This window comes from Actinoplanes lobatus (genome assembly GCF_014205215.1).
GTDB lineage: Bacteria > Actinomycetota > Actinomycetes > Mycobacteriales > Micromonosporaceae > Actinoplanes > Actinoplanes lobatus.
Genome location: NZ_JACHNC010000001.1, coordinates 1,715,706 through 1,771,601 on the forward strand (window position 1 = coordinate 1,715,706; position 55,896 = coordinate 1,771,601).

At 70.4% G+C, this 55,896-nt stretch carries 59 protein-coding genes and 1 riboswitch (2 of these 60 running past the window's edge); of the genes, 20 read left to right on the top strand and 39 right to left on the bottom strand.

Features of this window, described 5'->3' with window-relative positions:
• Positions 1-858, top strand: the 3' portion of a protein-coding gene (locus BJ964_RS07700) for a GH1 family beta-glucosidase (RefSeq protein WP_188120034.1). Its footprint begins 546 nt before the window's first position; only the last 858 of its 1,404 coding nucleotides appear in the window; its start codon lies off the left edge, out of view; it ends in the stop codon at positions 856-858.
• A 22-nt stretch (positions 859-880) separates the two neighbouring features.
• A complete protein-coding gene (locus tag BJ964_RS07705) occupies positions 881-1,894 on the top strand; it encodes a LacI family DNA-binding transcriptional regulator (protein ID WP_188120035.1) in 1,014 nt (337 codons plus the stop codon).
• Positions 1,895-2,215: 321 nt separating this feature from the next.
• Here BJ964_RS07705 and BJ964_RS07710 read toward each other — a convergent pair whose 3' ends face one another.
• The 11 genes from BJ964_RS07710 to BJ964_RS07760 form a co-directional block, all read right to left on the bottom strand.
• Positions 2,216-2,737, bottom strand: coding sequence for an O-acetyl-ADP-ribose deacetylase (locus tag BJ964_RS07710; protein ID WP_188120036.1), 522 nt, complete (start codon positions 2,735-2,737; stop codon positions 2,216-2,218).
• A gap of 37 nt (positions 2,738-2,774) precedes the next feature.
• Positions 2,775-3,575: an EI24 domain-containing protein gene (locus tag BJ964_RS07715; RefSeq protein WP_188120037.1), complete on the bottom strand. Its 801-nt coding sequence runs from the start codon at positions 3,573-3,575 to the stop codon at positions 2,775-2,777.
• 11 nt (positions 3,576-3,586) lie between these two features.
• On the bottom strand, positions 3,587-4,021 hold the full coding sequence (locus BJ964_RS07720; protein ID WP_188120038.1) for a hypothetical protein: 435 nt from the start codon (positions 4,019-4,021) through the stop codon (positions 3,587-3,589).
• Between the two features lie 95 nt (positions 4,022-4,116).
• Complete coding sequence (locus tag BJ964_RS07725; RefSeq protein ID WP_407650793.1) at positions 4,117-5,004, bottom strand: alpha/beta fold hydrolase; 888 nt, start codon at positions 5,002-5,004, stop codon at positions 4,117-4,119.
• A gap of 14 nt (positions 5,005-5,018) precedes the next feature.
• On the bottom strand, positions 5,019-5,336 hold the full coding sequence (locus BJ964_RS07730; protein WP_188120040.1) for a DUF2516 family protein: 318 nt from the start codon (positions 5,334-5,336) through the stop codon (positions 5,019-5,021).
• 65 nt (positions 5,337-5,401) lie between these two features.
• Entirely contained in the window at positions 5,402-5,887 is a 486-nt protein-coding gene (locus tag BJ964_RS07735) for a hypothetical protein (protein WP_188120041.1), read from the bottom strand.
• Positions 5,884-6,267, bottom strand: coding sequence for a helix-turn-helix domain-containing protein (locus tag BJ964_RS07740; RefSeq protein ID WP_188120042.1), 384 nt, complete (start codon positions 6,265-6,267; stop codon positions 5,884-5,886). The genes BJ964_RS07735 and BJ964_RS07740 overlap by 4 nt, the downstream gene beginning before the upstream one ends.
• A 76-nt stretch (positions 6,268-6,343) precedes the next feature.
• Entirely contained in the window at positions 6,344-7,252 is a 909-nt protein-coding gene (locus BJ964_RS07745) for an asparaginase (RefSeq protein WP_188120043.1), read from the bottom strand.
• Positions 7,249-8,082, bottom strand: coding sequence for a BKACE family enzyme (locus BJ964_RS07750; protein ID WP_407650794.1), 834 nt, complete (start codon positions 8,080-8,082; stop codon positions 7,249-7,251). The genes BJ964_RS07745 and BJ964_RS07750 overlap by 4 nt, the downstream gene beginning before the upstream one ends.
• 106 nt (positions 8,083-8,188) lie before the next feature.
• Positions 8,189-9,307 (bottom strand): class I SAM-dependent methyltransferase, encoded by a 1,119-nt coding sequence (locus tag BJ964_RS47295; RefSeq protein ID WP_203832667.1) that lies wholly within the window; start codon positions 9,305-9,307, stop codon positions 8,189-8,191.
• 8 nt (positions 9,308-9,315) lie between these two features.
• Positions 9,316-10,638 (bottom strand): hypothetical protein, encoded by a 1,323-nt coding sequence (locus BJ964_RS07760; protein WP_188120045.1) that lies wholly within the window; start codon positions 10,636-10,638, stop codon positions 9,316-9,318.
• A gap of 958 nt (positions 10,639-11,596) precedes the next feature.
• Here BJ964_RS07760 and BJ964_RS07765 point away from each other — a divergent pair.
• Entirely contained in the window at positions 11,597-12,538 is a 942-nt protein-coding gene (locus BJ964_RS07765; protein ID WP_188120046.1) for a DMT family transporter, read from the top strand.
• A 37-nt stretch (positions 12,539-12,575) separates the two neighbouring features.
• On the opposite strand, the gene ygfZ is transcribed toward BJ964_RS07765, so the two are convergent.
• From ygfZ to mtfM, 4 genes are all read right to left on the bottom strand, one after another.
• A complete protein-coding gene (gene ygfZ, locus BJ964_RS07770; protein ID WP_188126843.1) occupies positions 12,576-13,604 on the bottom strand; it encodes a CAF17-like 4Fe-4S cluster assembly/insertion protein YgfZ in 1,029 nt (342 codons plus the stop codon).
• Positions 13,605-13,612: 8 nt separating this feature from the next.
• Positions 13,613-14,035 (bottom strand): Fur family transcriptional regulator, encoded by a 423-nt coding sequence (locus BJ964_RS07775; RefSeq protein WP_188120047.1) that lies wholly within the window; start codon positions 14,033-14,035, stop codon positions 13,613-13,615.
• A 63-nt stretch (positions 14,036-14,098) separates the two neighbouring features.
• Positions 14,099-14,701 carry an FABP family protein gene (locus BJ964_RS07780; RefSeq protein WP_188120048.1) on the bottom strand — a complete coding sequence of 201 codons (603 nt, stop codon included), beginning with the start codon at positions 14,699-14,701 and terminating at the stop codon, positions 14,099-14,101.
• Complete coding sequence (gene mtfM, locus BJ964_RS49055; protein WP_043533180.1) at positions 14,698-14,802, bottom strand: small membrane protein MtfM; 105 nt, start codon at positions 14,800-14,802, stop codon at positions 14,698-14,700. Before mtfM ends, BJ964_RS07780 begins: the two co-directional genes overlap by 4 nt.
• Before the next feature lie 14 nt (positions 14,803-14,816).
• Between mtfM and BJ964_RS07785 the strand changes: the two genes are divergently transcribed.
• Entirely contained in the window at positions 14,817-15,191 is a 375-nt protein-coding gene (locus tag BJ964_RS07785; RefSeq protein WP_188120049.1) for a DsrE family protein, read from the top strand.
• Here BJ964_RS07785 and BJ964_RS07790 read toward each other — a convergent pair.
• The 3 genes from BJ964_RS07790 to BJ964_RS07800 are packed head-to-tail and all read right to left on the bottom strand — an operon-like array spanning position 15,185 to position 18,453.
• Positions 15,185-16,063 (bottom strand): hypothetical protein, encoded by an 879-nt coding sequence (locus tag BJ964_RS07790; protein ID WP_188120050.1) that lies wholly within the window; start codon positions 16,061-16,063, stop codon positions 15,185-15,187. The two genes, BJ964_RS07785 and BJ964_RS07790, sit on opposite strands and share 7 nt — an antisense overlap.
• A gap of 25 nt (positions 16,064-16,088) precedes the next feature.
• Complete coding sequence (locus BJ964_RS07795; protein ID WP_229807084.1) at positions 16,089-16,499, bottom strand: NUDIX hydrolase; 411 nt, start codon at positions 16,497-16,499, stop codon at positions 16,089-16,091.
• 58 nt (positions 16,500-16,557) lie between these two features.
• On the bottom strand, positions 16,558-18,453 hold the full coding sequence (locus BJ964_RS07800; protein ID WP_223150004.1) for an ATP-dependent DNA helicase: 1,896 nt from the start codon (positions 18,451-18,453) through the stop codon (positions 16,558-16,560).
• Between the two features lie 155 nt (positions 18,454-18,608).
• Here BJ964_RS07800 and BJ964_RS07805 point away from each other — a divergent pair, with 155 nt between their 5' ends.
• The gene (locus BJ964_RS07805; RefSeq protein WP_188120052.1) at positions 18,609-19,118 is read left to right on the top strand and encodes a DUF402 domain-containing protein; all 510 of its coding nucleotides are present in this window, start codon (positions 18,609-18,611) and stop codon (positions 19,116-19,118) included.
• Here the strand turns inward: BJ964_RS07805 and sigJ are convergent.
• Positions 19,095-19,967 carry an RNA polymerase sigma factor SigJ gene (sigJ, locus tag BJ964_RS07810; protein ID WP_188120053.1) on the bottom strand — a complete coding sequence of 291 codons (873 nt, stop codon included), beginning with the start codon at positions 19,965-19,967 and terminating at the stop codon, positions 19,095-19,097. The genes BJ964_RS07805 and sigJ overlap by 24 nt on opposite strands.
• Before the next feature lie 99 nt (positions 19,968-20,066).
• On the opposite strand from sigJ, the gene BJ964_RS07815 reads away from it, so the two are divergent.
• The 3 genes from BJ964_RS07815 to BJ964_RS07825 all read left to right on the top strand — a co-directional run bounded on the left by BJ964_RS07815 (position 20,067) and on the right by BJ964_RS07825 (position 22,736).
• Positions 20,067-21,014: a PI-PLC domain-containing protein gene (locus tag BJ964_RS07815; RefSeq protein ID WP_188120054.1), complete on the top strand. Its 948-nt coding sequence runs from the start codon at positions 20,067-20,069 to the stop codon at positions 21,012-21,014.
• A gap of 84 nt (positions 21,015-21,098) precedes the next feature.
• Positions 21,099-21,725: a DUF47 domain-containing protein gene (locus BJ964_RS07820; RefSeq protein WP_188120055.1), complete on the top strand. Its 627-nt coding sequence runs from the start codon at positions 21,099-21,101 to the stop codon at positions 21,723-21,725.
• A 3-nt stretch (positions 21,726-21,728) separates the two neighbouring features.
• Positions 21,729-22,736 carry an inorganic phosphate transporter gene (locus BJ964_RS07825; RefSeq protein WP_188120056.1) on the top strand — a complete coding sequence of 336 codons (1,008 nt, stop codon included), beginning with the start codon at positions 21,729-21,731 and terminating at the stop codon, positions 22,734-22,736.
• Here the strand turns inward: BJ964_RS07825 and BJ964_RS07830 are convergent.
• A complete protein-coding gene (locus tag BJ964_RS07830; protein ID WP_188120057.1) occupies positions 22,733-23,710 on the bottom strand; it encodes a Gfo/Idh/MocA family protein in 978 nt (325 codons plus the stop codon). The two genes, BJ964_RS07825 and BJ964_RS07830, sit on opposite strands and share 4 nt — an antisense overlap.
• Positions 23,711-23,769: 59 nt before the next feature.
• Between BJ964_RS07830 and BJ964_RS07835 the strand changes: the two genes are divergently transcribed.
• Positions 23,770-24,546 carry an NUDIX hydrolase gene (locus tag BJ964_RS07835; protein WP_188126845.1) on the top strand — a complete coding sequence of 259 codons (777 nt, stop codon included), beginning with the start codon at positions 23,770-23,772 and terminating at the stop codon, positions 24,544-24,546.
• A 373-nt stretch (positions 24,547-24,919) separates the two neighbouring features.
• On the opposite strand, the gene pstB is transcribed toward BJ964_RS07835, so the two are convergent.
• The 6 genes from pstB to BJ964_RS07865 form a co-directional block, all read right to left on the bottom strand.
• Entirely contained in the window at positions 24,920-25,696 is a 777-nt protein-coding gene (gene pstB / locus BJ964_RS07840; protein ID WP_188120058.1) for a phosphate ABC transporter ATP-binding protein PstB, read from the bottom strand.
• Between the two features lie 17 nt (positions 25,697-25,713).
• Positions 25,714-26,799 (bottom strand): phosphate ABC transporter permease PstA, encoded by a 1,086-nt coding sequence (gene pstA / locus BJ964_RS07845; protein WP_188120059.1) that lies wholly within the window; start codon positions 26,797-26,799, stop codon positions 25,714-25,716.
• Positions 26,800-26,872: 73 nt separating this feature from the next.
• The gene (pstC, locus tag BJ964_RS07850) at positions 26,873-27,943 is read right to left on the bottom strand and encodes a phosphate ABC transporter permease subunit PstC (protein ID WP_188120060.1); all 1,071 of its coding nucleotides are present in this window, start codon (positions 27,941-27,943) and stop codon (positions 26,873-26,875) included.
• 40 nt (positions 27,944-27,983) lie between these two features.
• Entirely contained in the window at positions 27,984-29,072 is a 1,089-nt protein-coding gene (gene pstS, locus BJ964_RS07855; protein ID WP_188120061.1) for a phosphate ABC transporter substrate-binding protein PstS, read from the bottom strand.
• Positions 29,073-29,309: 237 nt separating this feature from the next.
• A complete protein-coding gene (mshD, locus tag BJ964_RS07860) occupies positions 29,310-30,191 on the bottom strand; it encodes a mycothiol synthase (protein ID WP_188120062.1) in 882 nt (293 codons plus the stop codon).
• 14 nt (positions 30,192-30,205) lie between these two features.
• Positions 30,206-30,922, bottom strand: a complete 717-nt coding sequence (locus tag BJ964_RS07865) for a winged helix-turn-helix transcriptional regulator (protein WP_106315799.1) — start codon at positions 30,920-30,922, stop codon at positions 30,206-30,208.
• Between the two features lie 274 nt (positions 30,923-31,196).
• On the opposite strand from BJ964_RS07865, the gene BJ964_RS07870 reads away from it, so the two are divergent.
• The 5 genes from BJ964_RS07870 to BJ964_RS07885 all read left to right on the top strand — a co-directional run bounded on the left by BJ964_RS07870 (position 31,197) and on the right by BJ964_RS07885 (position 34,593).
• Positions 31,197-32,198, top strand: coding sequence for a hypothetical protein (locus BJ964_RS07870; protein ID WP_229807083.1), 1,002 nt, complete (start codon positions 31,197-31,199; stop codon positions 32,196-32,198).
• 48 nt (positions 32,199-32,246) lie between these two features.
• Positions 32,247-33,062, top strand: coding sequence for an LmeA family phospholipid-binding protein (locus BJ964_RS07875; RefSeq protein WP_316253894.1), 816 nt, complete (start codon positions 32,247-32,249; stop codon positions 33,060-33,062).
• A gap of 70 nt (positions 33,063-33,132) precedes the next feature.
• The gene (locus BJ964_RS49060; RefSeq protein ID WP_316254245.1) at positions 33,133-33,210 is read left to right on the top strand and encodes an Ms5788A family Cys-rich leader peptide; all 78 of its coding nucleotides are present in this window, start codon (positions 33,133-33,135) and stop codon (positions 33,208-33,210) included.
• 178 nt (positions 33,211-33,388) lie between these two features.
• Positions 33,389-34,237: a sulfurtransferase gene (locus BJ964_RS07880; protein ID WP_188120063.1), complete on the top strand. Its 849-nt coding sequence runs from the start codon at positions 33,389-33,391 to the stop codon at positions 34,235-34,237.
• 5 nt (positions 34,238-34,242) lie between these two features.
• Complete coding sequence (locus tag BJ964_RS07885) at positions 34,243-34,593, top strand: DUF1416 domain-containing protein (protein ID WP_188120064.1); 351 nt, start codon at positions 34,243-34,245, stop codon at positions 34,591-34,593.
• Positions 34,594-34,641: 48 nt separating this feature from the next.
• Here BJ964_RS07885 and BJ964_RS07890 read toward each other — a convergent pair whose 3' ends face one another.
• Entirely contained in the window at positions 34,642-35,898 is a 1,257-nt protein-coding gene (locus BJ964_RS07890; RefSeq protein WP_188120065.1) for an AI-2E family transporter, read from the bottom strand.
• Positions 35,899-36,054: 156 nt separating this feature from the next.
• On the opposite strand from BJ964_RS07890, the gene BJ964_RS07895 reads away from it, so the two are divergent.
• Positions 36,055-36,351, top strand: coding sequence for a GroES family chaperonin (locus BJ964_RS07895; RefSeq protein ID WP_183222745.1), 297 nt, complete (start codon positions 36,055-36,057; stop codon positions 36,349-36,351).
• Here the strand turns inward: BJ964_RS07895 and BJ964_RS07900 are convergent.
• Both BJ964_RS07900 and BJ964_RS07905 read right to left on the bottom strand, forming a co-directional pair.
• The gene (locus tag BJ964_RS07900; protein ID WP_229807082.1) at positions 36,342-37,751 is read right to left on the bottom strand and encodes a PrsW family intramembrane metalloprotease; all 1,410 of its coding nucleotides are present in this window, start codon (positions 37,749-37,751) and stop codon (positions 36,342-36,344) included. The two genes, BJ964_RS07895 and BJ964_RS07900, sit on opposite strands and share 10 nt — an antisense overlap.
• Before the next feature lie 14 nt (positions 37,752-37,765).
• Positions 37,766-38,884: an FUSC family protein gene (locus BJ964_RS07905; RefSeq protein ID WP_188120067.1), complete on the bottom strand. Its 1,119-nt coding sequence runs from the start codon at positions 38,882-38,884 to the stop codon at positions 37,766-37,768.
• Positions 38,885-38,913: 29 nt separating this feature from the next.
• Here BJ964_RS07905 and BJ964_RS07910 point away from each other — a divergent pair, with 29 nt between their 5' ends.
• The gene (locus BJ964_RS07910; protein ID WP_188120068.1) at positions 38,914-39,552 is read left to right on the top strand and encodes an HD domain-containing protein; all 639 of its coding nucleotides are present in this window, start codon (positions 38,914-38,916) and stop codon (positions 39,550-39,552) included.
• Positions 39,553-39,649: 97 nt separating this feature from the next.
• Here BJ964_RS07910 and BJ964_RS07915 read toward each other — a convergent pair whose 3' ends face one another.
• The 4 genes from BJ964_RS07915 to BJ964_RS07930 form a co-directional block, all read right to left on the bottom strand.
• On the bottom strand, positions 39,650-39,946 hold the full coding sequence (locus BJ964_RS07915; protein ID WP_188120069.1) for a DUF4031 domain-containing protein: 297 nt from the start codon (positions 39,944-39,946) through the stop codon (positions 39,650-39,652).
• Complete coding sequence (locus BJ964_RS07920) at positions 39,943-41,742, bottom strand: glycerol-3-phosphate dehydrogenase/oxidase (protein WP_188120070.1); 1,800 nt, start codon at positions 41,740-41,742, stop codon at positions 39,943-39,945. Before BJ964_RS07920 ends, BJ964_RS07915 begins: the two co-directional genes overlap by 4 nt.
• A gap of 134 nt (positions 41,743-41,876) precedes the next feature.
• Positions 41,877-43,499 carry a chaperonin GroEL gene (gene groL / locus BJ964_RS07925; RefSeq protein WP_188120071.1) on the bottom strand — a complete coding sequence of 541 codons (1,623 nt, stop codon included), beginning with the start codon at positions 43,497-43,499 and terminating at the stop codon, positions 41,877-41,879.
• Positions 43,500-43,798: 299 nt separating this feature from the next.
• Positions 43,799-44,542: a hypothetical protein gene (locus BJ964_RS07930; protein ID WP_188120072.1), complete on the bottom strand. Its 744-nt coding sequence runs from the start codon at positions 44,540-44,542 to the stop codon at positions 43,799-43,801.
• Positions 44,543-44,624: 82 nt separating this feature from the next.
• On the opposite strand from BJ964_RS07930, the gene BJ964_RS07935 reads away from it, so the two are divergent.
• Complete coding sequence (locus BJ964_RS07935) at positions 44,625-45,128, top strand: GNAT family N-acetyltransferase (RefSeq protein ID WP_188120073.1); 504 nt, start codon at positions 44,625-44,627, stop codon at positions 45,126-45,128.
• Between the two features lie 20 nt (positions 45,129-45,148).
• Positions 45,149-45,625 carry a hypothetical protein gene (locus BJ964_RS07940; protein ID WP_229807081.1) on the top strand — a complete coding sequence of 159 codons (477 nt, stop codon included), beginning with the start codon at positions 45,149-45,151 and terminating at the stop codon, positions 45,623-45,625.
• 177 nt (positions 45,626-45,802) lie between these two features.
• Here BJ964_RS07940 and thrC read toward each other — a convergent pair whose 3' ends face one another.
• The 4 genes from thrC to BJ964_RS07960 form a co-directional block, all read right to left on the bottom strand.
• Positions 45,803-47,086 carry a threonine synthase gene (gene thrC / locus BJ964_RS07945; RefSeq protein ID WP_188120075.1) on the bottom strand — a complete coding sequence of 428 codons (1,284 nt, stop codon included), beginning with the start codon at positions 47,084-47,086 and terminating at the stop codon, positions 45,803-45,805.
• Positions 47,087-47,095: 9 nt separating this feature from the next.
• A riboswitch (SAM riboswitch) is annotated at positions 47,096-47,236 on the bottom strand.
• A gap of 171 nt (positions 47,237-47,407) precedes the next feature.
• Positions 47,408-48,277: an ABC transporter permease gene (locus tag BJ964_RS07950; RefSeq protein ID WP_188120076.1), complete on the bottom strand. Its 870-nt coding sequence runs from the start codon at positions 48,275-48,277 to the stop codon at positions 47,408-47,410.
• Positions 48,274-51,015, bottom strand: coding sequence for an alpha/beta fold hydrolase (locus tag BJ964_RS07955; RefSeq protein WP_188120077.1), 2,742 nt, complete (start codon positions 51,013-51,015; stop codon positions 48,274-48,276). Before BJ964_RS07955 ends, BJ964_RS07950 begins: the two co-directional genes overlap by 4 nt.
• A gap of 58 nt (positions 51,016-51,073) precedes the next feature.
• Entirely contained in the window at positions 51,074-51,658 is a 585-nt protein-coding gene (locus BJ964_RS07960; RefSeq protein ID WP_188120078.1) for a hypothetical protein, read from the bottom strand.
• A gap of 39 nt (positions 51,659-51,697) precedes the next feature.
• Here BJ964_RS07960 and BJ964_RS07965 point away from each other — a divergent pair, with 39 nt between their 5' ends.
• Positions 51,698-53,935 carry an AAA family ATPase gene (locus BJ964_RS07965; RefSeq protein ID WP_188120079.1) on the top strand — a complete coding sequence of 746 codons (2,238 nt, stop codon included), beginning with the start codon at positions 51,698-51,700 and terminating at the stop codon, positions 53,933-53,935.
• Here the strand turns inward: BJ964_RS07965 and BJ964_RS07970 are convergent.
• Positions 53,932-54,213: a DUF3263 domain-containing protein gene (locus BJ964_RS07970; protein ID WP_188120080.1), complete on the bottom strand. Its 282-nt coding sequence runs from the start codon at positions 54,211-54,213 to the stop codon at positions 53,932-53,934. The genes BJ964_RS07965 and BJ964_RS07970 overlap by 4 nt on opposite strands.
• 120 nt (positions 54,214-54,333) lie before the next feature.
• Positions 54,334-55,119: a DeoR/GlpR family DNA-binding transcription regulator gene (locus tag BJ964_RS07975; protein ID WP_188120081.1), complete on the bottom strand. Its 786-nt coding sequence runs from the start codon at positions 55,117-55,119 to the stop codon at positions 54,334-54,336.
• A gap of 190 nt (positions 55,120-55,309) precedes the next feature.
• On the opposite strand from BJ964_RS07975, the gene BJ964_RS07980 reads away from it, so the two are divergent.
• Positions 55,310-55,896: the 5' portion of an SIS domain-containing protein gene (locus tag BJ964_RS07980; RefSeq protein ID WP_188120082.1), read on the top strand. Its footprint extends 337 nt past the window's final position; only the first 587 of its 924 coding nucleotides appear in the window; it begins with the start codon at positions 55,310-55,312; its stop codon lies off the right edge, out of view.

A 55,896-nucleotide genomic window follows, 5' to 3' on the forward strand; every position in this document is an offset into this window, starting at 1 on the left:
TCCGCCTACCTCGGCTACGGCTCCGGCATCCACGCGCCCGGCGTCCAGGACCCGGTCGCCGCCCTGACCGCGGCGCACCACCTCAACCTGGCGCACGGCCTGGCCACCCGGGCGCTGCGCGCGGCCGGCGCGAAGAGCATCAGCATCACGCTGAACCCGTGCGCCGTCGCCCCGCTCGACCCGGACAGCGCGGCCGACCGCGCGGCCGCCCACCTGATCGACGGCCTGGCCAACCGGATCTTCCTGGACCCGCTGTTCAAGGGTCACTACCCGGCCGACGTGCTGGCGCACATCGCCCGGATCGCCGACCCGGTCTGGATCCACGACGGCGACGAGGCGATCATCAACGCGCCGATCGACGTGCTGGGCATCAACTACTACACCCCGGCGTACGTCTCGGCGGCCCCCGGCCACCCGGGCCCGCTCGACTACCCGGGCAGCCACGGCGTCAAGTTCCGCGCCCCGGTCGGCCCGGTCACCGACATGAACTGGCAGATCGAGCCGGCCGCGCTGACCCGCCTGCTGACCCGCCTGCACCGGGACTACCCGGGCGTCCCGCTGATGATCACCGAGAACGGCGCGGCGTACCCGGACGGCCCGGCCGAGAACGGCGAGGTCCACGACCTGCGCCGGATCGAGTACGTGGACTCCCACCTGCGCGCCTGCCACGACGCTCTGGCGGCCGGAGTGGATCTGCGGGGATACTTCGCCTGGTCGTTGATGGACAACTTCGAATGGGCCGAGGGCTACGCGAAGCGTTTCGGTATGGTGCACGTCGACTACACCACGCAACAGCGGGTGCTCAAGGACAGCGCGAAGTGGTACAGCGAGGTGATCCGGCGCAACGGCCTGGGCTGAGCCATTTCAGAGCGGGGGGCTTGTGACGACGCGGGAACGCCCGACCCTGGAAGCGGTCGCCCGTCGAGCCGGGGTCTCCCGCGCGACGGTGTCCCGCGTCGTCAACGGTTCGACCACGGTGGCGGCCTCCATCCGCGAGGCCGTCACCCGGGCCGTCGACGAACTCGGCTACGTGCCGAACCAGGCGGCCCGGAGCCTGGTCACCCGGCAGACCGACTCGATCGCCCTGATCCTTCCGGAGACGGCGAACCGGGTCTTCTCCGACGACCTGTTCTTCCCGGCCATCATCCGCGGCGTCGGCTCCGAACTGGAGGCCGCCGACAAGCAACTGGTGCTGATGATGGCCGGTTCGGCGGCCGGCTACGCCCGGGTCGAGCGCTACGCGGTGGCCGGCCACGTCGACGGCGTCATGTTCGCCTCGATCCACGGCGCCGATCCGCTGCCCGGCCTGCTGGCCCGCCGCGGCATCCCGGTGATCTGCAGCGGCCGCCCGATGATCGCCGACCCGCCGGTTCCGTACGTGGACGTCGACCACGCCGGTGGCGTCGCCGCGGCCATCCGGCACCTGATCACTTCCGGTCGCCGGCGGATCGCGACCATAGCGGGCCCGCAGGACATGGTGGCCGGCCTCGAACGGCTCACCGGCTACCACGACACGCTGCGCGCGGCCGGCCTCCCGGAACTCGTCGTCACCGGCGACTTCACCCGCGACTCCGGCATCACCGCGATGCGCGACCTGCTCGACCGTGACCCGGACCTGGACGCCGTCTTCGCCGCCTCCGACCTGATGGCCCACGGCGCCCTGCAAGCCCTGCGCAACGCCGGCCGCCGGGTCCCGGAGGACGTCGCGGTGATCGGCTTCGACGACTTCGAGGTCAGCCGCTACAGCGACCCGCCGCTCACCACGGTGCGCCAGCCGATCGGCGAGGCCGGCCGCACGATGGCCCGCGAGATGCTCCGCCTGATCTCCGGCGACCCCGGGGTGCCGCCCGCGATCATCCTGCCCACCGAACTCATCGTCCGCGCCTCAGCCTGATCAATCCCGGACCTCACGGCCGTCCTCGCGGCCAGCTGAGGCGTCCCTCCCGCTTTCCGACGCCTCTCCGGTACGCCTACGTGCACCGCCGTGGGCAGACAGCGATCTCCCTGCCCACTCCAGCCTGTGCCGCCCGCGCCGGGCGAAGATCGGTGGTCCGGCCCCGCTTCGCCCGCTTTGTATGCCGACGTTGTGCGACCTTGAACGATTTGTCACCCGCAACGGTGGCAGATCGACCAAGATCGCTCCGGGCAGGTGTCGGTGGCGGCGCCGCCGTCGATGCGGTTGGCGGCCCCGTTGCCGGCGGTTCTGATCCTCAGGTCACGGAAACATGACGGCCTGGACCGCGCGCCCGACGGCCGCCGCCTCGGAACCGAACAGGACCAGGGTCGCGGTGCGGACGTGGTCCGGGGTGGCGGCGCCCAGCGCGGTGAGGGCCTGGCGGACGGCGTCCTCGACCGGCCAGCGGTAGACGCCGGCCGAGATCAGCGGGAACGCCACCGACAAAGCGCCGAGGTCGTCGGCGACCTGGAGGGAGTTCGCGTAGCAGGCGCGCAGCAGCTCGGAGCGGTCCTCGGTGGCGCTGAAGACGGGGCCGACCGTGTGCACCACCCAGCGGGCCGGCAGCCGGCCCGCGGTGGTCGCGACGGCCTGGCCGACCGGTAATCCACGGCCGTACTTCGAGGCACGCAGGATCCGGGTCTCGGCCAGGATCTCCGGCCCTCCCTTACGGTGGATCGCCCCGTCCACCCCACCGCCGCCGAGCAGCGAGGAATTCGCGGCGTTGACGATCACGTCGACCTGCTGGGCGGTGATGTCGCCCTCGACCAGCTCGATCCTCACAGTGGGCCCGTCCCGGTGGACTCGGCCGGCTCGATCCTCATAGCGAGGCGGTGTTGGTGATCTCGATGGGCCGGCCGAGCGAGCGCCGGGCCAGCAGTGTGGCGCCGGCGATGGCAGCCGGCATCACCAGGACGGCGCCGAGGGGGATCAGGAAGCAGGCGAAGACGGCCGAGCCGAAACCCAGGGCCAGGGCGCGGTGCTGTCCGAGCACGAGGCGACGGTGCCGCAGCCGCTGGCCGCGCCGCTGGAACGGGACGCCGGTCAGTTCCAGGGCGAGCAGCCAGCCGCCGACCGCGCCGGCCAGCACGGGGATCACGGTCTGGCCCACGAACGGCAGGAACCCGAGCATGAAGAGCGGGATGCCGACCAGGAGCGAGATGCCGATCAGTTTGAGCGAGTCGACGAGGCTGCGGCGCAGCGACTCCCAGAGGCTGAGCTCCACCGCCTCGGGCACGCCACCGAACCGGTCCTCGACCAGTTCCGAGATCTTCTCGTAGAACGGGTCGCCGATCAGCAACGTCACAGCGGTGAAGGTCAGGATGCCGATCAGCACGCTGAGGCCGAGCACCGCGGTGCCGCCGAGCACCCGGAAGGTGCCGCGCAGCCAGCCCGACCAGTCGTCGGCGAACCAGGTGACCTGTGCCGAGAGGTCCGGCAGGAACCGCAGCAGCAGGATCATCGCGATGGTGTAGAGGATCCCGGAGATCAGCGCCGGGATCAGCCCGATGAGGAAGAGCCGGGGGCTGCCCAGCACCAGACCGAGCCCACGGCCCAGCAACCCGGCTCCGGTGAAGAACTCACGGAGGGCCGTAACCGGACGTTTCTGATCACCGCTCACGTCGCGTGAGCTTAGAACCCCATCGCTACCGGGGTCGATGCGGAGGGGGTGGCGGATGCGCTCGGTGAGGGCGGTGTGGCGGACGGGCTGGGCGGCGGGTCCGGCTGGGTCGGGGTCGGCACCGGCGGCGCGGTGAGCGGTGGATCGGTGGTCTCGACCGGCAACGGCGGCACGGACTGGATGACCGTCACGGTGGCGATGACCGTGGCGGGCCCGGCCGCCGGCGCCGACAGTGACGGGACCGGGTCCGGGGTGCCGCGGGGTGGCCGGGCCGTGTAACCGGCGGCGGAGTCCCGGGTCGGGGCCGACCCGTCCGGTGCGGCGCCGAGTCCACCGTCACCGAGGATGGCGCCGGATCCGTCCGGGGCGCCGAGGCCGGCCTGGCGCGCGGCCGGTGCTCCGAGGGCCCAACCGGACACGACCGCGAACGGCAGCCCGAGAACCACCAAAGCGAAAAAAACGGACTTGGGGGACAAGCGCACGTAATACTCACCGCTCAACCGCGGGAAAAGTTACGGCTTTCCGGACATAGCTCCCGAAGTCAAGCGTTGAGGAAAGCGGAGACGCGGTCCCGCAGGTCGGCCCGGTTGTTCCAGAGAACGGCCGGCCGGTCGTACACCTCCAGCTCGGCGCCGGGCAGCAGACCGGCGATCCGCTCCGCCCAGGCCACCGGGTGCACCTCGTCGCCGAGACAACCGATCACCAGCGCCCGGCCCCGGAACAGCCGCAACAGCGACTCGTCGGCCACCGGCGGCGCCGACCACAGCGTCTCGACCTCGGGCGCCAGCCCGTCCCGCTGCAACTGCTCGACCCGCTGCCGCAGGAAGCTCCAGCCGGCCGGGGTGTTGCGCACCGAGGACGGCAGCTCCTGCTCGACCGCCGCGGCGATCATCGCGGCCTCCCCCGACTCGACCGACGCCAGCAGCCGGGAAAGGCGCTGCACCGAGGCGGCCGTCCGGGACCCTTCCAGCGCGGCCGGCAGATAGAGGACCACCCGCTCGAACCGGTCCGGAGCCTCGGTGAGCAGGCGGCACAGCGCGGCCGCGCCCATGCTGACGCCGAGCGCCCGGGTGGCCCCGGACAGGTCGGCGACACCGCGCAGATCGTCGGCCAGGTCGCCGAAGGACCACGGGCCGGGCGGCACATCGGAGCGGCCGTGCCCGCGGAAGTGGAAGAACACCCGGCGGCCGGCGACCGCACTGCCCAGCGGGCGGGTGCCGGAGACGTCCCCGGCCAGCCCGTGCGCGAACACCGTCACCGGGTCGCCGGCGCCGGTGACGAGCTGCTCCACACGTACCCCCGAAGGGAGGGTGACCAGCTCGGTGGCCGGACCCGGCAACGTGGGGCGACCGGTCCGCGGGCCGCTCCGGTCCATGCGCTGAAGGCGAGGCCCGCCGTCCGGAGGAGGCGGGCCGAAACGATTCCTCAACTCTTCGGCCCGGATTACCAGAAGCCCTTGCCGTCCGACAGGTCCTTGAGGCCCGGACGGACGTCGAGCATGTAGATGAGCGCCGCGGCGACACCGATCATCGTGATGATGAGCAGGCTCAGGCCGACGAGCACGGTCAGAGCCAGACAGACGCCGATGATCGCGGCCCACGCGCCTTTCGGCAGTGTCCCGAGCGCCTGGAAACCGGCGCCGCGCTGTGTCAGGCAATGGATCAGGGCGACCGCCTGGACAGCCATGGACACGAACCACATGGCGGCGTCCAGGTAGCTGCGGACGTCGTCGAAGAAGATGGGCGCGGCGGATGTAGCCATGAGGGAGAGTCTATGCCGCGGGCCCCGGCGAATGCCGGGGCCCGCAGATCATGTCGGATTGTCGATCACTCGGCGGACGCGGCCGGCTTGGCCCGCTTGCGCGGCTTCGGCGCGGTCCCGGCGGCCGGGGTCTCGGTCGCCGGGGTCTCGGTCGCCGGGGCCTCGACGGCCTTCGGCTGCTCGGTGGCCTCGATGTCGGCGTTCACGACCTCGGCGGCCTCGACCACACCGGTGCCGACCACGCGCTCGCCACGGGCGACCAGGTCGTTGTAGACGGCGATCGCACGCTCCTGGGCGACCTGGGCGAAGTTGGCGGCCGCGGTGGTGGCGCTGTCACGCAGGGCCACGAAGTCGGTCTCCTGGGCCTTGCCACGCAGCTCGGCGGCCTTGGTGCCGGCCTGCTCGTTGTAGGACTTCAGCGAGGCGGTGGCCCGGTCGCTGAGCTCGGTCAGCACGGCCGGCAGCTTGCGGAGCTGCTCGTAGGCCACGTCACCGGCGCCGGCGGCGGCGTACAGCGGAGCGGGGATCTTGGTCTTGGTCTGCTCGGTCATTTCGGCTCCTCAGCGTCTTCTGCGGGTGGCGCGTTACGGGCGTTCTCGTTGCGGAATGTCTCGTAGATCTGCGTCAGGGACTGCTTCTGCGCGATCGTGAGCTCCGGGTCGACCGCGATGGCGGCCAGCACGCCCTGCTGGCCCTCACCATCGAGCAGCCCCGCCCGCAGATACATCGCGGGCGTCGACACTCGCAAGGCGCTGGCGATCTGCTGCAGCACCTCGGCGCTCGGTTTACGCAGGCCACGCTCGATCTGGCTCAGATAGGGGTTACTGACGCCGGCCTTGTCGGCAAGCTGCCGGAGCGAGATCTTCGCGGTCTGCCGCAGGTCTCGGATGAACGATCCGATGTCCTCCGGCAGGTCCTTCGGTGTGGCCATGACTCGAAACTAGCTCGGAGTGCTAGCTATTGCAAGCAAAGTGCTTGCAATAGCTAGCGTGAACCCGGTCACCCCGCTAAACGACCGCGCGAACCTCGCCGACCGGAAGGCCACCACCCAGGACCCGCTCCGGCATCGCGGGAACCTCCAGGCCGAGACGGCGCAGGGCGGCGAGCAGCACCGGTACGCGGGCCCGGCTCGCGCCGTCGGAGATCTTCAGCGCCACCGCACCCACCCCGGCCATCGCGGCCGCGGCCACCCCGTCGGCGCCCTTCTTCACGAGCAGGCCGGGCACCGCGTTCATCAGCACGGTGTCCTCGGTTCCGGTGCCGGCGACCAGCTCCGGGTGCGCCCGCATCGCGTCGGCCACCCGGCGCTCCGGGCTGCCCGGCTCGGCCTCGACCAGCCGCCGGAATCCCCGCGCCAGCCCGATCGGGGAGATCGCGAAGATCGGCGCGCCGCAGCCGTCCACCCCGAGCGCCGCGATCGGCTCGCCGGACAGCCGGCTCACCGCGTCGGCGAGGGCTTTCTGCAACGGATGATCGATGTCGAGGTACGTGTCCAGGGGCCAACCGTTGAGCACACAGGTGGCCAGCATCCCGGCGTGCTTGCCGGAACAGTTCATCAGGATCGGCTCGGCCCCGCCTCCGCCCCGGAGCCAGGCGTTCCGCGGGGTCTCGCCCAGCGGCAGGTCGGCCGGGCAGCGCAGCGCCTCCGGCCCGAGACCGGCGGCGGCGAGCATCGACCGGACCCGTTCCACGTGGAACGTCTCGCCGTCGTGGCTGCCGCTGATCAGCGCGAGATCGGCCTCCTCCCGCGGCACCAGGCCGGCATCCAGCAGGCCGACGGTCTGGAGCGGCTTGTTGGACGACCGGGGGAAGAACGGGGTGTCGACGTCACCGATGCTCGCGCCACCGTCGACCGCGACGACACCGTGGTGCGTGCTCTCCACGAAGCCGGAACGGACCACTTCGGCAATGATCATCGGGCTGGGACCCCCAGCAGCTCACGGGCCTGCGACGGGGTGAGCGGCGGGCGCTGGGCGAGCTGGGCGAAGCCGACGGCACGGGCCACCAGCTGCATGTTCGACTCGACGGGACGGCCCTTCGCGTACGTCAGGGTGTCCTCCATCCCGACGCGCAGGTGCCCACCGGCCGACAGGGACGCCAGCATCACCGGGATCGTGCTGCGGCCGATGCCGGTCGCCGAGAACGTGGTGCCCTCCGGCAGATCACGGATGGCCTGCTCACAAGCGACCAGAGCGGCCGCGGTGCCGGGCATCCCGCCGGGCACGCCCATCACCAGGTCGACGTGCACGTGGCCGCCGGCGGGCAGACCGTACCGGCCGAGCAGCTGTTGCAGGGTGGTGAGCTGGCCCAGGTCGAAGATCTCGTACTCCGGCACGATGCCGCGCTCCTGCATGCGGGTGTGCAGGCCGACGATGAACTCCCAGCGGTTCATGAACACGTCGGCGCCGAAGTTGACGGTGCCCATCGTGCAGGAGGCCATCTCCGGGGCGGCGTCCAGAACCGCCAGCCGGTCCGCCTCCGGATCGTGCACCGAACCGCCCGAGGACAGCTGCACGATCAGGCCGGTGCCCTCGCGCAGCGCGGCGACGGTGTCCCGCAGGCGGCCCTGGTCCAGGGTCGGGCGGGCGGCGTCGTCACGGATGTGGACGTGAACGATCGAAGCGCCCAGCGCCTCGCACTCCTTGGCGGTGGTCACCAGCTCGTCCAGGGTCACTGGCAGAGCCGGCACGTCCGCCTTGCTGCTCTCCGCGCCGGTCGGGGCGACGGTGATCAAGGTCCCGGTCATGCCGGTCATCCTGCCACGCGGGACGGCCCGATCTCCTCGGCAGACCGCCGCAGCACCGGTCCCGGCCAGGGCCGCTCGCAAGAGCGGTCCTGGCCGGATTCCTGGATCAGGAACCCTGGTTCCCGCTCGCCGGCTTCTGGAACAGAAGCATGGTCGAAGACCCGAAAGCCTCGGTATTGGTGTAGGTGCTGTTCACCAGGCTGAAGCCGTACCGGCTGATCTCTTCGACCAGCGCATCACCGGACCGTTCCGAGAAGGGCAGCACCTCCAAGGCGATGTTCTTTTCGCCACCCGTGACCCGAATTTTCCTGGGGATCACTTTGCCCGGAACCAGGTCGGCAGCCACCTTTTCGTATTCCGGAATGGAGAAGAAGCCCTTACCCCATTCGCTGGCGCAGTGGTCCACGATGAAGTATCCGCCTGGGCGAACGATGTCATACACGCGGGAGATGTGGCTTGCTCGTTGGCCCTCGTTGACGAGCATGTGAAGGCATCCCATGTTCATGGCGAGATCAAAACTGTTCTCGGCGAAGCCTCGAAGGTAGATGATGTCGCGCTCCATGAACCCGGAGGCATTCAGGTTCGCGGCAGCGGCCCGCTCACGTGCGCGACCCAGAGCCGAGTGCGACACATCGACCGAAACGACATCGTGCCCCTGTGACAACAGGTACAGGGAATCGCGGCCTTCACCGCAGCCGAGGTCGATGATGCGGCCGGAGAAGACATCCGGGCGCTCTTGCATGATCTGGAGAAGAGAAGCGTTGGGCCTTTCCGACTCCCACAGTTGGGCACCGTTTTCGTACACGGTCCGATAGCGTTCCTCGTACCCGAAGTAGTAGTCGTCGAGCGCGCCGACGAGGGTCCGTACATCATCGCAGGTGGGGGAGAATTCCACCGGCGAGACCACGTCCTCCGCGTCAATTCCGCTGTCCAGAACCATGAGCGCGGCGTCATCGAGAAGCCCGATCGCCAGAATGTACTGCGACTCGTCGCACTCTACTGCCTCGCCGACTCCGAAGGGCGCGCAACAGCCTCGTAGCGCGTCCATCGTCAATGTGGCGGCCTTTTTGCAGACAAAGATCGCCACCCGCCCCCGGGTCACCTTTACGGCAAAGCCGGATGAGCTCTCCAGTTGCCACACGGTGTTCCGGTCGGCGAGCTTGATCGCGGTCAGTTGCATCCCGTCGGGTGCGGCTTCGTCGAGAATTGCTTGGTAGAGGCTCACTTGTATCCCTAGACGTGGTAGTCGGATGTACGCAGAGCCGCCAGGCGGTTCTGGTAATTTTTGAGTACCGGGCCCTGATGCCGGAAAATCCTGCCGGATGCGCGGATCTGTTGCGCGAGTTCATAGTTCTGGGACCGAATGGCGGCCTCGATTCCGGTGAGTTCGATGACGTCGCGCTGAGCGTTGCTGCCGCCCATGGGGAACGAACGATGGAAGGTTCGGGCCAGCCGGACCGAGGCATCGGCGTAGTCGCCGGTCGTGAAGGCTCGGAAGCCGAGAAAAATGTCGACCATTTCCTCTGGCACTTCCTTGCCCCGTGCCTGGACCGCTTCCAGAAGGGAGTCGGCGCGGCCGTACTCCCCGACCTGGCAGTAGGCGATGTACGCGTGGAAGTCGTTGAAGAGATACCAATTCTCCGCCAGGTATGGTTCCCAGTCCTGGAAGAGCGACTGCCAGTAGGCGGAGAGATCGAGCGACGGCTTGATGAGGGCGAGACGCCAGAGCAGCGTGACGGCGTCCAGGTCCTCGGCTGACCGCAGCGACGCCTTTCTACGGATGCCGATGCGATAGCACGCCAGGACTTCCTGGATATTCTCCGCATAGAGTTCGAACAGTGCGTAGTGCCACCAGATGTGGATTCGCATGGGAGTTGCGCCGTCTCGGTTGCGCATGTACTCCTTGATGTATCGGGCACCCTCGTCGTGGCGACCCGTCTCGTAGAGGCAGTGCACCATCGCGTGCATCGCGTAGACGTCGTCGGCGTTCATCTCCAAGGCGATCCGGCAATGGTCGGTTGCCGACTCGATCAGGCCGTTCTCCTCGAGCGAGAAACCGTACAGGCCGTGCATGTACCCGATGACCTGGTCATCATCCGCGAAGAACTCGATGGAATTCTCTATCGACGACAGCATGTGCGGCGCGTCGCCGATGTAGAAATCCAGCATGTGCACGGCGAAGACCGAAACGGCGTCCCCCGGATACGTTTCGACGATGGCCTGGAACCCGTTTCGCGCGGCGACCAGATCCCCCGTGGCCCAGGAGTCGATAGCGCAGAGCATCGCCCTGGTCCGAGCCTCGGTCGGACCGGTCTCGGTGATGGAGGCGCAGATCTTCGCGGCCTCCATCACGAGTGGGCGTTCCATGGAGCCCACCAGGTCCACGGCGAGCATGAGCTGGAGTGCCACCGGCGCTTCGGATCGGGCGGACCTACCACATCGCTCATGGTCCAGTCTCATGGAGACCAGTTGGACGATCGCACTCTCGACGTATTCCATGTCCGACGGCCGCTCGACAAGATGCGGAATACCCCGGGAATCGGTGATCACTGCCACTTGGACACCTCGATTGGTTTCGGCTCGGGTCGACTGCTCCAGTCTTTGTGAATGCTGTAGAAATGCGAGAACTGGCAGCAGGTTCGGAACGAATGGCACCAGCCAGATCTTGGACGAGAAGGAGCACCCGCCCGCCAAGAGCGCAGTTGGTGGAACGAGTGAAATGGCGTTGGCCGAAAGGAGTACCGCAACCCCGGTGCGGCTGTTCGCGTTTCGTCTCCATCGGCATGCCAACAGAGCGGCGACCCTCGCTAGGTCGCCGTGCAGGATCCATGCATGGATAGGACCTTCCCCGTGAGCCATTCAATGCGAACGATCTTCCCACGGGCCGTCGTCGATGCACCAGGGGCAGTTTACATTTCTTTGATATTCCCCACATTCAGGATGGGGAATATCCCGCTAATCAGCTCCAAACCCGATCGAGGAGTGCGAATCGGAAACTTGGGATCCGACCCTATTGGGCCCGCAAGATCAACAGGCCCGTGAGCTGCGGAAACGTAGAATTCAGCCACCGCCTGCCGTCCGGCCAGTGTGGACGGGCGACCACCTAACAGGTGGGGTAGGATCAAAAAGTAGCGAAATTTACATTCGCGTAACCCCGTTTAAGGTTGCTCCATGCGATCACTATCGATATGTTTCCATGCGCACGGAAGCGACATATCCCATAAGGGCCGGGAGAGGTTTCTCCAGGCGCGATGCGAGCGAGAGCGTGACTTCTTTACTCCATTGTATTGATAGGAGAAGTGGCTGTGACGAGCAGCTTGCATACCCGCGCGCTGCCGGCCAATCCCAGTAGGCTCCCCGCGCCGCCGGCCACCTGCGCATGATCCCGGATCCAGACCGGCGTGCGACGCACCTGCTCCGCCGCTTTCGGTAACACGGTGGTGCTGTTCGCCCGGCGGTGGGGACTCCTGCCGGCGGTTGGCCACACCGCCCCCTTCTATACCTGGGAGACCCGTTGCCTGCTCTCGCATTTGTTGCCCTCTGCCTGGCCTGGGGCGGCACCTGGTTGGCGATCCGGATCGGTGTTCATGAGACACCGCCACTCTGGCTTGCCGCGACCCGATTCACCGTCGCGGGCCTGCTGCTGCTGGGGGTGGCCCGGTTCGCCGGTGGTTGGCGCCGGATCTCCCTGCCCGACCTCGGGCGACTGGTGGTGATGTCCGCCGGAGCGATCAGCATCTGCTTCGGCTTGATCTTCTGGGGTGAGCAGTATGTCGAGTCCGGGCTGGCTGGCGTGCTCGTCCAGGGGTTCGTGCCGATCGGGCTCTTCGCCTTCGCGATGCTGCTCGGGAAAGAGCGCGTCGCCGGCCGGCAGCTCGTTGGCTTGCTGCTGGGGCTGGCCGGAGTCGCCCTGCTGATTCTCACCCAGATCAGGTACGAGTCGGACGCCCGTGTCCTGGCCGGGACGGTCGCGATCATCGTGGGCACGCTGATCTACGACTGGGCCGGAGTGTATGGCGGCAACCTGCTGAGCCGATACCCAGCGCCGCTGATGTCGGCGTACGAAAACCTCATCGGCGGGGTGCTCCTGCTGCCCGTCTCGTTGGTGCTGGAGGGGCATCGACTCGCCTCGGACGGGCTGGTACCCAACGTCCGGGCACTGGGGAGCTGGCTCTACCTCGTCGTGATCGGATCGATGGTCGGCTTCACCGCGTACACCTACCTGTTGGCGAAGTGGGGACCCACCCGGACTTCGGCGTATGCCTTCGTCACCCCGGTGGTGGCGGTGACCGTCGGCGTGTTCTTCGCCGGGGAGCACCTGCGCTGGCAAGATCTTCTCGGTGCGGGCATGGTAGTGATCGCGGTGGTATTCATCGTGACTCGCCGAAGGCCGGCCACGGATGCCGCGCCCGTGGTCCAGGACGCCGTGGAACCGGAGCAGGTCCGCCACAGCTGACAGCAAGAACCGGAACGCCGGGTAGGCAGGGCCCTGCCTACCCGGCGTCGATGGCGGCGGCCGACTCCCCCACGGTGAGGCGGGCGTCGTCGGGGACGTTGCGCTTGAGCACGGCCAGGGCGACCATGCCCAGCTCGTGGTGGCGGACCGCGGTGCCGACGAAGCCGATCGCGCGGCCGTCCAGCTCCACGGCCGTACCGCGGGCCGGCGGGTGGTCGGTGGCCACCCCGTCCAGATGCAGCAGCACCAGGCGGCGCGGCGGGCGGCCCATGTTGTGCACCCGGGCGACCGTCTCCTGGCCGCGGTAGCAGCCCTTGTCCAGATGCACGGCGGGGGCGGTCAACTCCACCTCGGCCGGGATGGTCCGGTGGTCGGTCTCCCAGCCCAGCCGCGGGATCCGGCGGGCCACCCGAACCGCCTCGAACGCCCACAGGCCGGCCCTGGCCACGCCCAGTTTCGTGATCACGGCGTCCTTGGACTCCCGGGGTACCAGCAGATCCACGCCCAGTGGCACGCGACGGGCCAGGCCGCCTTCGAATTCCCGTACCGAATAGAGGCTTGTGGGCGAGGAAGGCACCGAGCCGGCGGCGAACTTGGGACCCGGCACCGCACCGATCCGGGGGTCGGCGAGGCCGGGGACGAGATCGGCCGCGGCCGGGCCGACCAGCGAGAGAACCGCCAGCTCAGCGCTCGCGTCGCGGGGCTCGACCCGGGTGAAGAAGCGCATCATCTCCAGGTATTTCAGCAGGCCCGCCCCGGCGCCGGGCTCGGTGTCCAGCCAGGCGGTCGTCCCGTCCTCGGTGACGAAGGCGTGCTGCTCGACATGCCCGTGCGGCGAGAGGACCAGCAGCTCGCTGCCCTGACCCGCGGTCAGCCCGGAAAGGTGCTGGGTGGTCAGCGTGTGCAGCCAGCTCGCCCGCTCCTCGCCGGGAACCGCGATCACCTCACGGTTCGACCGGTCGACCAGGCCCACCCCGGTCTCCAGCAGGCGCTGCTCGCGCATCGGGTCGCCGAAGTGCGCGGGCACACCGGCGTCGGCCGAACCGGGGTCGAGATCCTCGACCATCACGACGGTCACTCGGACTCCTTGCAGTTGCCGCACAGGCCGAAGAGGGAGACGTGCCCGACGTCCACCCGGAACTCGCGCTCCCGCAGGAGCAGCCCGGTGACCGGCTCCATCACCGCCGGATCGACCTCGGCGATCGACCCGCACGACCGGCACACCAGGTGGACGTGCTGATCCTCGCCGGCAGCGTGGTACGTCGGCGAGCCGTGCGAAAGATGGGTGTGATTGACCAGCCCCAGCTCCTCGAGCAGCTCGAGGGTGCGGTAGACGGTCGTGATGTTCACCCCGGCGGCCCGCTCCCGGACCGCGTTGTGCACCGACTCCGGTGTCGCATGACCGAGTTCGTGCACCGCTTCGAGGATCAGCTGACGCTGCGGCGTGAGTCGCAGGCCCCGCTCCCGGAGCATGGCGGCTAGCGATGTGGCGGACACGTTACGAGCATAGTTCGCTGGATCTCCCGCGGTGTCCCGCCACATCCGTGCCGAAGGTCTTGCTCAGCCGCCGATCCGCAGCAGCCGGGCCGACATGTGGGGGTGCAGCTTGCTGTTGTCGACGGAGATCTCGTGGGCGTAGAGCAGCGCGCCCTCGACGATCCCGAAGAGCCGCTGCCCACCGGTGACGTGCAGACCCGACGGCGTGTAGGCGACCGCGTCGGCGGTCATCTCCAGCCGCGTGTTGTTCGCCTTGCCGAGGTAGAGCTCGGCCACCCCGTCCGGCCGGATCATGGTGGCTTCCATCTCGTCGCCGGGGCGGTCGTCGACCAGCACCGGACGCCAGAACCCGGACTCGACCAGCGCCTGCCCGATGGGCTTCGACTCGTCGTCGAGCAGCCAGGACCGCGACTCGTAACGCAGGAACGACCTGCCGTCGTGACTGATCCGGATCTCCTGGGCGAAGTTGTAGTCCTCGTCCACCGGGAACCCGCCCTGGCCACGGCCTCGCCACAGGCCCACGAAGGGCAGCAGGCCGAGCAGCGACGGGTGCAGGTCCGGGCCGGACCGCAGGTCGTGTGTGTCCTCGTAGGGATAGGCATCGACCGGAGGCGCGTGCAGCCACGGCGGCGGGCCCAGTGGGTTTTCCGTCTCGCTGTCGCTCACCAGCGCCCCCTCGAAATACGCATTGCCAGATAGCCGAACCCGCCGGCCAGCCCACCCAGGGCGGCGACCAGCAGGCTCACGAACCCGATCTCGGTAACCATGACCGGCCCATCTTATGCTGACCGGTATGGCACGTTTGCTGGTCGTCAAGGCCACCGCCGGCGCCGATGCGCCGGAGCGCTGTTCGCAGGCCTTCAACGTGGCGAGCACGGCGGTGACCGCCGGCATCGACGTCTCCCTGTGGCTCACCGGGGAGTCGGCGTGGTTCGCCCTGCCCGGGCGGGCCGCCGAGTTCGACCTGCCGCACGCCGCGCCCCTGCCCGACCTGCTCGAAGTCCTGCTGGCCGAGGCCCGGGTCACCCTCTGCACGCAGTGCGCGGCCCGCCGCGGCATCGGCCCCGGCGACGTCATCCCCGGCATCCGCATCGCCGGCGCGGCGGTCTTCGTCGAGGAGATCATGTCGGAAGGCGCGCGGGCCCTCGTCTACTGACGGCAGCCAGTGGTCAAGCTCACCTGCCACCGCCCGCCCTCGGTGGTCACCACGACCGATTCAGACCCGATCCGGTACGCCCATGCGCCCGGCTCCACCCACACCGGAAGCGTCCCCTCGGGCACGCCGACGGGCTGGCTGTCCGGCTGGGCCGCTCCGCCGCCCGCCACGAACGTCGCCGCGATCCCCCCGTCCGGGCAGGCGACGGCCCGGATCTCCATCGTGCCCGGCCCGTCATCAGCCGGACTCGGGCCGTCATCGGCCGGGTCTCCGCCGCTCTCAGCCGGGCCCGGGCCGCTCAATGCCGCCAGCGTCCCGGTGAGCAGCTCCGGGGCCGGTCCGGAAGCCGGGTCGGCCCGGTCGAGCCGCTCCACGCCCGGCCGGCACCCGCTGGAGATCAGGATCCGCAGCACCTGGTCGGCGGACGACGCCTCGGCCGCGATCCCGACGAACTCTCCGGCATCCGCGAACAACGACAACCGGGTGGCGCCCCGGGCCACGGTCATCCCGGCCCGGTATCCGGCGGGAAGCCCGGCCGCGATGCCGTCGAGCGCCGCGTGGGCCTCCCCCTCCGGCACGTAGACGGTCACCTCACGGCTGAGCTCGACCCCGTCCCAGGCCGGGGTGAGCGCGCACTCCTCGACCCGCAACTCCCCGAGCCGCAGTGCCCACTCGCCGCCCTGAGCTGCCGAGACCACCGCACCGGCCGCCTCCCGCAGCACCGGCAGCGCCTGCCCGGCGTCCCGCTGCTCCGGCACCGTGGGCGGATCGGAACGCACCGACCACAGCCCGCCACCCAACAGCAGCACAGCCCAGGCGGTGACCCCACCGATCAGCCATCGACGCCGCCCCGCCTCTGTCACGGCAGTCATGGTGACACGTCCGGCCGACGAAACCCTAGGTGAGGGACGCATACTCCCGGGACCGGAGGAATCGCTCGATCATCTCGGCGCTGCCCGGCGTGAAGGGCCGATCGAGCACCTCGGCCGCCGGCACGAACACCATGGCCGCACCCTCGCCGAGCACCACGTCCTCCTGCCGCGCGGAGGTCGCCCCGTAGAAGTAGTTCTTGACGCGCTGCTGCTCGGGCAGCTCCTGCCGGGCGAAGAGCCGCAACCGGCCGTCGACCCGCAGCCGCGTCTCCTCCCACAGCTCGCGCGCCGCGCCCTGCTCCGGTGTCTCCCCCGCTTCGATCGCCCCGCCGGGAAGCCCCCACACGTCCGGAAAATAGGGCGCCTTGTCATCTCGCAGCTGGAGAAGCAACGCGCCGTCCCGGTCCACCACGAACGTGCAGGCGATGAGAAGCACCAGCGTTCCTCCGTCTCAAGGCTTTACGAACGACAACATTGGTGTCACCTGATCGCGGTCAGGTCTGGGCGAGGCGGCGGAGGGCGCCCTCGGCGACGTCGGGCCGGGTCGTGTACCAGAACGGGGGCAGCGACCTCCGGAGGAAGGCGCCGTAGCCGCGGGCCGTCTCCAGGCGGGAGTCGAGGACCGCGACCACGCCCTTGTCGCCGGTGGAGCGGATCAGGCGGCCGACGCCCTGGGCCAGGCGGACGGCCGCGATCGGGACGCTGACCGCGGAGAAGCCGGAACCGCCGGAGGCGTCCACGGCGGCCGAGCGGGCGGCGGCCAGCGGCTCGTCGGGGCGCGGGAAGGGCAGGCGGTCGATGACGACGAGCTGGCAGGCGTCGCCGGGCACGTCGACGCCCTGCCACAGCGACATGACCCCGAAGAGGCAGCTGTCCTTGTCCTCCTTGAACTTGCGGACCAGGATCGGCAGCGTCTCCTCGCCCTGCAACAGGACCGGCAGGTCGGTCTTGGCGCGCAGCAGCTCGGCGGCCTGGGTGGCGGCCTTGCGGGAGGAGAAGAGGCCGAGGGTGCGCCCGCCGAGCGCCTCGACCAGCCGGAGCAGCTCGGCCCCGGCCGCGTCGGGCAGGCCGGACGCCGCGGGCTTGGGCAGGTGCGCTGCCACGTACAGAATGCCCTGTTTGGGGTAGTCGAAGGGTGACCCGACGTCGAGGGAGGTCCACCCGTCTCCGGAGGAGGCGCCGTCGGCGCCCGCGGGCAGCCCGAGGGAGCGGGCCACCGTGTCGAACCGGCCGCCCAGGGTGAGGGTGGCCGAGGTGACCACGACGGTGCGGTCCTTGTAGAGGCTCTCGGAGAGGGTGCCGGCCACCGACAGCGGCGCCACCACGAGCGCGCGGCGGCCGTGGCCGATGTCGGACTTCTCCACCCAGGCGACGTCGTACGCATTCTCCTCGAGCAGCCGCTGAGCGGTGCCGGACAGCTCGTCGAGGACCGCCTTGGCCTGCTGCTTGCCGACCGGGTCGGAGTCGTCGGCCTTGATCTCGCCGATCGCGGACAGCCCGGACCGGGTGGCCAGCTCCAGGGTCGTGACGGCGAGCCGCAGCGTCTCCGGCAGGCCGCCGGTGAGCCGCCCGGCGGGCACGTCGGCCAGGCCCACGGTGAGCGCGTCGGCGGCCTCCGCCAGTTGTTCGGCGGCGGCCTGCGGGATCAGGGTGCGGGCGCGGCGGCCGGCCCGCTCGATCGCCTCCGGGGTGAGCTCGGCCTGGGCGGCGGAGGAGACCCGGTCGGCGAGCTCGTGCGCCTCGTCGACGACGAGCAGCTTGTGCGGCGGCACGATCTGCCGGCCGGCGAGCATGTCGACGGCGAGAAGGCTGTGGTTGGTGACGACGATGTCGGCCTCGCGGGCCCGGGCGCGGGAGGCCTCGGCGAAGCACTCCGCCCCGTACGGGCAACGGCCGGCCCCGACGCAGTCTCGTGCCGGCATGGACACCTGCCGCCAGGCGGTGTCGTCGACGCCGGGGTCCAGCTCGTCCCGGTCGCCGGTCTGGGTCTTCTCCGACCAGGCCCGGACCCGCTGGATCTGTTTGCCGAGCCGGCCCGCCTCGCCGAGCCACTGGCCGGCCTTGGGTGCGGGGGCGGCGTCGAACAGGGTGTCGGTGGGCCCCTCCTCGTCGGCGTGCTCCAGCTTGGCCACGCAGAGGTAGTGGTGGCGGCCCTTGAGCACGGCGAACGTGGGTTTGCGCCCGAGCACCGGCTGAACCGCCTCGGCGAGCCGGGGCAGGTCGTGCTCGACCAGCTGGTTCTGGAGCGCCAGGGTGGCCGTGGAGACCACCACCGGGCCGTCGACGAGCAGGGCCGGGGTCAGGTAGCCGAGGCTCTTGCCGGTGCCCGTGCCGGCCTGGACGAGCAGGTGCTCACGGTCCTTGATCGACTTCTCGATGGCCTCGACCATGGACTGCTGACCTGGGCGGGCGGCCCCTCCGGGAACCGCGCCGACGGCGGCGGCGAGGAGCTGTCCGGCGGTGGTCTTCTTCTTGGCGGCTGCGGGCACGGTGGAACCGTACCCGCCACCACCGACATATCCGGGTCACCGCTAGGGTGCAAGCCATGCCGAGCGAGATGGTCCGGGTCATCTACACGAAGTACGACGGTTCGGCTCACCGCGACTACCCGGCCCGCCGCCTGGCGGAAGACGACCTGGGCATCTGGGTCGGCGTGACGCGCGGCACAGCGTCGGTCTATCACGGGCGCCCCTCGGTGGAGCAGATCCCGTTCGTCCTGTTGATCCCGCATCACGCCTGGTGGACCGGGATGTTCAACCCGCCGCCGCGGACCAGCGAGGTCTACTGCGACATCACCACCCCGGCCCGCTGGGAGGGTGACACGGTGCACATCATCGACCTGGATCTGGACGCGGTCCGCCGCCGCGAGTCCGGCCTGGTCGAGCTGCGCGACGAGGACGAGTTCGCCGAGCACCGGGTCGCGTTCGGTTACCCGGAGGATCTCGTGGAGCACGCCTATTCCGCGTCCCACTATCTGCTGGGGGTGCTCGGCGACGGCACCGAGCCGTTCGCCTCGCACTACCGCAAGCATCTACTCGAAGTCACCCAGGACTAGTTTCTCCGGGTTCTGCTGGCTGAAGAGGCCGGTGATCCGCCCGCCGTCGACGGCGACGCCGAGCGCCACACCGAGCCCCTCGCCCCGGATCAGGATCGCGGCCGCGCCGCCGACCAGCACCGGTTCCATCGTGACGCCGCGGACGGCGGCGAATTTCCTGGCCAGCCCGACGTAGAACCGGGCCACCTTCTCCGCGCCGAGGATCGGCCGGAGCGCGGACCGGACCACCCCGCCGCCGTCGCTGATCGCGACCACGTCGAGGGCGAGCACCGCGGCGAGGGTACGCATGTCGCCGTCCTGTGCCGCGGCGAGGAAGGCGTCGAGCACCCGCCGCTGCTCGGCCGGCCCGGCGGTGTGCCGGACGCCGCCGCCGGAGACCGCCCGGCGGCCCCGTGAGGCGTGCTGGCGGGCCGCCGCCGGTGTGCCGTCGAGCACCGCGGCCACCTCGTCGAACGGCACGCCGAACGCGTCGTGCAGGACGAACGCGACCCGCTGCTCCGGGGTGAGCCGTTCCAGCACCACGAGCAGCGCGAGGCTGACCTGGTCGGCGATCTCGGCCCGGTCGGCGGGGCCGGCGTCCGGTTCGACCACGAAGGCGGGCAGCCACTCCCCGGGGTACGCGGTACGGCGTACCCGGGCGGAATTGAGCTGGTCCAGGCAGATCCGGCCGGTGACCGTGGTGAGCCAGCCCCGCGTGTCCCGGATGTCGCCGGCCGGCTGTTGCGCGTAGCGCAGCCAGGCTTCCTGAACCGCGTCCTCGGCCTCGGCCCGGTTGCCGAGCATCCGGTAGGCGACGGCCATCAGATAGGGGCGGTGGGCCTCGAACTCGGTCACGGTCGGCGACGGCATGAAGGAAATTCTGCGGGAGATTGCCGGTTCCCGGGAGTCGACTGTGCCACAGTATGAAACACCCATAAAGTACGAATCGGATGGTGCCTGTTGCAGGACATGGCGACTCTCGCCGGCGGCCTGGCCGGTCTCGCCGGAGCCGGTGGCGCGGTCTCGGTCGCGGTATTCCGCCGTTCCCGCCGCTCCTGGCTGACCTCCGGGCACGCGCTGACCGGGCCGGCCCTCACCGACCCGCTGCCCGGGGTGCTCAAGCTCGGACTGGGCGGGATGACCGTACGGGTCTACCCCGGACCCCGTGGCGAGCTCTTCCTCGGACCCGGCGCCCCGCAGCCCGGCCGCACCCTGCGCCGCCTGGTACTGGGGCCGCTCTTCGCCCGGGCCATGGCCGCCGACGGCCGGCTCTGGGCGAACCAGCAGGCGCCGTTCCGGCTGGTGGTCGAGTTCGGCGGGCCGAACCGGGACCCGCAGGCGCTGTTCCGCGCCTACCGGATGCTGGACCGGCAGCTGCGCGACCACGCCGACCTGCTCAGCCGGAGCCGCGACGGGGTGCTGACCGCGGGCGCGGTGACCGTCACGGTGACCGGTGCGGTCGACGTCCGTGAGCTGCTCGCCGCCCAGCCCGAACGGTACGCGTTCGCCGACGGCACCTTCGACGACCTGGGATCCCGCGCCGCCCCGCCGGATCTGGTGCCGATGGTGAGCGAGTGGTGGCCCAGGCGGTTCGGCTGGGACGGCCGCGATCCGATCACCGCCGAGGAACGGCACCAGCTGCACGCGCTGGTACGGTCCGCTCACGACGACGGCCGTACGGTCCGGTTCTCCGGGCTGCCGGACGGCTCCCGCAAGGCCCGCGCGGCGGTGTGGAGCGAGCTGGGAGCGGCCGGTGTGGACGTGATCGCCGACGCCGACCTGAACGGACTGGCCCGGCACCTGCGCCGTCACCCGGTCAGCGGAACCCCTCGGCAGCACCTTCCGACGAGGGCGGTACGGCGTACCGTCCCCCGCCCGAACGCGCCCCGCACGGTTGTACATCACGAACAGGTTTAACCCCGTCGCGAAGGGTGAACCCGCGTGGACCGATAGCATGCCTCCGGAGATCCATCCACAAGACCGTCGATCGAGGTCCGCGCCGTGAAGTTCTCATTCCGTCCCGTCGAGGGCGCCTTCTACGAACTCTTCACCAAGGCCGCGTCCAACCTGGTGAAGGGAACCGAGCTGCTCAACGAGCTCGCGCTGCCCGGAGTGGACGTCCAGTCGGTCGCCGACCGGCTGAGCGACGTGGAACACGACAGCGACTCGATCACCCACGAGCTGTACAAGAAGATCAACTCCACCTTCATCACGCCGTTCGACCGGGAGGACATCTACTCGCTCGGCTCCCAGCTGGACGACGTGATGGACCACCTGGAGGCGGCCGGCAACCTGCTCTACCTGTACGGGCTGACCGATCTGCCGTCACTCCCGCGAGAGATGCACGAGCTGGTCACCGTGCTGGACCAGCAGGCGAAGATCACCGCCGAGGCGATGCCCCGGCTGCGCTCGATGAAGAATCTCGAGGACTACTGGATCGAGGTCAACCGCCTGGAGAACGACGGCGACCGCGCCTACCGGATGCTGCTGGTCCGGCTCTTCTCCGGGGAGTACGACGCCCTGACCGTCTTGAAGATGAAGGAGGTCGTCGACGAGCTGGAGGCGGCCTGCGACGCCTTCGAGCACGTGGCCAACACGGTCGAGACCATCGCGGTCAAGGAGTCCTAGACCTTGGATCCCGAATTCATAGCGGTCCTTGCGGTGATCCTGGCCGCGATGGCGTTCGACTTCACGAACGGCTTCCACGACGCCGCGAACGCCATCGCCACCAGCGTCAGCACCCGGGCGCTGACCCCGCGGATCGCGCTGGCGATGGCCGCGATCGGCAACTTCGTCGGCGCCCACCTGGGAACCGAGGTGGCCAAGACGGTCGGTGACGGCCTGGTCGATCTACCGAAGGGGATACCCAGTCTCGGCATCGTGTTCGCCGGCGTGCTCGGCGCCATCGCCTGGAACCTGATCACGTGGTACTTCGGGTTGCCGTCCAGCTCGTCGCACGCGCTCTTCGGCGGCCTGGTCGGCGCCACCCTGTTCGCCACGGCCGGCGAGGTCCAGTGGGACAACATCATCAACAAGGTCCTGATCCCGATGGTGTTGTCGCCGGTGGTCGGGCTGATCCTCGGCTTCGTGATGATGGTCGCGGTCATGTGGATCTTCCGGCGCGGCCACCCGGGCCGGCTGAACCGCGGTTTCCGCTGGGCGCAGACCGTCTCGGCCGCCGCGATGTCCGTCGGGCACGGCATGCAGGACGCCGCGAAGACGATGGGCATCGTGGTGCTGGCCCTCTACACCGGCGGCATCCAGGACGACGCCACGCACATCCCCGAGTGGGTGTACTGGACGTCGGCGACCGTACTGGCGGCCGGCACCTACTCCGGCGGCTGGCGGATCATCCGCACCCTGGACCGCAAGATCATCGACCTGGGCCCGCCCGAGGGTTTCGCGGCCGAGACGGTGGCCAGCTCGGTGCTCTACTTCAACGCCCTGGTGCTGCACGCGCCGATCTCGACCACACACACCATCACCTCGGCGATCATGGGTGTGGGCGCGACGAAACGGCTCAGCGCGGTCCGCTGGAACGTGGCGGGCAACATCGTGATCGCGTGGGTCACGACGTTCCCCGCCGCCGCGTTCTTCGCCTGCGCGATCTACATCGTGGTCCGGCCGCTGTTCGGCTAGTAGGCCACGCCGATCTGCTCGCGCAGCGCGTCCAGCAGGGCCATCACCTCGAGCGTGGTGGCCTGCGAGACCAGCGGGCTCTCCAGCTCACCGGCGAGCAGGCAGCGCTGCACCTCGGCCGCCTCGAACTGATAGCCGCTGCCCTCGAACGGGAACTGGAACGTCTCCGGGGCGCGGTCCGGCCGGTTCAGCACGAACGAGCGCGGCGCGAAGAAGCTGACCGGCAGATCGATCCGCCCGGCGGTCCCGGTGATCGAGGCCGCGTTCCGGCTGGCGCCGTTGATGCTGCACGTCAGCGCGGCCACCGCGCCGGCCTGGTAGCCCAACAGGACGCCGGTGTTCTCGTCCACCCGCTCCGGGGTGAGATGCGCCCAGGCGTGCGCCGAGGCCGGCGCACCCAGGATCAGATGCGCCAGGTGGATCGGGTAGACGCCCAGGTCCAGCAGCGCGCCGCCGCCCAGCCCCGGGTCACGCAGCCGGTGCGTGGCCTCGAACGGGCCCTGGAGGCCGAAGTCGGCGTGGATGGTGCTGACCTCGCCGATCGCGCCCCCGGCGACCAGCTCGGCGACCTTCCGGATCGCCGGGTTGCAGCGCATCCACATGGCCTCCATGAGGAACACCCCACGGGCCCGGGCCGCCTCGATCAGCGACGTGGCGGAGGCCAGATCCACGGTGATCGGCTTCTCCACGAGCACCGCCTTGCCGGCCTCCACACACAGCATCGCGGCGTCCAGGTGGAAGGCGTGCGGCGTCGCCACGTAGACCACGTCGACGCCGTCGTCGGCCGCCAGGTCCGCGTACGAGCCGTGCGCCCGGGCGAACCCGAACCGCTCGGCGAACGCCTCGGCGCTCGCCAGGTTCCGCGAGCCGACCGCGGCCAGCTCGGCGCCCGCCACCAGAGGCAGGTCGGCCGCGAACGTACCCGCGATCCCACCGGGACCGAGAATCCCCCAGCGCACCTTCTGTCCAGTCATGATCGATACCGTATCGCCCGGGGCACCCGCGGTGGCAGGATCGACCGGTGACCGACTCAATGCCGCTTCCCCCCGCCATGTCGCAGCGCGCACGTGAGTTCACCGGCCCACCGGTCCCGGCCCGCCCGGCGGCCACGGTGGTCCTGCTCCGGCCGCACGGCGACACCTTCCAGGTCTACGTCCTCCGCCGGGCCTCCACCATGGTCTTCGGCGGCCTCTACGCCTTCCCCGGCGGGACCGTGGACCCCTCGGACCGTCCCGACACGATCCGCGCCGACTGGCCCGGGCGTCTGGGCGTACCCATCGAGGAGGCGCACGCGGTGGTCGGCGCCGCCGCCCGGGAACTCTTCGAGGAAACCGGCATCCTGCTGGCCGGCCCACTCGCCGAACCGGACCACACGGCCACCGCCACCGACGGCGTCGACTGGGAGACCGACCGCGCCGCCGTCCAGCGCCGCGAACTCACCATGACCGACCTGCTCGCCGGGCGCGGCCTGCGCCTGCGCGACGACCTGCTGCTGCCCTGGGCCCGCTGGATCACCCCCGACTTCGAGCCCAAACGGTTCGACACCTGGTTCTTCGTGGCGCTGCTCCCCGAGTCGCAGACCGCCCGCGACGTCTCCGGCGAAGCCGACCGCACCGCCTGGATCACCATCGAGGACACCGCCGGCCTCCCGATGCTGCCGCCCACCCGGCGCACCCTCGACCAACTGGCCGCCTGCAAAACGATCCCCGACGTGGTCGCCGCCTCCGCCCACCGCGACGCCGCCACCCCCCTCAACCCCCGCATCGAGGTCACCCCAGACGGCCAGGTCACCCTCCACATCCCGTCCTGATCCCGGCTCAGATCAAAACCGTTTCCGGTACGCGGAAAACAGCCCCCCACAGAATCGTGGCCGCCCCGCCCGCTCCACGCGACCATCTGCCGGGTCCGGCCGGTGCCGCACCCGCCGGGCATAGATCGGTGGTCCAGCCCACCCCGCCCACCCACAGAACACCACCTGAACTGAACGGCGGTGCACACAACCTCCCCCGCAAAACGCCGCCGGTGTCGAGGCAAGTGATCTGCCGACGCCAGCGGGGTTTGCTGGCGGCGGGAGATCACCTGCCTCGACACCGGTTACAAGGCGTTTTGCCGCGGAGCGAAGCGCAGCAAAGCTGGCCCAGCGTTTTGCCGCGGAGCGAAGCGGAGCAAAGCTAGCAAAGTCCCTACCCGAAGCGGCCGGTGATGTAGTCCTCGGTCTTCTTCTGGGTGGGGTTGCTGAAGATTTTCTGGGTGTCGTCGTACTCGATCAGGCGGCCCGGGTCGCCGGTCTTGTCGATCGAGAAGAAGCCGGTCTTGTCGCTGACCCGGGCGGCCTGCTGCATGTTGTGCGTGACGATGATGATCGTGAAGCGGTCCTTCAGCTTGAACATCAGGTCCTCGATCGCCAGCGTCGAGATCGGGTCGAGCGCGGAACACGGCTCGTCCATCAGCACGACCTGCGGCTCGACCGCGATGGTGCGGGCGATGCAGAGGCGCTGCTGCTGGCCGCCGGAGAGGCCCGCGCCGGGCCGGTCGAGACGGTCCTTGACCTCGTCCCACAGGTTCGCCGAGCGCAGGGACCTCTCGGCGGCCTCGTCCAGCAGCGCCTTCTTCCTGACGCCGTTGAGCTTGAGGCCGGCGACCGCGTTCTCGTAGATCGACATGGTCGGGAACGGGTTGGGCCGCTGGAAGACCATGCCGATCATGCGACGGACGGCGGTGACGTCCACATCCTGGTCGTAGATGTTCTGGTCGTCGATGGTCAGGCGGCCCTCGATGCGGGCGCCCGGCAGCACCTCGTGCATGCGGTTGATGGACCGCAGGAACGTGGACTTGCCGCAACCGGACGGGCCGATCAGAGCGGTGATCGTCTTCGGCTCGACCGTCATCGAGACGCTGTCGATGGCCTTGAACGTGCCGTAGTAGGAGGAGACGTTGCTCGCCTCGATGCGCTTTGCCATGGCGGGGTACACCTTCTTTACCGGGACAGTTTGTTGCGTCGGGCGAGCAACTTGGCGGCGATGGTCAGGATCAGGACCAGCGCCACCAGGGTCAGCGCGGCGGTCCAGGCCCGGGCCGGCGCGTATCGGGAGGCGTCTCCGGCCTGCTGGTAGACGAAGAGCGAGAGGGACTGCTGGTTCCCGCCGAACGGGTCGAAGTTGATCGCCGCGGCGCCGCCGGCGACCAGCAGCACCGGGGCGGTCTCGCCGGCCGCGCGGGCGACGGCGAGCATGACGCCGGTGACGATGCCGGGCAGGGCGGTCGGCAGGACGACCTTGAGGATCGTCTTCCACTGGGGGACGCCGAGCGCGTACGAGCCCTCGCGGAGCGGCCCGGGCACCAGGCGCAGCATCTCCTCGGTGGAGCGGACGATCGTCGGCAGCATCAGCACGGCCAGGGCCAGTGAGGCGGCGAAGCCGGAGAACCGCGGCTGCCCGTTGTTGAACCACGGGCTGACGATCAGCACCCAGAACGAGAGGATGAACAGACCGGCCACGATCGACGGGATACCGGTCATCACGTCGACGAAGAAGCGGACCGTGCCGGCGAACTTTCCGCGACCGTACTCGACCAGGTAGATGGCCCCGAGCACGCCGAGCGGCACCGCCATCAGGGTGGCGATGCCGACCTGCTCCAGGGTGCCGATGATGGCGTGGTAGGCGCCACCGAGCGGGTCCCGGGCGCCGATGTTGTTCATCGAGGTGCTGAAGAAGTTCGCGTCGAGGCGCTCGATGCCCTTGGAGACCAGCGTCCACACCACCGAGGCGAGCGGCAGGATCGCCAGTACGCACGCGGAGTAGATGAGCGCCTGCATGCTGCGGTTCTTGGCGGCCCGCCGGCCCTCGACCTGGCTGGCGGCGTAGTACAGGCCGACCAGGTAGAGGAAGGCGCCGACCACGACGGCCAGGACCCAGTTGCCGATCCCGGTGCCGAGCACGACCACCGCGGCGACCGCGAAGGCGGCGACCGCGACGAGCACGTTGGTGACGACCGGGAGCTTGCGGCTGCGAATGTTGTCCGGCGTCATGACGACGCCCGGCACCTGACGTTCCAAAAGGCTCATGCCGACACTCCGCTTCGCTCCGCGCCGTCATGATCCTCGGGGCTGAGCCTGTTGATTCGTTCGCTTCGCTCTCTCATGCGGCACTGTCCCGGAACTCGCGACGGCGGTAGATGATCGCTCGCGCCGTCATGTTGACCACCAGCGTGATCACGAAGAGCACCAGACCGGAGGCGATCAGGGCGCCGCGGCCGGTCTCGTTGGCCTCACCGAAGGCGTTCGCGATGTTGGCGGCGATCGAGTTGCCGCCGTTCTCGATCAGGTTGAAGTTGATTTTGAAGGCGATGCTGAGCGTCAGCGCCAGGGCGATGGTCTCGCCGAGCGCGCGGCCGAGGCCGAGCATCACGGCGGCGATCACACCGGGCTTGCCGTACGGCAGGACCGCGGTCCGGATCATCTCCCAGCGGGTGGCGCCGAGGGCCAGGGCGGCCTCCTCGTTCATGCCCGGGGTCTGCTGGAAGACCTCGCGGGAGAGCGAGGTGACGATCGGCAGCACCATGATCGCCAGAACCAGGCCGCCGAGCATGATGGACTGGCCGAACGGGCCCTCGCCGCCGAAGAGCGGGATCCAGCCGAAGTACTCGTTGAGCCAGATCGAGAAGTCACGGACGGGCTGCTGGAACACGTCCCGGCCCCAGAGACCGAAGACGACACTGGGCACCGCCGCGAGCAGGTCGATCACGAAGCCCAGTGGGGTCGCCAGGCGCCGGGGGGCGTAGTGCGACAGGAAGAGCGCGATGCTCAGCGCGATCGGCACCGCGACGATCAGCGCGATGATCGAGCTGAGGACGGTGCCGAAGGCGAGCGCGGCGATACCGAAGACGGGTTGCGTGTCGTTCGGGAACCACTTGAGCTCGGTCAGGAAGCTGGCGTTGTTGGCCTGGAGGGCCGGCACCGCCTTGGAGATCAGGAAGACGGCGATGGCGACGATGATGACCAGCACCATCGCACCGGCGGCCGTGGACAGGCCACGGAAGCCCGTCTCTATCGAGAAGCGGGTCTTCTTGGGCAGTGCGCCACCGCCACCGAGCGGGGGCTCGTTGTAGTTGCTCGGGGAATTGCCATAGCCGGCGCCCTGAGCGTGACGCGGGGTCACGCCCAGGTCGCCGGCGGTGGCGTTCACCGAGCGGGAAGGGTAGTCACCCATCTGCGCGCTCGCTGTCGTCTAGGAGGGATTGACGGATGGGTCAGGAGATCTTGGCGACCGAGTCCGCGACCTTGGTGCGGAGGGTCTCCGGCAGCGGGGCGTAGCCCAGGTCCGCGAGCGCCTTCTGGCCGTCGCTGCTGGAGGTGTACTTCAGGAAGGCCTGGACCTCCTTGGCCTTCGCACTGCCCTTGCTGCAGGCGATCTCGTAGGTCACCAGCACGATCGGGTACGCGCCCGGGGTGGTGGTGGCGTAGTCGATGCTGAGGGCCAGGTCGCCGTCGGTGCCCTTGATCTCGGCGTTCTCGAAGGTCTTGCCGGCGCTCTCACCGGACAGCTCGACGTACTCGCCGGCGCCGTTCTTGATCTTCGCGGTCTGGAGGCCGCTGTTCTCGGCGAACGACAGCTCGACGTACGAGATGGTGTTCGGGGTGCCCTTGACCTTGGTGGCGATGCCGTCCGACTTGGAGACGCCGGTGCCGCCCGGGGCCTTCCACGCCTTGGCGTTGCTGTAGGTCCAGTCCGCCTCGGCGGTCTTGCTCAGGTACTTGGTGAAGTTGTCGGTGGTGCCCGACTCGTCCGCCCGGTGCACCGTCTCGATCTTGGCGTCCGGCAGCTTGGCGCCGGTGTTCTCGGCGGCGATCGCCGCGTCGTTCCACTTGGTGATCTTGCCAGCGAAGATCTTCGCGATGGTGGAGGACGACAGCTGGAGGCCGTCGGCGCCCTCGACGTTGTAGACGACCGCGATCGGGCCGATCACCATCGGGAGGTTGATCGCCTTGCCACCGGCGCACTTGGCGTCGGCCTGCGGCTGCTCCTCCTCCTTGAGCGCCGAGTCGGAACCGGCGAAGTCGGCGGTTCCGGCGATGAAGGCCTCGATGCCCGCGCCGGAGCCGGTGCCCTGGTAGTCCACCTTGGAGTCGGCGCACTTGGTCTGGTACGCCTTGATCCAGTCGTCCATGGCGTTCTTCTGAGCGGTGGAGCCCTGCGCCGTCAGGCTGCCGCCGACGCAGTCGCCCGGCGCCGCGGACGAGGTGCTGCCGGGCGACTCGTTGTCGGAGCCGCACCCGGTGAGCGCGATCGCCGCAGTCAAAGCAATGCCGGCCACGAAACCGGACCGCTGGAGCTTCACGGTAGTCCCTTCGGGGTTATGCAGCCGGTCTCTCACCGGCTCACACCCGAAAAGCTAAGAAGGCCAGGTGACCGGATTCCTGGTCGTAAATGAACTAGGAGTGAACACGTAAGTCCCAGAAGGTAGCCATCCCCCTAGGCACAGTTGTCCGTTAAGTGAACTGCGCTCCGGCTACCCGAAATGTCGGGTATATACGGTCAGCTGTGACCTGAGCGAGACAAGCGCTTGTCCGTGCCGTTATCGGCGGTAGTTGACGTCGGTCTTGTAGACCTCGAACCCGAGACGCCGGTACAGCTTCACGGCGGCCGTGTTCGACTCGTCGACATAGAGGCTGGAGACCGTCAGACCGGCCCCGGCGAGATGCCGCAGACCCGCCACGCTCAGCGCGGCGCCCAGCCCGCGCCGGTGCCCGGACGGGTCGACACCGAGCACGTAGATCTCCCCGATCGCCGGCTCGTCACCCGAGGCCGGATGCACCTTGGTCCAGTGGAAACCGAGCACGGTGTCGGCGACGTCCACCGCGAGCAGGAAGCCGGCCGGGTCGAACCACGGCTCGTCCTCCCGGGTCAGCAGATCCGGGAGGGTCCAGCGGCCCTGCTCCGGATGGTGGGCGAACGCCTTCGCGTTCACCTCGAGCCAGGCCTGCTCGTCGGCCCCGGGACGGAAGGCCCGCAGGGTCACGCCCTCGGGCAGCGGGATGTCGGGCAGCGGCTCGATCAGCGAGCGGCGCATCTGCCACAGCACCCGGGCACGCTCGAAACCGGTCCGCGCGGCGAAGGCGGCCGCGCCGGAATCGTCACCATGCGCCCAGAACCGCAACGGGCCCGGCCCGGCGGCGGTCAACAGCTCGGTGCCGACGCCGGCCCGGCGGAAATCGGGGTGGACGATCAGCTCGCCGGAGCCGTCCTCCACGAAGGCGTAGCCGGCCAGCCGGTCACCGGCGTAGGCCAGCAGGTGCCGCCCCTGAACGGAGACGCCGCCGCGGACCCGCAGGACGACGTCCTCGGAGAGTGGGTAGACGCCGTCCAGATACCCGGCGGCCGCGGCCAGGGCCAGCACGTCGTCCACCTCGGACGACGACAGCCGGTCCGTGGCACGGACCGGCTGTCGCGACGTCATGGAGGAACTCTGGATCAGACCGGGAGCGAGACGGGCTCGTTGTCCGGCAGCTGGCGGCCGGACGGCGGGACCACGAACTTGTAGCCCACCTGGCGGACGGTGCCGATCATCGACTCGTACTCCGAGCCGAGCTTGGCACGCAGGCGCCGGACGTGGACGTCGACAGTCCGGGTGCCGCCGAAGTAGTCGTAGCCCCACACCTCGCGCAGCAGCTGGTCGCGGGTGAAGACCCGGCCCGGGTGCTGGGCGAGGAACTTGAGCAGCTCGAACTCCTTGTAGGTGAGGTCGAGCGGCCGGCCCTTGAGCTTGGCGGCGTAGGTGTCCGGGTCGATGTTGAGCTCGCCGGCCCGGATAGAACCGCCGGCACCGGCGGTCGCGTTGTTGAGACGGCCGACCGACAGGCGCAGCCGCGCCTCGACCTCGGCCGGTCCGGCGCTGGCGAGGATGACGTCGTCGACGCCCCAGTCCGCGTTCAGCGCGATCAGCCCGGCCTCGGTGACGACCGCGATCAGCGGGACACCGATTCCGGTGGCGTGCAGCATCCGGCAGGTGGCGCGCGCCTCCGAGAGCTCGGAGCGGGCGTCCACCAGGACGGCGTCGGGGCTCGGCCCGGACACCAGGGTCCGTACGTCGCGCGGAGCGGTACGAACCGAGTGGGGCAGAAGGTCCAGAGCGGGCAGTACGGCAGAAGGCTCACCGGCACGTGCCGTGACCAGCAGAAGGATCTCCACACTCACCTCCGTCCTCGCGGCACAGGCCGCTCGGGTGACCCGGTCTGCGAGCACTGGAGGCTTCGCCACCGGAGTTTGGGGCCCGGCGTCACCGACGGGTGGGTTGCGGTTACCTTAACCGAAACATCTGCCTGAACACCCGGGTCACGCTCGCAAGTGATGTAGAGAACCCGATGAAGGTGACCGAACGGCCGATCCTTAACCAGCTTTTTACCCGAGGATTGCAACGCCCGGCGATTGGGACCGCGGACCCGGGTCTGGCACGATCGCAGTCGTGTTTCCCTCCATGCCGAACGACGACCCCTGGGACGCCGAGGCCTCTCAGAAGGTCGCCCGGATGAATCCAGGCCGCCCCAAGGCCGGGTTCTACGGCGCCGTCCCCGAAGAGGACAAGGACGACCGTCCAGCCTCCGAGGATCACGAGGACGACGAGTTCGAAGAGATCCAGATAGCCACGGTCCGGCCCAGACTGTCGGCCGCGATCGGTGGCTTCGCCGCGCTGCTCGCCATCGCGCTGGTCATCGGGGCACATGCGACCGGCCCGGGTTCGCGCGTGTCGTACGCGATCGTGCTCTTCGGGGTGCAGTTGCTCGGCCTGCTCGCCTGGACCATGGCCCTGCACCCGCCGGCGGCGGGCGCCACCGCCGCGATCGTCGCGGTGACCGCGCTGGCCGCCGACTACCTGGCGGTCACCGGCGATGACGCGCTGTTCCCGCTGGTCTGGGTGACGCTCGGCGGTTTCGTGGCGACGCTGGTGGCGCAGCTGATCCGGGCCGGGGACCGGCAACGGGCCAAGGACTCGTGGCGGACCACGCTGATCATCGTCAGCGGCGCGACGGCGTACTCGATCATGATCCTGCTGGTCCGTGAGCCGCTCGGCGCCCAGGCCATCCTGGTCTGCTGCACCGGCGCCGGGGTGGCGTTGCTGGTCGCCCGGCTGACCGACGCGGTCTTCCCGAAACCGCGGATCGCGCTCCAGGTGCCGCGCGGCGCGACCGGCATCGTGCTCGGCGCGATGCTCGGCACTCTGGCCGCCTCCCTGCTCGGCAGTTACCTGGTGCTGCCGTTCACCCCGACCAAGGGCGCGGTGCTGGGCCTGGTCGCCGCGGTGGCCGCCCACCTGATCGACCTGGCCGTCAACTTCGGCGAGGCGGGGCGCCGGCTGGCCGGGGAGGCGCCCACCTTCTGGCTGGCACGGCACATGCAGGGGCCGCTCGGCGGGTTCGCGCTCACCGCGTTCGCGGCGTACTCACTGGTCCATCTCTACCTCACCTGACACACCTGTTTCGGTGAACCCTCGACCCGGGCATGTACGTTCCCCAGGGTGGATGAGCCGGGAGGAACAGTGACCGAGGTGCACGTACCAGGACGTCCACGGCGTCGTCGTCGTGGGCGCGCCCTGATGATCGTCGTCCTGACGCTGCTGCTGCTCCTGTTCCTCGGTGTCGTGGTGATCGACCGGATCGGCTCGTCGTACGCCGAGGGTGTCCTCGCCGAAAAGGTGTCCCAGCAGGTCGCCGACCAGGGCGCCACCAGCGGCACCCCGGAGGTCGAGATCGCCGGCGTCCCGTTCCTGACCCAGGTCCTGTCCGGGCGCTACCAGGAGATCCGGATCTCGCTGCCGGACTTCTCGGCCCCGACCGGCACCGACGTCACGGTGCGGATGGATTCGCTGGACATCCGGGCCACCGACGTCAGCGCACCGCTCAGCGCCCTGCGCGACGGCACCGGCGAGGTGCGGGCCGAGACGGTCACCGGCACCGGCACGATCGACTACGACGTGATCGCCGACGCGACCGGCCAGCCGGGCCTGACCCTGGCCGAGAAGGACGGCAAGGTCGTCGGCACCGCCGAGCTGAAGATCTCCGGCCTCCAGACCGTCGAACTGGCCGGCACCGCCGACCTGAGCGTCGCCAAGGGCAAGGTTCAGGTGCGTTTCTCCGATGTGACGGCCAAGGACGTGGCGCCCAACCCGTTCGTCCAGGGCCAGATCGATTCGTACGTGAAGCGGATGACGTTCACCGTCGACGTCCCCGATCTGCCGATGAACCTCCAGGTCCAGGAGCTGACCCCGCTGCCCGAGGGACTGCGGGTCACGTTCGGCGCCAGCGACGTGGCGCTCGCCGGGGCGGGCGCCTGACCGGCCGCGCCTTCCCGGATGGTGGTCGGTGCTGTTCCGCTGGCTGAGCCCGCTGGTAGGGTCGGTTCCCATGAGCCTGTTGCTCACGAAAAGGCGCGCGGTCGACCTGTGCCGCGTGGCCGCGTGCCTGTGTCGCCCCGTCTACTGACGGGGCCACTCGGTGCTGAGCACCTTTTCTGATAGCCCAGGGCATTTCTAGCCCGGCAGTGGCGCCGTCGCACAAGCAGCCCGTGATCCCAACCACCCATGGGTCCGCGCGGAGTGCGACTGAACAGGACACTTCCGTGCGCTGACTCACCCATCACCCACCATCAGGGAGTGAACCGATGAGTCGCGACACCGCACTCGTCTCGGCCGATTGGGCCGAGGAGAACCTGGAGACCCCGGGTCTCGTCTTCGTCGAGGTCGACGAGGACACCACCGCCTACGACGGCGGCCACATCCCCGGCGCGATCAAGATCGACTGGAAGAAGGACCTCCAGGACCCGGTCCGGCGGGACTTCGTCAACCAGGAGCAGTTCGCCGCTCTGCTCTCCGAGCGCGGCATCTCCAACGACGACACCGTGATCCTGTACGGCGGCAACAACAACTGGTTCGCGGCGTACGCGTACTGGTACTTCAAGCTGTACGGCCACGAGGCGGTCAAGCTGATCGACGGCGGCCGCAAGAAGTGGGAGCTGGACGCCCGCGTCTACAGCAAGGACGTGCCGGTCCGCGAGAAGACCAGCTACGTCGCCAAGGCGCCGAACCTGGAGATCCGCGCGTTCCGTGACGAGGTGGTCCAGGCCATCGGCGTGAAGAACCTGGTCGACGTGCGCAGCCCCGACGAGTTCGCGGGCCGCCTGCTCGCCCCGGCGCACCTGCCGCAGGAGCAGTCCCAGCGGGCCGGCCACATCCCGACCGCGCTCAGCGTGCCGTGGAGCAAGGCCGCGAACGAGGACGGCACCTTCAAGTCCGACGAGGAACTCGCCAAGATCTACGGTGAGGCCGGTCTGGACGGCAGCAAGGACACCATCGCGTACTGCCGCATCGGCGAGCGCTCCTCGCACACCTGGTTCGTGCTCAAGGAGCTGCTCGGCCAGGAGAACGTGAAGAACTACGACGGTTCCTGGACCGAGTACGGCTCCCTCATCGGTGTGCCGATCGCCCTCGGCGACGAGCCCGGAAAGGCCTGATCATCATGACTGTGCCCACCACCGCAAACACCGCGGGGAACGTCGCCGCCGGTTGCGCCGCCCCCGACCAGTCCGCGCCCCTCCCCAACAGCGTGGACCTGGCCAAGGAGACGGTCATCACCGGCATCGTCCGCAACGCCGACAGCGAGGCCGTCGGCGGCGCGTACGTGCGCCTGCTCGACTCCTCCGGCGAGTTCACCGCCGAGGTGGTCTCCTCGCCCGAGGGCGTGTTCCGGTTCTTCGCCGCGCCCGGCTCCTGGACCGTGAAGGCGCTCAGCCGGCACGGCAACGGCGAGCTGGCGGTCGACGCCGCCCGCGGCGTCAACGAGATCGCTCTGAACGTGGCCACCGCCTGACCCACGCTCTGTTGAAAGGGCGGGACCCTTCGGGGTCCCGCCCTTCTCTCATGCCCCGCCGGTGATGACCACCTCGGCGTGCGGTGGGATCTCCGGCCGCCGCCGGGACAACCGCCGGATGCCGGTGTTGAGCACCGCGATCAGCGGCACCGCCACCAGCGCCCCGATGATCCCGGCCAGCACCACACCGCAGGCGATCCCGATGATCACCGCGAGCGGGTGCACCGACACCGCCCGGCCCATGATCAGCGGCTGGAGCACGTGCCCCTCGATCTGCTGGACCAGGATCACCGCGCCCAGGGTGATCAGGGCGACCACCCAGCCCTCGTCGACCAGCGCCACCAGGGCGGCGACCGCACCGGACACGCTCGCGCCGACGATCGGGATGAACGCGCCCAGGAAGACCAGCGCGGCCAGCGGGAAGGCGAACTCCACCTCCAGCACCACCAGCGCCAGGCCGATGCCGACCGCGTCGATGAAGGCGACCAGCACGGTGGCCCGCACGTACGACCCCAGGGTGGCCCAGGAGGCGTCGCCCGCGTCGGCCAGCGACCAGCGTGCGTTCACCGGGAAGAGCCGGACGATGAACCGCCAGATCGACCGCCCGTCCCGCAGGAAGAAGAACGTCGCGAAGAGGACCAGCAGCAGGCCGGTGACCAGCTCCGCGATGGTCGCCACGGTGGCGATGCCGGTGGAGGTCAGCGACGCGGTGTTCGAGTTGATCCACTCCTGGCCGGAGTCGATGGCCTGATCCACCTGCGCGTCGGAGAGGTGCATCGGCCCGGTCCGCGCCCACTGCTGGATCTGCCGGACACCGGCGCTCGCGTTCTCGGCCAGTTTCGGCACCCCGGCGACGAACTGGTTCACCACCAGGGTCAGCGTGCCGACGACCGCGGCTATCCCGGTGACCATCACCAGGAACGTGGCCAGCGACCGGGGCAGGCGCAGCCGCAGCAGCCAGCCCACCGCCGGGCCGAACAGCGCCGACAGCAGCAGCGCGATGGCCAGCGGGATCATCACTATGCTGACCATGCCGATCAGCTTGAGCAGCGCCCAGCCGATGACGCCCACCACGATCAGGCGCCAGCTCCAGGCCGCCGCGATACGCAACGGCTGTGGCACGTCAGCGTCGTCCTTACTGGCTGTCGAGTGGTGTGTGAACTCGGGCGCGGGCGGTGGTGGGATGAACTCCTCGTACCGGTCGGACTCCTCCTCGGCACGCTCGGTCCGGCCCTGCCGCACCGATTCGCGGCCGGAGTCGTAGGCCTTCCTCAGGTTGTCCCGGACCCGTCGGAAGCGGTTCAACCGCCATACCTCCTCGACTCTCGAATGCGCGGTAATCACGCTAGTACTCAGTGGCCCGGAACGCCTTACCCCGCGGCGACGGGAATCCGTGGCGGCGTACCGTCTGCAATCGTGAGTGCCGACACCGCCCGTACCGAGACCGGATTGCCGATCCGGATGCTGCACGACCGCGTCCTCGTCCGTCAGGACGGTGGGGAGGGCGAGCGGCGGTCCACCGCCGGCATCGTCATCCCGGCCACCGCCTCGATGGGACGGCGCCTGTCCTGGGCGACCGCGGTCGGCGTCGGGCCCAACGTCCGGTCGATCGTGGTGGGCGACCGCGTCCTCTTCGACCCGGACGACCGCTCCGAGGTCGAACTGCACGGCAAGGGGTACGTGCTGCTGCGCGAGCGGGACGTGCACGCGGTCGCGGCCACCCGGGTCGAGCCGGACGGCACCGGCCTCTATCTCTGAGGCGGCATCGGGGCGAACTGCGGCGGAGGCGGTGGGCTCGCGTAGTAGCCCAGCCGCACCGGCACCGGCATGACCGGCTCCGGCGGCGGGGCCACGGTCCGCACCACCCCGTCCGGGAAGGCGATCCGGTAATACCGCCCGTCCCACCAGGACGGCGGTGTCTGCGGGTCGCGCCCGGCGAAGACCGAACGGTACCCGGTGATCGCCGTCAGCAGCTCCCGCTCCTCCTCGCTGGCGTGGTGCAGCTCGTACGGAGTCCGCGGAAGCCCACGCCGCAACCCGTCCCGCAGCAGCGCCAGCCGGGTCGCCGCGAACTGGAAGTCCCGCATCGCGCGGCGCCCCACCGGGCCGGCGACCCGGGCCGCCCACTCCCGGGCGGCGTGCCGGCGGCCGAGCGTGCCGAGGGCGGCCACCTCGGACGGGGCGAACCAGCCGGCGACGGCGTAGTCGTACAGCACCCGCTCGGCGAGGCGGCCCTCCCAGCTGCGCAGCGCGATGGCGAAGCCGACCACCAGGAAGAAGAACGGCACCATGAAGCCGAGGTAGCCGTACAGCATGATCATGGTCTCGCCGGTGGCGCCGGCCAGTGTCGGCAGCAGGTTGAAGATGCCGTGCAGGATCATCGCGAGCAGCAGGCCGGCCACCGGGGCGAGCCACCGGACGGTCCGGTCGCCCGAGCGCGCCGCGATGCCCAGCCCGATCCCCGCCATCGAGGTGAACAGCGGGTGGGCGAACCCGGTGAACAGGATCCGGACGATGAAGATCAGGAACACGTTCTGCAGGCCGGTGGCCGGACCGTACTCGTCGGCGCCCGCCGCGTAGCCGTGCCCGCCCAGGTACAGCACGTTCTCCACCATGGCGAAGCCGAGCGCGGAGAGGCCGCAGTAGACGATGCCGTCGGTGATGCCGGACCACTCGCCCCGGCGGCGCCAGAACAGCAGCAGCGGGCCCAGCACCTTCGTCGACTCCTCGATGAGCGGGGCCACCAGCACCGCCACCAGCGCGTCCGGCAGCCCCACCTTGTCGAAGAGCCAGGCGGCGCCGCTGTTCACCCCCAGGGACACCGCGGTCGCCACGGCGGCGCCCCAGGCGAAGCAGTAGATCAGGTACTTCGCGGGCTCCGGCTCGTACCTGTCCAGCCAGACGAAACTGCTGGCCAGCAGCGGGACCGGGAGGATCGCCGCGGTCAGGCCGACGGCCAGGCCGGTGATGCCGATGTTGTAGCCGAGGAAGACCAGCATGAAGACGGCCCCGGCGGCGATCAGCGCGATCACCAGAGTGACCGGCAGCCAGCGCCGCCACCCGGCCGTGCGCCCGGGGACCGGCGCCTTCGCCGCCTCGGTCACCTCGGGGTAGGGAGGGACAGCCTCGGTCGTCTCGGGGGCGGGATCGTCGGCCATGCCCGCAAGCCTAGTCATCGACCGGTACGACGGCGTGCTCCGTGGGGGCGGCCCCGCCAGCCGATGGCGGCCCGCACCTGACGGGTCGCCTCCGCGTACTCGATGCCGGTGGCGCGCAGCAGGTCGGCCACCGCGGTCCGGGTCTGCGCCACCACCACGCCCCCGGAGTAGCCGACCCCCTCCTGGTAGGCGCGGCCCGACTCGGCGACCGCCCGCAGCGCCCGCTCCCGGGTCGCGACCGGCTCGGCACCCCGGGCCCACTCCTGCCGGAGCAGCTCCACGGCGTCGCCCAGGTGCCGGACCGACACGGGCAGCATCGCCGGGACCGGCTCCTGGTCGCTGAGCGCGGTGTGTGCCCGGCGCAGCAGCACCCGGACGTTGCGCAGCGAGTAGGTGAGCTGGGGCGCGCCCTCGACGTACTGGGCCAGGGCGCCGCGGGCCCGCCACCGGGCCGGTGCGAACGCCACGTTCTCCCCGGCCGCCTCGATCGCGGACTGGAACGCCGCGAAGGGGCCCTCGGCCGCCCGCAGCCGCTCCAGGGCCGCCTGGAGCACGTCCGGATCGGCGGCGGCCAGACCGCGGGCCGCCTCGTGCAGGCCGTCGGTGAAGGCCCGCAGCGCCGGATCGGCGGCCCGGCGCACCACGGTCAGCGGGTTCAGCGGCAGCAGCACGGTCATCACCACGAGCGCCACCCCACCGCCGACCAGGGCGTCCAGGAAGCGGGTCCAGGGCTGTCCGTTGCTCGAGGTGAGGGTGGCGACCAGCACCGCCGAGGAGGCGGACTGCACGATCAGCGCGGCGCCGCCGCCGGCCGCGGTCGCCAGCAGCACGGCGAGCAGCACGATCAGGCCGATCTGCACCGGGCCGTTGCCGATCAGCAGGATGATGCCGTCGCCCAGGCCGATGCCGACCGCCACCCCGATGACCAGTTCCGCGGTCCGTCGCAGGCGCTGGCCCACCGACGAGCCGAGCGCGATCACCGCGGCGATCGGCGCGAAGAACGGAATCGGGCGGCCGTACAGGTCGTGTGCCACGTACCAGGCCAGCCCGGCGGCGAGACCGGCCTGCATCGCGAGCATCAGCCCGGCCCGGCCCCGGGCGAGGAACACCGGGACCCGCTTCTTGCCGATCATGACAACAACCTACGTGTCAGGATGCCTGAGTGACCTCTCTGCCTGAAGCTTTCCGGGCCGCGGCCCGTGGCGCCGGCGCCACCGCGAGCGACGCGGACCTGGACTCCGCCGCGAACTACCTGGTGGGCCGCTGGACCGAGCCGCAGCGCCACTATCACGACGTGACCCATCTCGCCGCGGTGCTCGAGGTGGTCGACCGCTTCGCCCACCTGGCGCCCAACCCCGACCGGGTACGCCTGGCCGCCTGGCTGCACGACGCGGTGTACGACCCGCGTGCCCTGGGCGACGCCAACGAGCGGGACAGCGCCGAGTTCGCCGAGGGTCTGCTGACCAGCCTGGGCGCCCCGGCCGAGGTGGCCGCCGAGGTGGCCCGCCTGGTGAGCCTGACCGCCGGGCACGCGACCGGGGAGAACGATCCGGACGGCGAGCTGCTCTGCGACGCCGACCTGTCGATCCTGGCCGCCGACACCGACCGGTACATCCGCTACACCAGCGCGATCCGCCGCGAATACGCCCACGTCCCCGACGACGCCTTCCGGGGCGGCCGCTCGCGGGTCCTCACCGAGCTGCTGAACCTGCCGTCCATCTACCGCCACGCCGAGATCCGCGGGCAGTGGGAGGACCGCGCCCGCACCAACCTCAAAGCCGAGCTGGAGGAACTGGCATAGGGGTTGACCTCGACCACAACGCATTTCGCCCGTCGGTGTCGAGGGCTCCGAAAACGGCTAGCGAAGCGTGGTCGTTTTCGGCGCCCTCGACACCGACTCAAGGGGCGGAATGCCCGCCGAGCGAAGCGAGGCCATCAGACAAGTGCTTGGGGCGGCGTAGGCCGGCCGCCCGGAGACGGGCGGCCAGCTCACGCGAGGGCAGCAGGGTGGCGCCCAGCCAGAGCGCGCTGTGGAACCGGAACGCCGGGATGTCGTAGTGGTCCCGGTCGAAGGCCCGCCGCGGCGAGCCGAGCATCTCGGCGAAGACGTGCAGCTCGTCGTACGAGACGTCGCTGACCAGGTGCGACCAGAGTGCGCCGCGACCCGGCCAGAGTGGCTCGTCGACGAGGATCAAAGGTCGATCTCGAGCAGCGGCTCCCGCCGGTCGGCGGCCAGCCCGCGGACGTCCGGCGCACCCATCCGGGCGGCGTCGGCGGTCTCGTCGTCCGGTTTGGTCTGCGACTGCCGCTCGGCGGTGACCCGGGCCAGGTAGTGCTCGATCTCCTTCTGCCGGACGGTGGCGTCCCAGCCGAGCGCCTGGCCCATGATCTCGGCGGCATGGGCGGCCGACTCGGCGCCGCGGTGCGAGGTCTCGATGGAGATCCTGGTCCGCCGGGTGAGCACGTCGTCGAGGTGCAGGGCGCCTTCGGCGAGCGCCGCGTACGCCACCTCGGCGGCCAGGTACTCCGGCGCCCCGGCCAGCGGCGCGGCCAGCTCGGGCTGGGCGGCCATCATCGCCAGCAGGTGGACGGTCAGAGTCCCGTACCTCTCCAGGAGATGCTCGACCACCCCGGCGGTGACGCCGTGCCGCCGGGCCGTGTCGTGCCGGTCCCGCCACGCGGCGGCGTAGCCGTCCGCGCCGAGCAGCGGCAGCTCGGCGGTCCGCGACGGCCGGGCCGGACCGCCCAGCCGGCGCACCGCCCGGTCGATGACGTCGGCCGCCATCACCCGGTACGTCGTGTACTTGCCGCCGGCCACCAGCAGCAGCCCCAGCATCGGCTCGACCACGGCGTGCTCGCGGGAGAGCTTCGAGGTGGAGTCGGCCTCGCCGGAGAGCAGCGGCCGCAGACCGGCGTAGACGCCCTCGATGTCGTCGGTGGTGAGCGGCCGGTCGAGCACCGCGTTGACCTGGTCGAGCAGGTAGCGGATGTCGCGGGCGGAGGCGGCCGGGTGGGCCCGGTCGAGCTGCCAGTCGGTGTCCGTGGTGCCGATGATCCAGTGGCCGCCCCAGGGCAGCACGAACAGCACCGACGTCGCGGTCCGCAGGATCAGGCCGGACTCGCCGGTGATCGCCGAGCGGGGCACCACGAGGTGCACCCCCTTGGAGGCGCGGACCCGCAGCCCCGGCCGGACGCCCACGTCGTTGAGCATCTGCGACATGTCGTCGCTCCACACACCGGTGGCGGCGACCACCGTGCGCGCCCGGACCTCGAACTCCTCCGAGCCCGGGGCCTCCAGGTCACGCACCTTCACGCCGACCACCTGGCGGGCCTCGCGCACGAAACCGGTGACCCGGGCGCTGGTCACCACGGCGGCGCCCAGGCTGGCCGCGGTCCGCGCCAGGTTGGTCACCAGCCGGGCGTCGTCGACCTGCCCGTCGTAGTAGCGGATGGCCCCGGCGATCCGGTCGGCCCGCAGGCTGGGGAACAGGTGCCGGGCGCCGTCGCGGGTGAGGTGCCGGTGCAGCGGCATGCCCCGCCCGGTGCCGAAGATCCCGGCGAACGCGTCGTAGGCGGCCACGCCGAGCCCGTAGTAGCCGCGCTGCCAGGCCCGCCGGGGCAGGCCGGCGCTGGGCAGCGGGATCAGGATCGGGACCGGGCGCACCAGGTGCGGCGCGAGCCGGGTGGCCAGCAGGCCGCGCTCGGTCAGCGCCTCGTGGACCAGGTGCAGCTCCAGCTGCTCCAGGTAGCGCAGGCCACCGTGGATCAGCTTGCTGGAGCGGCTGGACGTGCCGGCGGCCAGGTCCCGCGCCTCCACCAGGGCGACCTTCAGGCCGCGGGAGGCGGCGTCGAGCGCGGCGCCGGCGCCGGTGGCGCCGCCACCGATCACCAGGACGTCGAACTGCTCGTCACGCAGCCGGCGCAGGTCGGCCGCGCGCCGGATCGGGGACAGGCGGCCGGCCGAATTGCGGGAAACGGAGGGATCACGCATCCGTCCCAGGTTAGCCCCCACAGGCGTCGCCCAGGCGAGGGAATATCGCCGGCACACCCCTGGGGAGGCGTCGCACAGAAGGCCGGAAGGCGGCCCGCCGAAGCGGACCGCCTTCCGGTTGGGAACTGATGGACTCAGAAGTCCATGTCACCGCCGCCCGGGGCGCCGGCCGGAGCCGGGGACTTCTCGGGCTTGTCGGCCACGACGGCCTCGGTGGTGAGGAACAGCGCGGCGATCGACGCGGCGTTCTGGAGCGCCGAGCGGGTCACCTTGGCCGGGTCGATGATGCCCGCGGCCAGCAGGTCCACGTACTCACCGTTCGCGGCGTTGAGGCCGTGGCCCGCCTCGAGGTTGCGCACCTTCTCCACCACGACGCCGCCCTCGAGGCCGGCGTTCACGGCGATCTGACGCAGCGGGGCGTCGAGCGCGACCTTGACGATGTTGGCACCGGTGGCCTCGTCGCCCGACAGGTCCAGCTTGTCGAAGGCGGTCTTGCCGGCCTGCACCAGCGCGACACCACCACCGGGCACGATGCCCTCCTCGACGGCCGCCTTCGCGTTGCGAACGGCGTCCTCGATGCGGTGCTTGCGCTCCTTGAGCTCGACCTCGGTGGCCGCGCCGACCTTGATCACCGCAACACCGCCGGCCAGCTTGGCCAGGCGCTCCTGCAGCTTCTCACGGTCGTAGTCGGAGTCCGAGCGCTCGATCTCGGCACGGATCTGGTTGACCCGGCCCTGGATCTGCTCGGCGTTGCCGGCACCGTCGACGATGGTGGTCTCGTCCTTGGTGATGACGACCTTGCGGGCCTGGCCCAGCAGCGACAGGTCGGCGGCGTCGAGCTTGAGGCCGACCTCCTCGCTGATGACCGCGCCACCGGTGAGGATGGCGATGTCCTCGAGCATGGCCTTGCGACGGTCACCGAAGCCGGGGGCCTTGACGGCGACCGACTTGAAGGTGCCGCGGACCTTGTTGACGACCAGGGTGGCCAGGGCCTCGCCCTCGACGTCCTCGGCGATGATGACCAGCGGCTTGCCGGACTGCATGACCTTCTCGAGGACCGGCAGCAGGTCCTTGACCGCGGAGATCTTGCTGTTCGCGATGAGGATGTAGGGGTCGTCGAAGACGGCCTCCATGCGCTCGGCGTCGGTCATGAAGTACGCCGAGATGTAGCCCTTGTCGAAGCGCATACCCTCGGTGAGCTCCAGCTCGAGGCCGAAGGTGTTGCTCTCCTCGACGGTGATGACGCCTTCCTTGCCGACCTTGTCCATGGCCTCGGCGATGATCTCGCCGACCGTGGAGTCACCGGCGGAGATGGAGGCGGTGGAGGCGATCTGCTCCTTGGTCTCCACGTCCTTCGCGAGCTGCGAGAGGGCCTCGGAGACGCTGGCCACGGCGGCCTCGATGCCCCGCTTCAGGGCCATCGGGTTCGCGCCCGCGGCGACGTTGCGCAGACCCTCACGGACCAGAGCCTGGGCCAGGACGGTCGCCGTCGTCGTGCCGTCACCGGCGACGTCGTCGGTCTTCTTGGCGACCTCCTTGACCAGCTCGGCGCCGATCTTCTCGAAGGTGTCCTCGAGCTCGATCTCCTTGGCGATGGATACACCATCGTTGGTGATCGTGGGGGCGCCCCACTTCTTCTCGAGAACCACGTTGCGGCCCTTGGGGCCGAGGGTCACCTTGACCGCGTCGGCGAGCTGGTTCATACCGCGCTCGAGGCCCCGGCGAGCCTCCTCGTCGAATGCGATGATCTTGGCCATACGGCGTTGTCCTCCCGGACATCCGCGGCGCCGGGCCTCATCAGCCCCGCTCTCCGCACTTTGAGGAAGTCTGTGGACGCCACCACCTGGCGATGTGACGTCCTCAGGCCGAGCCGGATAGCCCGCGACGACCGGCTCCGTGCCCCGATGCCGATGGCAGCATCGTGCCCGGAACCCCACCGTCCCGACCTGCTGGCACTCAGCATGCGCGAGTGCCAATCACTTGTTTAGCACTCCCCGGTGGCGAGTGCAAGAAACCCCATCTTCCCGCGAAACCCCCGGGGTAGCCCAGGTTTCCGCTAAGGATCTTGAAAGCCCAGCTCAGCGGGCTCCCCGGACCATTCCGAGCGCTCCGGAGCCGACGTGACAAGCGCCGCAACCGCCCAGCCGACGGTGAAGACCGCCCACAGGACGGCGGACGCCGCCTGCCCCAGGACGTACGCCGTGGGCGCCGTGGACGCCGTCGCGACGAACGAGTCCGCGATCAACATCGTCACGGTGAACGAGACCGTGCTCAGCGCCGTCACGGCGAACGAGGCAACGATCAGCACCGTCAGCTCGCGGCCGGGCCGCACCGCCGGGAACCCGGGCGCCGGCAGCAGCCACCGGGCCAGCAGGCCCACGCCGATCAGCACGACCAGGTCGCCGGCGATCGCCACCACGACGAGCGGGTCGAAGCCGAGCTGGACGCCGACCGCGAACTCGAGGCCCGCGTCCAGCATGTTCTTCACGGTCGAGACGAGCGCGGCGACGATCCACAGCAGCAGCGCCCGGCCCACGGTCACCCGCCGCCGCGACAGCACCGCGATCACGATCAGGGCCAGCGTCTGCGGAATCTCCGCGGCGATCGGCACGACCAGCCAGCGGGTCAGGGCCTCGCCCGGATCGAACGACGGCATCGGGCCGAAGCCCAGGAACAGGGACAGCCACGCCCACATGTACGCCAGCGACGCGGCACTGGTGAGCAGCACGGCCAGGGCGATCCCCCACGGGCGGGCGCGCAGCAGCCGGATACCGGAAAGCCCCTCGGGCCCATCGTTCATCGTCGAATCATGGCGCAGGCCGCCACCCGGCTTCGCGACAACCCGGTTGCCGACCGGGTTGTCGCGGCGGTAGGGATTACCCATGGAGAACTGGGACGTACGCCGGGTCACCCCGGAGGACGCCGGGCGCATGCGGGCGCTCCGGCTGGAGATGCTGGCGGACAGCCCCCTCGCGTTCCTGGAGACCCTGGCGCAGGCGGCGGCCCGGCCGCACGAGAGCTACCGGCAGCGGATCCGGCAGTCGTCCGAGGGGTTCGAGACGGCCCAGTTCATCGCCGACCCGGGTGGGCCGCTGGTCGGGCACGCCGGCGGGATCGTGCTGCCGGACGAGCCACACTGCACGGTGATCTTCGCGGTGTACCTGACTCCGGCGTACCGGGGCGGCAAGATCCTCGGGCAGTTGATCGAGGCGGTCGCCGACTGGTCGGCCGCGGCCGGGCGGGACGAGCTGATGCTCGAGGTGGTGTGCGGCAACGGGCGGGCCGTCCGGGCGTACGAGAAGCTGGGTTTCGCCGACACCGGGGTGCGCCTGCGGCATCCGACCATTCCGGCCCTCACCGAGCTCCAGATGCGACGGCGGGCCTGATGGCCGGGCGGGGATGGCACGTGACGCGCACGGTCCTCACCGCCGTGAACGGGACGACCCTCATCGGTCTGCTGATCGCGCTGTCCACCGGGGCGCGGGTCCGGCGCGGCCGGCACGGCGTGCTGATCGCCGAGAACTACCGGCTCCGAATGCCGCCCGCGACCTGCTTCACGGTCGGCTCGGTGATCATCACGAAGCGCACCGCCGAGTGGCTGCTCGCCGAGGAGCGGGCCCGGCTGCTCGCCCACGAGAGCCGGCACGCCGGCCAGTACGCCGTCCTCGGCCCGCTGTTCTGGCCCGCCTACTGGCTGGCCTGCGGCTGGTCGATCGCGCTCACCACGTCCTACGGGGTACGCAACTGGTTCGAGCGGAACGCGGGGCTGGCCGACGGGCACTACCCGGAGGACCTGCCACTCCGGCCGTGGGCACTGCGCAGGCCCTGGGCGCTGCGGATGTTTGGTCGGGAGGACGGACGCACAACGCCTCCGGGCACGTAGCCGTTTGGGTCAGCGCTGGATCGTTGGGACCCTCGGAGATTGTCGCCAAGCTCAGGTGAGGGGCCTCGTACGGCGTCGCGTCCTCCCGCAGAGAGCATCCTGCCCATCCGGAGATCGGAGTGCAAGTCCTCGGAGGAGGTAATTCTCGACAACCGGCTGATCGCCGGTCACTGAGGGTTATCCCAGCAGGCCGGCTTCGCGAGCGCCACGCAGCGACGGCTTGATCGTGTGGGTCGGTCCAACCTGGCCGGCGACCGCGTCGAGGGTCTTCAGGCCCTCACCGGTGTTGTAGACGACCGTCTCCTTGGCGGGGTCCAGCTTCCCGCTCTCCACCAGCTTCTTCAGCACGGCCACCGTGGTGCCGCCGGCGGTCTCGGCGAAGACCCCGGTGGTCTCGGCGAGCAGCCGGATGCCGGCCCGGATCTCCTCGTCGTTGGCGTAGTCCATCCAGCCACCGGTGCGGCGGACCGCCTCGATCGCGTACGGCCCGGCGGCCGGGTCGCCGATGTTCAGCGACTTGGCGATGCCGGTCGGCTTCACCGGGGTGATCACGTCGGTGTCGGCGTGCAGCGCCACCGCGATCGGGTTGCAGCCCTCGGACTGGGCGCCGAAGACGGTCCAGCCGCCCTCCGGGGCCTCGGCCAGTCCGATCTCGACCAGCTCGGAGAACGCCTTGTCCACCTTGGTGAGCAGCTCACCGGACGCCATCGGGATGACCACCTGGGCCGGGATCCGCCAGCCCAGCTGCTCGGCCACCTCGTAGCCCAGCGTCTTGGAGCCCTCGGCGTAGAACGGCCGCACGTTCACGTTCACGAACGCGGTGTCCTCGAACTCGTCGGTCTCCACCAGCTCGCTGCACAGGCGGTTCACGTCGTCGTAGGAGCCCTGGATGGCGACCAGGTCACCGCCGTACACCGCGGTCGTGATGACCTTGCCCTGCTCCAGGTCGGCCGGGATGAACACGATGCTCGGCACACCGGCGCGGGCCGCGTGGGCGGCCACCGAGTTGGCCAGGTTGCCGGTCGACGCGCAGGAGAACCGCTGGAAGCCGAGCTGCTTGGCGGCGGTCAGCGCCACCGAGACGACGCGGTCCTTGAACGAATGGGTCGGGTTCTGCGAGTCGTCCTTCACCCACAGCGGGGCGCTCAGCCCGATCGCGGCGGCCAGCTGCGGGGCGGCGACCAGCGGGGTCATGCCCGGGTCCAGGGTCACCCGGGCGTCCGGGTCCTGGCCGGCCGGGAGCAGGGCCGCGTAGCGCCAGATGTTCTGCGGGCCCGCCTCGATCTGGGCCCGGGTCACCCGCGCGAGCGCCGCCTCGTCGTAGGCGACCTCGAGCGGGCCGAAACACTCGTAACAGGCGTGCTGCGCGGCCAGCGGGTACTCCGCGCCGCAGGCGCGACAGATCAGGCCACGAGCGGGCGAGGAGGAGGTGGCGGAGGGCGCGTCGACGACAGACGTCATTAGAGTTTCCTCTCATCTTTCCCCAACGGCGACCTGCCGAAACGGGGACGGAATTAGCACCTGCCACGTCGCTGCCTCGTCATCGAGAGTCATGCGCGGTGGTTGCCGGGGCTTCGTCGGGCCGTATCCCTCTGCCCCTCTGGATGAGGTATTCAGTTGTTTCCAACACCTTACGACGAGATCCCGCCAACACCACACGGAGTTCCCGAGGTGTGAGCCACCCCCCTCTCATGAGCGGGCGGCGGGGGACGGCCTGGAGGGACGCCTGGAGTGGCCGCCGCGGCCCACGGGACCCGGCACTTCCGTACAAGAAAGGGGGTTTTAGGAGGTTATGTCTTTTCGGGTGAAGCGGTAGAACGCGATCCCCCAGAACAGCGTGGCGTAGACGACCGCGGAGATGGCGCCCTTGGCCAGGTCCTCGGTCTGGACGGGGGTGGAGAGCAGGCCCATCCAGGCGTCCGTGTAGTGGGTGGGCAGGGCGTTGCGGACGCTGCCGAGGGCCTCGATCTGGTCCAGGATGCTGGACAGGATCCACAGGAGCACGGCGCCGCCGACCGCGCCCAGGGCGGCGTCGGTCAGGACCGACAGCAGGAAGGCCAGGCCGGCCACCACGAGCAGGGTGGTCGCCAGGTAGGCGAGGATGCCGAGCAGCCGGAGCACACCCTCGGCGGGCGGGATCTCGGCGGCGATCGTGCTGCCCAGCGGGGACCAGCCGTAGCGGAGCGTGCCGATCAGCAGCCCGGTGCCGGTGAGCAGCAGCAACGCGACGAGCGAGTAGGCGGCCGCGACGGTCAGCTTGACGCCGAGCAGCCGGGCCCGCGGGACCGGAACGGCCAGCAGATAGCGCAGGCTGCCCCAGCTCGCCTCGCTGGCCACCGTGTCGCCGAAGAACAGCGCCACCACCACGACCAGCAGGAAACCGGCCGAGACCGCCAGGCCGAAGAGGGCGAAGTTCAGGCCGCCGGAGGTGGCCAGGTCGGCCATGCTGCTGAACGCGCCGCCACCACCGCCGTCCTCGTCCGGTCCGCCCCCGCCGCCGAACTCGAAGGCGGCCAGGATGATCAGCGGCAGCAGCACCATGAAGCCGAGCGCCAGCTGGGTGCGCCGGCGGGACGCCTGGCGGCGCACCTCGGCCCAGATCGGCAGGGTGCGCGACGGCCGGTAGCCGGCCGCGGCCTCAAGCGAGCTCATCGGTCTCCACTTCCTCGCGAGTTGTCGCCGACCAGGGACAGGAACGCGTCCTCCAGGCGGCGGCGCGGCACCAGCCGCTCCACCCCGATGCCGGCGCCGACCAGCGACGCGACGATCTCCGAGCGGGCCGTCCCGTTCATGTCGACGATCAGGCCGTTCGCACCCTCCGCCTGGACCGAGAGCACGCCCAGGTCCTCCAGGATCCGGGTGGCGGCCGGTACGTCGGAAACCTCCAGCTGCACCGACGGCGACTCACCGACGATGTCACCGACCGGGCCGGACGCCACGATCCGGCCCTTGTTGACGACGACCGCGTGGGTGCAGGTCTGCTCCACCTCGGCGAGCAGGTGGCTGGAGACGAGCACGGCCCGGCCGTCGGTGGCGTACCGCTGGAGGACGCGGCGCATCTCGGCGATCTGCGGCGGGTCCAGCCCGTCCGTCGGCTCGTCGAGCACCAGCAGCTCGGGCAGGCCGAGCATGGCCTGCGCGATGGCGAGCCGCTGCCGCATGCCGTGGCTGTACTTACGGGTCTTCCGGTGCACCGAGTCGCCCAGCCCGGCGATCTCCAGCGCCTCCTCGAACCGGGCGTCCTCCCACGGGCGGCCGGTGGCCTGCCAGTACGCCTGAAGGTTCTGGTAGCCGCTCAGGTGCGGCAGGAAACCGGGGCCCTCGACCAGCGCGCCCACCCGGGACAGGATCGGCGCGCCCGGGACCAGCCGGTGCCCGAAGACGAAGATCTCGCCCTCGGTCGGCTGGGTGAGGCCCATCAGCACCCGCAGCGTGGTGGTCTTGCCGGCGCCGTTCGGGCCGAGCAGTCCGACGACCTGCCCGCGCTCCACGGTGAAGCCGATCTCCTGGACCGCCACGAAGCCGTCCCCGTACGCCTTGCGCAGCCCGCGCACCACGAGCGGGGTGCCGGCGTGCTCGGCGACCACCGCCACGTCCCGCCGCCGGTGCCGGATCCGGCTCACCACCAGCAGCAGGACCAGGCCGAGCAGGACGGCCGCGACCACGCCGGCCAGGACGATCCACCACAGGCTGCCGGGGTCGGCGATCGGGGTGCCGGTCAGCGTCGGCAGTGTCAGCTCCGGCTCCACCGCGACGGTGTAGGTGGCGGGCTGGGCGGGAGTGAGGAACGCCTGGTCGGAGGTGGCGACGGTGACGCGTACGGTGTGGCCCGCCTCGATCTGCCGCACGATCGCCGGCAGCGTCACGGTGACCGGCTGAGCCTGGGCGATGTCGGCCGGCAGCCCGGTGAGCCGGACCGGCGCGACCAGGCCGGCGCTGAGCGTGGCCGTGCCGTTGGCGTCCACGTCGTAGAGCTTCACGAAGACGACCGCCTCGCCGGTCGGCGACGCGAGCCGCAGCCGGACCGTGGGCGACCCGGCCACGTCGGCGGCCGCGGTGAGCGGCTCCGAGTCGAACATCGCGTGCTGGCCGGCCACGTCCAGCGCCACGTTGCCGCTGAGCAGCGAGCTGAGCCGGCTGGTGAGGCCGGGCATCGAGGAGATGGCGCCGGGGTTGCCGTTCGGCGGGTTGGCGATCGGCTGCGCCGATCCGGCGAGCGAGACCGAGGTGCTTCCGGTTCCGCCCAGTCCGGGGTACGCGTCCGCGGAGTAGCCGTTGGTGACCAGCCCGCGGTCCAGCGCGCTGAATCCGGCCACCCGGGACCAGGTGAAGTCGTCGCCGGGCGCCTCGCCCTCGCCCTTCAGGTAGTGGTCGAGCCACTGCACCGTCAGGTACTTGAGCCGGTCGGAGTCGGAGGTGGGCCCCTCGCCGCCGTCGTGGCCGCCGGTGAACCAGGCCACCCGCACCGGGGTGCCGGCCGCGGCGATGCCCTTCGCGTTGGCGTCCGCCTCGGAGAGCGGGAAGAGCGTGTCGACGGCGCCCTGGATCAGCAGCGTCGGCGCCTTGATCCTGTCGAGGACCGTGGCCGGGCTGGACTTCCGCAGCAGGGCCAGGGTGTTCTCGTCCGGGATGCCGCTGGTGGCCATCTGGAGGTAGGCGGCGCAGACGTCCTTCGCGAACCGGCCGCACGCGGGATCCTGCGGTTGCTGCCGCGATGGGCCGCCCCTTTCCAGGGAGGCCGTGCCGTTGCCGAAGAAGTAGCCGGCCCAGCTCTTCTTGAAGACGCCGGCCGCGCCGGTGTCCGCCGACTGCGGGACCAGGGCGGTGCCCAGGTCGTTCCAGGTGATCGACGGGACGATCGCGTCGACCCGCCCGTCCTGGCCGGCGAGCAGCAGGGCGAGGGCCCCGCCGTACGAGCCGCCGACCACCGCGACCTTCGGGTCCCCGGCGCCGTCGGTGGCCACCTCGGACCGGGTGGCCAGCCAGTCGAGCAGCCGCTGAGCGTCCTTGACCTCGTGGTCCGGGCTGTCCAGGTGGATCTCGCCGGTGCTGCGGCCGAACCCGCGGGCGGTGTAGGCCAGCACGGCGTAGCCCTGCTCGGCGAGCGCCTCGGCGTCGCTGCGGACGGTGTCCTTGGAGCCGCCGAACCCGTGCGCCAGCAGGACCGCGGGCACATCGGCGTCGCGGTCGGCCGGCAGGTAGAAGCGGGCGTCCAGTTCGACGCCGTCACCGGCCAGCCGGAGATCCTCGGTCGTCCAGGCGTCCGGCGCGGGGCGGACGGCCCAGACGGCCACGGCGGCGAGCACCACGAGGGCGGCCACCGCCGGGACGACCCGGCGCCGGTTGAGCCGGGGAAGCGCGCGGCGCAACCCGGTGGTCAGGGCAGACATGGCGCACACGCTAGTAGGAGACCCCTGAGGCGGGGCTGAGGGTTCTCTGGGAAAACTCTCAGCATCCCCGGGCGCCGGCGAAGACCTCCTCCACGGTGGTGGTCACACCGGCGGTCACTGCGGTCGCCGTACCGGCGGTGAACTCGACGAGCATGGCGTTGGCGCCGTCCACGACGAGCCAGCCGGTGACGCCGCCCGCGCCGGTGACCGCCCGGCCGGCCGGGTACGCGGCCTGCACGTCGGCGACGGTGGCCCCGATCGGGACCGTGTCGACGGTGGGGCCGGCGACCCGTACGCGGACCAGCTCGCCGCCCCAGAAGTCGACCTCCGGCGTACCGGGGAAGCCGCTCGCGCTGCCGCAGCCGTCCGGTGACAGCCCGGCGACCAGCCCCGCGTCGGTGACCTCCTGCTGGGTCATGCCGATCCGGAACGGGCCGTACCCGGCGGGGCTCATCTCCAGCCGGCCGGTGGGGGTGGGCGCCGGCGGGGGCGGGCCGAAGCTCTCCGGCGGCATGTCCAGGGTCGTCCCGGGGGAGGCCGCCGGGGACGCCGGGGGCGGCGCCGACGGCGTGGGCGGGTGGTCGGTGCACCCGGACAGCACGGCCAGCGCCACCGTCAGGACGACAAGCGGTCTACGCCTCATCAATGGACTACCCCTCGGCGGATAGCGTGGACGAACCAGATGGCCCCAGACAATCCATCGGAGGCACGCGCGGTGGCTGATGATCTCACGCTGACGGTGACCCTGCGCCCCGCTGCGCTGGATGCGCGGCGTGGAGTGGTGCGGTTGCATCCGGAGGTGATGGCAGGGCTGGACCTGCGCACCGGTGATCCGGTGCGCCTCACCGGCAAGCGGACCACCGCCTGCCTCGTCGCCAGGGCCGAGGCGGCTTCCGGCGGAGGCCTGCTGTACGCCGACGATCTGATCCTGGGCAACCTCCGGATGCGGGACGGCGGCGAGGTGACCGTCACCCCGATCCCGGTGGTGCACGCCGACCGGGTGACCCTGTCCGGGCCGCCGGAGGTGGTCGCCGCGGTCTCCCCGGAGATGCTGCGCCTGGCCCTGCTCGGCAAGGTGGTCAGCGCCGGCGACGACGTCTCGCTGCTGCCCCAGGACGTGGTGCCGGAGGCCGGGAACCGTCCGCATCTCGAAGCCGCCCGGCGCAGCCTGGCCAACCGGGTCGGTTACGGCTGGACCAGTGCCCTGCTGCGGGTGGTGGCGGTGGCCGGTGCGGACGCGTCCCTGGTCACCATGAAGACCGTGGTCACCTGGCAGGACGGCCCGGGCACAGCTTCGGCCGGTCCGGTCGCGCGGATCAGCGCCGCGACGCCCGCGCCGGCCGTCCCGGACGCGCCTCCGCCGAACCTGGACGACCTGCCCGGTCTCCGCGCCCAGGCCAAGGAGCTGGAGGAGCTGCTCGACCTGGGCTTCCACCACCGGGAGGTGCTGACCCGGCTGGGCACCCGGGTGACGCTCGGGGTCCTGATCTCCGGACCCGCCGGGTCGGGCAAGTCCACGCTGGTCCGGGCGGTCGGCGGCGCGGTGGGCGCGAAGGTGCGCACGGTGTGGGCGCCGGAGCTGGCCGCGCTCACCAACAGCGCGGCGGCGGCCCGGCTGCGTGAGCTGGCCGCCGAGGTGCGGACGGACGGCCCCGCCGTGCTGCTGTTCGTCGACGTGGAGGCGCTGGCCCCGCGCGAGGAGCCGGGACCGATCTCCACGATCTTCCGGCAGGTGCTGGCCGAGACCGTGGCGGCCGGGACGGCGGTGGTCTGCACCACCAGCAAGCCCGAGTCGGTCGATCCCGTCCTCCGCGCCCCGGACCTGCTGGCCGTCCAGTTGACCGTGCCGCTGCCGGACTCGGCCATGCGGCGGGAGCAGCTGGGCGTCCTCACCCGGGGGATGCCGCTGGCCGAGGACGTGCGGCTGGACGAGGTCGCCGGGCGTACCCCCGGTTTCGTGGCCGCCGACCTGGGCGCGCTGGCCCGGGAGGCCGGGGTCCGCGCCGCGCTGCGGCAGAAGGACGCCGAGTCGCCGACCGTGTCGATGGCCGACTTCGAGGCCGCGCTCGACGTGGTCCGGCCCACCTCGATGGCCGAGTCCACCCTGGAGGTGGCGGCCGTGACCCTCGACGACGTCGGGGACATGGTCGAGGTGAAGCAGGTGCTCACCGAGTCGGTGCTGTGGCCGCTGACCTACCCGGACACGTTCGCCCGGCTCGGTGTCTCGCCGCCGCGCGGGGTGCTGCTCTACGGGCCGCCCGGGTGCGGGAAGACGTACCTGGTCAAGGCGATCGCCGGGACCGGGAAGGCGAACGTGCTGTCGGTGAAGGGCGCCGAGCTGCTCAGCAAGTGGGTGGGCGACAGCGAACGGGCGGTGCGGGAGCTGTTCCGCCGGGCCCGGGAGGCGGCGCCGACCCTGGTCTTCCTGGACGAGGTGGACGCGCTGGCGCCGGCCCGCGGTCAGGGCAGCGACGGCGGGGTCACCGACCGGGTGGTGGCGGCCCTGCTGACCGAACTGGACGGTGTCGAGGACCTGCGCAACGTCGTGGTGATCGGGGCCACCAACCGGCCCGACCTGATCGACCCGGCGCTGCTGCGGCCCGGCCGGCTGGAGCGCCTGGTCTACGTCCCACCGCCGGACGCCGAGGCGCGAGCCGCGATCCTGCGGGCCTCGTCCAAGGCGGTGCCGCTGGACGACTCGGTCGACCTCGACGAGCTGGGCGCGGAGCTGGAGGGTTTCTCGGCGGCCGACTGTTCGGCGCTGATCCGGGAGTCGGCGCTGGCCGCGATGCGCGACTCCCTGGAGGCGTCCACGGTCACCGCCGGTAACGTGGCCACGGCCCGCGCCCGGGTGCGGGCCTCACTGGACCCGGATCAGGTGGCCTGGCTCGCCAACTACGCCGAGAGCCACCAGCCCTAGCGGCGGCGGCCGCGGGCCCGGGTCGAGCGGAGGCGGCGCAGCCGTCCGACCAGGACCGGGTCCTGCTCGAGAGCGGCCGGGTTGTCGAGCAGGCCGTTGAGAATCTGGTAGTAGCGGGTCGAGGAGAGGCCGAAGGTGTCCCGGATGGCCTGCTCCTTGGCGCCCGCGTGCTTCCACCACCGGCCCTCGAAGGCGAGGATCTCCAGCTCCCGGTCAGTGAGAGCGGGCTGCTCCCCGGTCGGTTCGGCGGCGGGCTGCATGGCGCTCCCAGACGACATCGGTGACCACGGATTTCACGAGGGATCCTCAGCATAGGTCGCACCGGAGATCCCCGCAGACGCTACCTCAAGCGACCACACGGCTACGCAACGTCCGATCCACTGACACCCATAGGCGGCTCAGGCGGTGATGACGTCGACGCCCGCCTCCCGGAAGGCGGCCAGCACCGACGGCGGGGCGCCGGAGTCGGTGACCAGGGTCTCGACCTTGGCGATCGGGCAGATCCGGGCGAAGGCGTGACCACCCAGCTTGGACGAGTCGGCGATCACGACGACCCGCTTGGCCCGGGCCACCATGAGGCTGTTCATCGACGCCTCCCCCTCGTGGTGGGAGGCGGCGCCGAGCTCGACGTCCAGGGCGTCGACGCCGAGCAGCACGATGTCCAGGGTGACCTCCCTCAGGAGGGCGCCACCCAGGGGGCCGACCACCTCGAAGGACTGCGGGCGGACCACACCGCCGGCCACGACGATCTTCATGCGCGAGCGGAGCAGCAGCTCGTTGGCGATGTTCAGGGCATTGGTGACCACGGTGAGCTGGGAGCCCTCACCGCCGGCGTTGAGGTCGGGCCGGACCGCCAGCGCCCGGGCCACCTCGGTGATCGTGGTGCCGCCGTTGAGGCCGACCACCGTTCCGGGAGTGACGAGACGGGCCGCGGCCTCGCCGATACGCTGTTTCTCGGCGGAGTGCTTGGCGCTCTTGTAGCGCAGCGGCAGGTCGTAGGAGACGCCGTTGGCGACCGCGCCACCCCGGGTCCGGGTGATCATCTGCTGCTGGGCGAGCTGGTCGAAGTCACGCCGGATGGTGGCCTGGGAGACGTCGAGACGCTCAGAGGCCTCTTCGACGGTTACCCGGCCGCTCTCCGTGAGTAATTCGAGCAGGGCATTCCACCGCGCGTACCGGTCCACCCACCACTCTCCGATGCACGTTCCATGATAAGTGTGTGCACATTAGTGCGCGAAAGCCCTGGAAGCAAAGCCATTCGTTGCGCGAAGGACCTTTGACGCTTGCCCCGACGACGGCCTCGTGAGCACAATAACGCGCGAAAGTCCCGGGAACCGAGCGCTAATGCGCAGCATCAACCGGTGAGGAACAGACATGAGCCATGTCAAAGCGGAAATCGCCACACAACCGGAGTGCTGGCGGCAGGCGGCGAAACTAGCCGCGGCGCCGGGGCTGCCCCGCCGGGACGAGCGGGTCGCCGTCGTCGGGTGCGGGACCTCGTGGTTCATGGCCAAGTCGTACGCGGTGCTCCGGGAACAGGCCGGCCACGGTGAGACCGACGCGTTCCAGGCGTCCGATTTCCCGTACGGCCGCCACTACGACCGCCTCGTGGCGATCACCCGCTCCGGCACCACGACCGAGACCCTCGACGTGATGCGCACCGTCGGTGAGCGCGCCCCGGTGACCGTCTTCACCGCCGACGCCGCGCAGCCGGCCGCGGAGATCGCGAACGAGACCGTGGTCCTCGACTTCGCCGACGAGAAGTCGGTGGTGCAGACCCGCTTCGCCACCAGTGTGCTGGCCGTCCTGCGGGCGCACCTGGGCCACGACATCGAGACGGCCGCCTCGGACGCCGAGGTGGCGATCCGCCTCCCGCTCCCGGTGCACCCGGCCCTCTTCGACCAGATCACCTTCCTGGGCCGGGGCTGGACCGTCGGGCTGGCCGAGGAGGCCGCCCTCAA

Coding starts and splice junctions, on each gene's coding strand:
- BJ964_RS07730 (WP_188120040.1), bottom strand. CDS start 5,336: ATGGCTACATCCGCCGCGCCCATCTTCTTCGACGACGTCCGCAGCTAC.
- BJ964_RS07735 (WP_188120041.1), bottom strand. CDS start 5,887: ATGACCGAGCAGACCAAGACCAAGATCCCCGCTCCGCTGTACGCCGCC.
- BJ964_RS07740 (WP_188120042.1), bottom strand. CDS start 6,267: ATGGCCACACCGAAGGACCTGCCGGAGGACATCGGATCGTTCATCCGA.
- BJ964_RS07745 (WP_188120043.1), bottom strand. CDS start 7,252: ATGATCATTGCCGAAGTGGTCCGTTCCGGCTTCGTGGAGAGCACGCAC.
- BJ964_RS07750 (WP_407650794.1), bottom strand. CDS start 8,082: ATGACCGGGACCTTGATCACCGTCGCCCCGACCGGCGCGGAGAGCAGC.
- ygfZ (WP_188126843.1), bottom strand. CDS start 13,604: ATGGTCGAGGATCTCGACCCCGGTTCGGCCGACGCCGGTGTGCCCGCG.
- mtfM (WP_043533180.1), bottom strand. CDS start 14,802: ATGGTTACCGAGATCGGGTTCGTGAGCCTGCTGGTCGCCGCCCTGGGT.
- BJ964_RS07785 (WP_188120049.1), top strand. CDS start 14,817: ATGCTGACCGGTATGGCACGTTTGCTGGTCGTCAAGGCCACCGCCGGC.
- BJ964_RS07790 (WP_188120050.1), bottom strand. CDS start 16,063: ATGACTGCCGTGACAGAGGCGGGGCGGCGTCGATGGCTGATCGGTGGG.
- BJ964_RS07800 (WP_223150004.1), bottom strand. CDS start 18,453: ATGGTCGAGGCCATCGAGAAGTCGATCAAGGACCGTGAGCACCTGCTC.
- BJ964_RS07805 (WP_188120052.1), top strand. CDS start 18,609: ATGCCGAGCGAGATGGTCCGGGTCATCTACACGAAGTACGACGGTTCG.
- sigJ (WP_188120053.1), bottom strand. CDS start 19,967: ATGCCGTCGCCGACCGTGACCGAGTTCGAGGCCCACCGCCCCTATCTG.
- BJ964_RS07815 (WP_188120054.1), top strand. CDS start 20,067: ATGGCGACTCTCGCCGGCGGCCTGGCCGGTCTCGCCGGAGCCGGTGGC.
- BJ964_RS07830 (WP_188120057.1), bottom strand. CDS start 23,710: ATGACTGGACAGAAGGTGCGCTGGGGGATTCTCGGTCCCGGTGGGATC.
- BJ964_RS07835 (WP_188126845.1), top strand. CDS start 23,770: ATGCCGCTTCCCCCCGCCATGTCGCAGCGCGCACGTGAGTTCACCGGC.
- pstB (WP_188120058.1), bottom strand. CDS start 25,696: ATGGCAAAGCGCATCGAGGCGAGCAACGTCTCCTCCTACTACGGCACG.
- pstA (WP_188120059.1), bottom strand. CDS start 26,799: ATGAGCCTTTTGGAACGTCAGGTGCCGGGCGTCGTCATGACGCCGGAC.
- pstC (WP_188120060.1), bottom strand. CDS start 27,943: ATGGGTGACTACCCTTCCCGCTCGGTGAACGCCACCGCCGGCGACCTG.
- mshD (WP_188120062.1), bottom strand. CDS start 30,191: ATGACGTCGCGACAGCCGGTCCGTGCCACGGACCGGCTGTCGTCGTCC.
- BJ964_RS49060 (WP_316254245.1), top strand. CDS start 33,133: ATGAGCCTGTTGCTCACGAAAAGGCGCGCGGTCGACCTGTGCCGCGTG.
- BJ964_RS07880 (WP_188120063.1), top strand. CDS start 33,389: ATGAGTCGCGACACCGCACTCGTCTCGGCCGATTGGGCCGAGGAGAAC.
- BJ964_RS07885 (WP_188120064.1), top strand. CDS start 34,243: ATGACTGTGCCCACCACCGCAAACACCGCGGGGAACGTCGCCGCCGGT.
- BJ964_RS07895 (WP_183222745.1), top strand. CDS start 36,055: ATGCTGCACGACCGCGTCCTCGTCCGTCAGGACGGTGGGGAGGGCGAG.
- BJ964_RS07900 (WP_229807082.1), bottom strand. CDS start 37,751: ATGGCCGACGATCCCGCCCCCGAGACGACCGAGGCTGTCCCTCCCTAC.
- BJ964_RS07905 (WP_188120067.1), bottom strand. CDS start 38,884: ATGATCGGCAAGAAGCGGGTCCCGGTGTTCCTCGCCCGGGGCCGGGCC.
- BJ964_RS07920 (WP_188120070.1), bottom strand. CDS start 41,742: ATGCGTGATCCCTCCGTTTCCCGCAATTCGGCCGGCCGCCTGTCCCCG.
- groL (WP_188120071.1), bottom strand. CDS start 43,499: ATGGCCAAGATCATCGCATTCGACGAGGAGGCTCGCCGGGGCCTCGAG.
- BJ964_RS07930 (WP_188120072.1), bottom strand. CDS start 44,542: ATGAACGATGGGCCCGAGGGGCTTTCCGGTATCCGGCTGCTGCGCGCC.
- BJ964_RS07935 (WP_188120073.1), top strand. CDS start 44,625: ATGGAGAACTGGGACGTACGCCGGGTCACCCCGGAGGACGCCGGGCGC.
- thrC (WP_188120075.1), bottom strand. CDS start 47,086: ATGACGTCTGTCGTCGACGCGCCCTCCGCCACCTCCTCCTCGCCCGCT.
- BJ964_RS07950 (WP_188120076.1), bottom strand. CDS start 48,277: ATGAGCTCGCTTGAGGCCGCGGCCGGCTACCGGCCGTCGCGCACCCTG.
- BJ964_RS07955 (WP_188120077.1), bottom strand. CDS start 51,015: ATGTCTGCCCTGACCACCGGGTTGCGCCGCGCGCTTCCCCGGCTCAAC.
- BJ964_RS07960 (WP_188120078.1), bottom strand. CDS start 51,658: ATGAGGCGTAGACCGCTTGTCGTCCTGACGGTGGCGCTGGCCGTGCTG.
- BJ964_RS07965 (WP_188120079.1), top strand. CDS start 51,698: ATGGCCCCAGACAATCCATCGGAGGCACGCGCGGTGGCTGATGATCTC.
- BJ964_RS07970 (WP_188120080.1), bottom strand. CDS start 54,213: ATGTCGTCTGGGAGCGCCATGCAGCCCGCCGCCGAACCGACCGGGGAG.